Below are 56,844 nucleotides of genomic sequence, written 5' to 3'. Positions count from 1 at the left end.
GAGCCATCGACCTCGACCCCCAGCACTTCGCCTTCATCATGATGGCCTCTCTCCTCGGGGCTGCAGTATGGCTCCTCGTGGCCACCAAGATGGGCTGGCCAGTATCCACCACGCACTCCATCGTTGGCGGTATCGTCGGTGCATCGCTGCTCTTGGGCTTTACCCAAGGAATCGGCGGCTGGGAAATGGTGCAATGGGCAGAAATCGGCCGCATCGCCATGTCGTGGGTGCTTTCGCCACTGCTCGGTGGCCTATGCGCGTGGTTGCTCTTCGGCTTTATTAAAAAGCACATCTTGGTCTACAACGAAGAGGCAGACGAAGCACTTCGCCAGATCAAAGCCGACCGCATTGAGCTGCACCAATCTTTCAAAGCCTCCTTCGAGCGCCTCAATGAGATCCAACAGTTGGCCTATACCAACGCCATGACTCGCGACGCAGCCCTCATCCAAGAACCAGACTTCGACCCAGAACAATTGGAGTCTGACTACTATCGCAACCTCTACCGCATCAACACCCGACGCGATAGCCTGAACACCCACCGCGCACTGGAAAACTGGGTGCCGCTGCTGGCTGCTGCAGGTGCCGCCCTTATCGGTGCCATGATGCTGTTCAAAGGTCTTAAGAACCTCAACCTAAACATCAGCAACTTGGGCAATGTTGTCATCCTCGTAATGCTTTCCGCTGTAGTCTGGATGGCCATTTCGATCTTCTCGCGACTCCTACGCCAACAGGAACTCACTAGGGCTACCTTCGTGTTGTTCTCTTGGATGCAGGTCTTTACCGCTTCCGCCTTTGCGTTCTCTCACGGCTCGAACGACATCGCCAACGCCATCGGCCCGTTTTCCGCAGTCCTCGACGTGCTCCGCACCGACTCCATCAATGGCAAAGCCGCAGTGCCAACTGCACTGATGGTCACCTGTGGTGTTTCATTGATCGCCGGCCTATGGTTCATCGGCCGCTACGTGATCCACACCGTGGGCACCGGATTGACCAAGATGCACCCCGCCTCCGGCTTCGCCGCTGAGCTTTCCGCTGCTGCAGTGGTCATGGGCGCATCCGTGATTGGTCTGCCAGTGTCTTCCACCCACATTCTGATCGGTGCGATCCTCGGTATCGGTGTGGTCAACAAGTCCGCCAACTGGCGACTCATGAAGCCCATCGGCATGGCATGGATCATCACTCTGCCGGCCGCAGCCGCAGTATCCGGCGCCGCAGTCCTCGTGCTCAACGCCGTATGGGGGTAATTGCTGTGCTTGTTGCGGATAATTCACACCACATCACTGAGAAACCCGTGCTTTCACTGATGTGGTGTGAATTTTGTTGTTGACGGGGGACTTCGGGGGTGGGGGGATGGCTTAATTGTGGAGACTTATTGAAAACGCTGTGCAGTGGTGTTAGGTTCGGCTCAATAAGGTTTTTCAAACTGATTGATCGGACAAGTGATGCGAAAACTGATACCTCTAACACTCGCGTGCCTTATCACCGGTTCCCTTGTAACTGCTTGCGGTGATCCAGGGCAATCTGAAGCTTCCGGAGATTCCGGACATCCCACGCGACTCGTTTTAGCAGATCGAAAAGCTGGTGATGGATTCCACCCAGCTACCGGCTATGGCCAAACCGGTGTGAGCCCCGTTTATGACGGCCTATTGCGTCCAGTACCAAACGGCCCAGATAAGGTGCCAAACTTTGTTCCCGCATTGGCAGCGGAGATGCCAACCTCGAACGCTGATGCCACAGAATGGACCGTTAAGCTGCGTGAAGGTGTGAAATTTACCGATGGTTCTGATTTCGATGCTGAGGATGTAAAAGCGTCCTATGCAATAGCTCGAGATTTGGAATCAGGCTCAGAAGTAGTTGGTCGCTACGACGTGATCAAAGACGTGGAGATAAAAGATCCACACACCGTGGTCTTCAAAATGACTGTGCCGCTGGCCGAGATTCTATCTCGTATGACCTATGCGATCGCCCCCTCAGAACTTTTAACAAAAGGGTCGATTACAGAGTCGAAACTGAATACGCATCCTGTAGGAACGGGTGCCTACGAGCTAGTAGAAAACCGTGGCGATGAAGTGGTCTTCAAAGCCAACGAGAACTACTTCGAAGGTGCCCCAGAGGTCAAAGAGCTCGTTATCACGACCGCTGCAGACGACACCGCTCGCGCCCAGCGCGTTGCCGCAGGTGAAATAGACGGTGCTGCGATCCCACCTAGCCAGCTCAAAGCCGTGGAAGGCAAGAAGGACCTGGAAATTAATACCACGCATACTGCTGACTGGCGTGGCATCTCCTTTCCTAAGATTCCAGAAATCGCCGATCCTCGAGTCCGCAAAGCACTGAACCTCGCTGTGGATCGCCAAGCGTTTGTCGACGGACCGCTCAGCGGACATGGAACAACCGTGTCAACGCTGATTTCATCTATCTACGGCGACGCGCATGATCCATCGCTGGATTACAAGCAGGACATCGCTGCAGCGGAGAAGCTTCTCGACGAAGCCGGCTGGGTGAAAAATGCCAACGGTGTGCGTGAGAAAGACGGAAAGCCATTCCGTGTCGAGCTCTACTACGCCGGAAGCGACACCGTGCGACGCGACATCGCCATCGAGTTTTCTTCTCAGATGAAAAAGCTGGGACTCGATTTCCCCACCACTGCCAGCACATGGGATGAAATTGAAACCAAACTTGGTGATGTTTCCGTCGTCTTAGGTGGAGGATCAGCACCTTACGACCTGACCATTATGGCCTATGAATATCTGCATACTCGTACACCCTCCACTGGAAAGTGGGCGAACCCTGGTGACTACGGATCCGAAAAGCTAAATGCGTTGCTCGACCAAGCACGCAGCGAAGTTGACGCGGAAAAGCGCAACAACCTGTGGCGCAAGATTCAAGCAGAATATGTGAACAACCCTTCAGCGCTGAATCTCGTCAACATCGATCACGTGTACGTGGGCAAGAAGAACGAGTGGAAGAAACCAGAACTTCTTCTTGAGCCTCACATCCACGGTGTGACCTGGGGTCCATGGTGGCGGATCTCGGAGTGGACAAAGTAAGTGGCTGCGTTATTACACCGCAGGGATAATCTCCACGGAGTTACCGCGATGGTGGGCTGGCGAATGCTCACCATCGCGGTAACCACCGTGGTGGTTACGTTTATCATGTTCGGCCTGGCGGCACTGTCGCCGTTTGATCCCCTAGCGCACTATCTTGGTTCGAGTTATGGCGACTACACCGAGGCTGAACGCGCAAAAATTGCTGCAGCCCTCGGAGTCGATGTTCCGTGGTACCAGCAATGGTTGCGCTGGTGGACAGACGTGCTGACTGGTGATCTTGGCTGGTCGCGGGTGTACAACAAGCCAGTTTCTGCTGTGATCGTCGAACGACTCCCATGGACGATCCTGCTATCAGCTACTGGGTTACTCCTCATGCTAGTGATCGCGACGATCCTGGGAGTATGGTCGGCACGGCGCCCTGGGGGCGTCGTCGATAAGGCGGTGAATGCCCTAGGCGTGTTCATCGCAGCAACCCCCTCCTACGTGTACGCACTCGGCACAGTCTTGCTGTTTGCGGTTTTTCTCCACGCCATCCCCGTCGGTGGTGCAAGCCCCGTCGGATACGCACCTCGGCTGGGAACCGTCGGCCCCTACCTCATAGCGCCCGCCATAGTGCTAGCCATATCGCAGCTATCGTGGCCGCTGCTCACAATGCAACAAGCCACCGTAGAAGCCACCCGTTCACCAGCGGTAGCAAATGCGCGCCTGCGCGGCATTAAAGAAAGAACTGTGCTGCTAAAGCATGTTCTTCCCATGTCTATGATGCCGTTGGTAACGCTATTGGGTGCCCGCCTAGGCGAACTCGTGGTCGGTGCGGTGATCGTCGAAACGGTCTTTTCGTGGCCGGGGCTTGCTCAAGCAACCGTGGAATCCGCTATTGCAGTAGATTTTCCACTCTTAGCTTTTATTACCGTTGCCACCACAGTTGTTGTCATGCTGGGATCTCTTGCAAGCGACCTGTCCTATATGTTGATCGATCCGAGGGTAAGCGATGTCTAACGCTCAGTACATGTCGTGGGCCAAACAACACACAGTAAGCCTCACAGTCTTCTTGCTCGTGCTGCTGTATGCACTGATTGTGCCCCTAGTAATGGATGCCGGCACCCCTAGCTTTAGCAATGCATTACAACCACCAAGTGCCAAGCATATTTTTGGCACCGATCACTTCGGATTCGACCTATTCGTACGCAGCGCTGAAAGCTTAAGAGTTTCTCTCATGGTGGGCGCGTTCTCAGCCCTGTTCGCCACCGCACTAGGTGTTATGGTCGGCTTGATAGCCGCCACCACAGGAGGGCGTATTGACCGCATCATCATGCGTATCAACGATGCGGTGAACTCCATCCCGCACCTCATCTTGTCCGTAGTCATCGTTGCACTGTTTCGAGGCTCGCTGCTGGCCATTGTCGCATCCATCGCACTAACGCACTGGTCGCCCGTTGCTCGTATTGTGCGCTCATCGGTACTAGCCGTGCGCACATCCGACTACGTAGAAGCCTCCTATGCTGCCGGAGCCTCCTCCGGGTGGGTGTTGCGTAAACACCTTGCACCTGCGGCTTTGGGCCAAGCAGTGGTGGCCATGGTTATGCTCATGCCACACGCGGTATGGCATGAATCTGCGTTGTCGTTTTTAGGCCTGGGCATCCAAGCCGATGAACCATCACTCGGCACACTCATGGACCTCGCCCGCGAAGACATCATCCGGGGAGCATGGTGGGCACTCCTATTTCCTGCCACAGTGCTACTCGCCACCACTTTGTCAGGGGTATCCCTTGCCCGAAAACGCCTCGCGCGCGCCAAATCCTCACCGGAGCCCGCCCGAGTCGCACCCACGGTCGGCGACACAATTGCGCTCACGGGGGTGAACATCTCCGTCGACTCCGAACACCTAGTTCACGAAGCATCGCTAACCCTCGCGCAAGGTCAAGTAACCGGACTCATTGGCGCCTCCGGATCCGGCAAAACCACTCTTGGGCGATCCATTGTGGGAATCGCACCTGAAGGGGCGTCGATAAGCGGGCGCGTCAAGCTCAACGGCCAGTGCCATGACTGGGACGCTGCCACGCTCGGGGCGCTGCGCGGAAACATCGTAGGATTTGTGCCGCAATCAGCCGCCCAATCCTTCACCCCTGTGCGCCGCATCGGTACCCAAATTCAAGAAGTCATCGACCAGCACCACAGCACTGCTACTGTTTCTGACCTGCTTAAACGCGTCCACCTCAACGCTGAGGTTGCCGACATGTTCCCGCACCAACTCTCCGGTGGCATGGCACAACGCGCAGCGATCGCAGCGGCTCTCGCCGGCAACCCCCGCTTTATCATCGCCGATGAACCCACCAGCGCGCTCGACCCCGAACTAACCCGCGACATCCTTACGCTGTTACGCTCGCTTGCCGACGACCTCGGCGTGGGCGTTCTCATCATCAGCCACGACATCGAAGACCTCCGCGAACTGTGCCTCTGCGACACCATCGCAGTCATGAACGACGGCGAAATCATCGCAACCGGCAACCACGATAACATCCTGATCCAACCAGAACACCCCTTCTGCATCGCACTACTTGCAGCACTTCCCAGTGGCGGACTGCACCTAGAAAAGGAGGCAGAAAATGCTACGCGCTAACAACGTGACCATGTGCTACGGCGACACAACCGTACTCGACAACATTACGCTGGAACTACCACGCCACCACTTTTTAGGACTCATCGGCCCGTCAGGATCCGGCAAAACCACACTCGCTGGCCTTCTCAGTGGACGGCTAGCACCAACCTCCGGAACCGTCACCATCGACGATGCCCCAGTCCCACACACTCGGGCACACCGTCGCACCGATATCGTCAGCATCAGCCAACAACCACGCGACGCCTGCAACCCCAACTGGACGCTACGCACCATCATCGGTGAACCCCTCGCCATCGCCGGCGAACTTTCAACAGAACAGATCACGCGCCGGGTAGAAGAGTGCGCCGCACGTGCCCTGTTAAGCCCTAGCCTGTTGGATCGCTTGCCTAGTCATGTCAGTGATGGCCAGCTACAGCGCGCCTGCATTGCACGCGCACTCGTTATCGACCCAGCATTTCTCATTTGCGACGAGCCCACATCAATGCTGGATCCGCTGGCTACCGCAGCTGTTGTGGATTTGTTGCGCAGAATTGCCCACGACGGTGCCGGAGTACTGTTTATTTCTCACGACCACCGATTGCTGCGAGCATGCACTGATGAAGTAGCGCAAATAGGGGGAGAAAAATAAAAATCCACACCACATCGCTAAGAAACCGTGTGTTTCGGCGGATTTGGTGTGGAATTCGTGGTTGCTGGGGTAACAGAGGGTTACCCCGTGGGGGTTAGTCGTCTGTAGGATCTTCCTGCTTACGAACAATCACGTTGGGTTTGCGCAAGCTCAACTTGCTGAGCTGCTCCTTGACCGAACCCCATGGCTGGTCAGGGCCAGAGTCCTCGCCGGTAGCTAAGACCATGTCATCAATGGTGATCTCGCCAGCGCGAAGCGCTACTAGCTCAGAGTGGTAACGGACCAGAACCGCCAGCGTAGCGGCCACTGGCACTGCCAAGAACGCGCCGATCACGCCGAAGAGCGTGGAACCGACGGTGACAGACAACAAGACCACAGCTGCATGCAAGTTCATGGCCTTCGACTGCAGCACCGGCTGCAAAATGTGGCCCTCGATTTGCTGGACTGCGATGATGAGGACCAGCACCATGAGTGCATTGGACATGCCGTTGCTGACCAAAGCGATGACTACTGCGAGAGCGCCAGCGGTGAAAGCACCGACGATGGGGATGAAGCCACCGAAGAAGGTAAGGACTGCCAAAACGAGGGCCAGTGGCACTTTGAGGATGAGTAGACCTATGCCGATGAGGACTGCGTCGACAAGCGAAACGATTGCTTGGGTGCGGATGAATCCAGCCAACGTGTTCCAAATACGAGTAAGAACCTCGGTGAGGTGCCAGCCTACGTTCGGGCCGGTGAGGCGGCGCACCATGGGGAGGAAGCGGGTGCCGTCTTTCAGGAAGAAGAAGGACAGGATCAGCATCAGGATCATGGTGACCAGGATGGTCGAGGCCGTAGAAAGACCAGTGAACACACCGTTAGCGATGTTGCTGGACTGTTCCTTGAGCGTGTTCGTAATGTTGCTCAAGTAGCCGTCGATCTGCGAGGTATCAATATCGAAGGGGCTGTTTTCCGCCCAGTCGAGTAGTCGGCTAATGCCATCAGATGCGCGGTCGACAAGGTCTTTTGACTGCGCTCCCACACTCGGTGCCATGGCGGCGAAAATGCCTCCGATGATGCCGAAGAAGCCCAAAATGACAATCACCACGGCTAGGGCTGGCGGCACCTTTTTAGAACGCAGCCAGCGCACTGGCGGCCACAACACTGTGGAGAGCAAAATTGCCAAAATAACTGGTAGGACACCATGCCAAACGGTGCCAAGACCGCGCCACGCCATGATGCTGGCGATGGCGACGATGATAAAACGAAGCGCCCAGCCCGCGGCCCAACGCGCATCCATGCCAATAATGACGGCGCGGTCGCGGTGGCCGTATGCCGTAGCCTCTGTTACATGCGCCGAGGGGGTCTCGTCGGCGCTCTCTACCGCTTTAGTCAATGCTGAGGGGAGATCTTTCTTATTACTGTCGCGGGATATCATAGCTACCTATAGTGCCACAGCTCAGCACAGAGGAAGGCACTGAAGCGTTTTAGAGTTCTGCGAGCATAGCGGCAATATCGGGGGCTGTGGCGGTGCTCTCGAGGGTGGCAACGAGCCGGTGCATGTTGTTGGCGGCACGTTCAGAGCGTTCGAGTTCGGTTGCGATCGCGGCGCTGAGCTCGTCGTTGTTGAGGCTTTGGGCTTCGTGGATCGCCTCGGTGAGCAGGCTGCGGGGACTTTCCATGAGCGATGTGACGGTTCGTATGCAGCTCATGGTGCTTCGAACGAGTTGAGCGCGGTGGAAGGAGCCACGGTCGATGGCCTCCAAGGAATCGCGCATGGTGGCTTTGAGCAGGGCCACTTTGTGTTCGGTGTTCGCGGCGGCGGAGGTATCGTCGATAAGCTCGGCGAGGAATGTGGCCAGCATGGCGGTGTGCAGGCGTGAGACGGAGATTTGGAAGCGTTCGCGCAGGGTGTCGTTTGCGAGGGTGGTGATGAGTTCGGCGAGTTCGACGACATAACTATCGACGATCTTTTGCATGCCCTTCCATACGTTGAGCTGGAACTGGACTATGTGCAAAGTTTCGCTAGCGCTGCGAGTGTCGACGGTATCGCCTAACGACGACGTCTGCCCTAGGGAATCGACGAGTTCTTCGCGGGCTTCGCCCAGCTGCTGAGCAATGGTGAGTAGTTCGTCGAGACGCCCGATCCATTCGTCGAGATGGTCATGAACATCATGTGCCTGAGCCAACTCCGTGCCCAACTCACCACCGAACTCGCGCTGAGGTAGCCCCATGCTCATGTTTTCGCGGCAGAAAACCTCCCATGGCAACATTGCGTGCGCATAAGCGTCGAAATTGTCAAAACCGGATTCTCGCAGCTTATTGCCAATTAAACGTGCTCCAGCTTCGGCTGCTTCGCGGGCAGGCATACCATCTTTGCGCAGCTGTGCTTCGTAGTCGCCGACCTCTGCGTAAATGGTCATAGCAAGTGCGCGATGGTCGTCATGGCAGGGTCGCTGGCGAACCGAGAGGAAGCCGTGAGTACCAGGGATAGGGGTGACCGTGGCAAACACGTCGTAGGTTTCTCCGCTTTGGGCAAGGTTGCGCACATAGCCGGCAAAGGTTTCACCTCGCTGGAGCTTGTCCCACATGATCCTAAAAACACCACTGGGCATAAAAGGGTGGCGAATAATATTGTGCGCTGCGTTGCGGAGCTCTTCTTCGGTGTAGCGGGAAAGCTCAACGAACGTATTGTTCGTTTCTTGGATACGCCCTTGGGCATCAGTGGTGGAGAAGAATAATTGGTCCACTCCTACATCTTTAAACTGGCCGTTTGGCGCTATGCGTTCCATGCTCCCGCTTTCATGATCGATCCTGTGGGGGGTGACCCCCGTATGTATCACGATGTCAAGTGAATACAATAGTTGTTCTCACAGCATTCTCAGCTTTGTGGGGTAGCTGAGCGGGGGAGGTGATTGTGAGAGCTGTTGCGGAAGCGAAGCGGTGATGGCTGAATCTTTGTCTGTCGCGTCCAAGCAATACTGTGTTGGCCACGCGCTGGCCTGCGGTTTTAAAAAATTTTGAAAAAAGTTGAGTCTGGTGGGAACAACTTTGGAGGTCTGTGAGTTACTACTAGTGTCAGGTTGAGTGACATCGGCTCAAGGTTTCTGGTAGCCTTCAATTCAGAAGCTTCGGAAGTTGAGTGCAGGGCAGTCAACTTTGAACTTTTCGCTTTACTAATAAACAACAAATCAGGAGGAAATGACATGGGACGCGCAGTAGGAATCGACCTCGGTACCACTAACTCGGTGGTTTCCGTCCTCGAAGGTGGAGAGCCACAGGTTATCGCTAACTCTGAGGGTTCCCGCACCACCCCATCGGTTGTTGCTTTTGCTAAGAACGGCGAAGTTCTCGTCGGTCAGTCTGCTAAGAACCAGGCTGTTACCAACGTTGATCGCACCATTCGCTCCGTCAAGCGCCACGTAGGTACTGACTGGACCATTGCTATCGACGACAAGAAGTACACCTCTCAGGAGATTTCCGCTCGTACCTTGATGAAGCTCAAGCGCGACGCTGAGGCTTACCTAGGCGAGGACGTTACCGACGCAGTTATTACTGTTCCTGCTTACTTCTCTGACGCTCAGCGCCAGGCCACCAAGGAAGCCGGCCAGATTGCTGGTTTGAATGTTTTGCGTATCGTGAACGAGCCAACCGCTGCCGCTTTGGCTTATGGCCTAGAAAAGGGCGAGAAAGAGCAGACCATCTTGGTCTTCGACTTGGGCGGCGGTACTTTCGACGTTTCCTTGCTTGAGATTGGCGACGGTGTTGTTGAGGTTCGTGCAACCGCCGGCGATAACGAGCTCGGTGGCGACGACTGGGATCAACGCATCGTTAACTGGCTGGTTGAGAAGTTCAAGACCGCTCAGGGTGTTGACCTGTCCAAGGACAAGATGGCTATGCAGCGTCTGCGCGAGGCTGCTGAGAAGGCAAAGATTGAGCTGTCTTCTTCCCAGTCCGCTAACGTGAACCTGCCGTACATCACTGTCGACGCTGATAAGAACCCACTGTTCTTGGACGAGACGCTTTCTCGCACCGAGTTCCAGCGCATTACTCAGGATCTGCTCGACCGCACCAAGACCCCATTCAACCAGGTGATCAAGGACGCCGGTGTGACCGTCTCTGAGATCGACCACGTGGTTCTCGTTGGTGGTTCCACCCGTATGCCTGCCGTTTCTGAGCTGGTCAAGGAACTAACCGGTGGCCGCGAGCCTAACAAGGGCGTCAACCCTGACGAGGTTGTTGCTGTTGGTGCTGCTTTGCAGGCTGGCGTGCTGCGCGGCGAAGTCAAGGACGTGCTGCTTCTCGACGTCACCCCGCTGTCACTTGGTATTGAAACCAAGGGTGGCGTGATGACCAAGCTCATCGAGCGCAACACCACCATTCCAACCAAGCGTTCGGAGACCTTCACCACTGCGGACGACAACCAGCCTTCCGTTCAGATCCAGGTCTTCCAGGGCGAGCGCGAGATCGCTGCACACAACAAGCTACTCGGATCCTTCGAGTTGGGTGGCATTGCTCCAGCACCTCGTGGTGTTCCTCAGATCGAGGTCACCTTCGACATCGACGCAAACGGCATTGTGCACGTAACCGCGAAGGACAAGGGCACCGGCAAGGAAAACACCATCAAGATTCAGGATGGTTCCGGTTTGTCTCAGGAAGAGATCGATCGCATGGTCAAGGACGCTGAGGCTCACGCTGAAGAGGATAAGAAGCGCCGCGAGGAGCAGGAGACCCGTAACTCCGCTGAGTCCATGGCTTACCAGACCCGTAAGTTCCTAGACGAGAACGGCGAGAAGGTTTCCGAGGAGATCAAGACCAAGGTCACCGAGGCTGCCGACGCTGTTGACGAGGCTCTTAAGGGTGAAGACATCGAGGCTATTAAGACGGCCGTCGAGAAGCTTTCCACCGAGTCTCAGGAGATGGGCAAAGCTATCTACGAGGCTGAAGCCGCTAACGCTGGCGCTGCTGATGCCACCAACGTTGATCCTAACGTCGTCGACGCTGAGGTCGTTGAGGACGATGACAAGGACGGAAACAAGTAATGAGCACTACCGACAACACTAACGGCGACGACCGCCGCCCAGGCCAACCGGAATGGGATGACGAGGAGAACAACTTCGAGCACCTTGATGCCACCGAAGTCCCCGCCGAGGAGGAAGCCTTGGTGGAGTCGGCTGGTCTTGATGCTGATACCCTCGCGGATCTCGAAGATGCCTTCGACGGTGTCGACGCCTCCACCGAGGACCCAGGTGCTACCGTCGGCGAGACTTCGACTCTTGAGACAGAGCTCGCCGAGCGCACCGAGGATCTGCAGCGTTTGAGCGCCGAATACGCTAACTATCGACGCCGCACCGACCGCGAACGCAAGGTCGGCGTCGAGGCCGCGAAGGCCAAGGTTCTTGGCGAGCTGCTTCCCATCTTGGATGATCTGGAGCTTGCGCAAAAGCACGGTGACCTCGACGAAGGACCTCTCAAAGCATTCCGCGACAAGTTCGTGAGCGTTGTTGAAGGCTTGGGTGTGTCCGCATTCGGTGCCGAGGGCGACGAGTTTGATGCCGAGCGCCATGAGGCAGTTCAGGATCTCTCTTCGGGAGATGACAAGGTGCTGGGAACCGTCCTGCGCCGTGGCTATCAGATGAACGATCGTTTGCTGCGAACCGCAATGGTGATCATTGCCGATCCAGCAGAAGACGCTCAATAGTCACTGAGATGAATGCGGGATCCAGCAGCCCACGGTGGTGGGGAGCTGGGTTCCGCATTTTCAACTAAATACGGAAAACAAGAAAGGAGGAGAAGACCTATGGCAGCGAAAAACGAGTGGGCTGAGAAAGACTACTATGCCGACCTAGGAGTCTCCTCGTCCGCAACCGAAGCGGAAATTAAAAAGGCGTATCGCAAGCTGGCTCGAGAAAACCACCCCGATTCTCACCCAGGTGATGCGGCGGCCGAAGAGCGCTTTAAAAAGGTTGCTGAGGCCTATGACGTTGTAGGCGATGAGACGAAGCGGAAAGAGTACGATGAGTTTCGCTCCATGATCGCTTCCGGCGGGTTCGGAGGCGCCGGATTCCCCGGCGGGTTTCGGACGCAAGAAGGCTTCGACTTCGACCTCGGAGACATCTTTGGATCTGGAGCGGGTAGAGGCCACGCTCCGCAAGGTGGTTTTGGGGATATCTTCGGTGGCATTTTCAACCGCGGCGGTGGTGCTCGCAACGCAGCTCGGCCGACGCGGGGGGCCGACGTCGAAACGGAGATAACCCTCGAATTCCGTGAGGCGGCCAAGGGCACCACGATTCCCTTGCAGCTGACTGGCGACGCCCCCTGCCACACCTGCCACGGCTCCGGTTCGCGCTCTGGTGCGCCCACCACGTGTACCAAGTGCAATGGAACTGGGTTTACCTCGGAAAACAAGGGAGCCTTTGGGTTCTCTGCACCGTGTACGCAGTGCGGTGGCACTGGAAAGATGATCTCCGATCCGTGCCCTGATTGCTCAGGTACTGGAACGCAGCGTCGTACTCGCTCGATCACCGTGCGCATTCCAGCGGGCGTGGTCGATGGCCAAAAGGTGCGTCTAGCAGGCCAAGGTGAAGCTGGTCCTAACGGGCTACCCGCGGGTGATCTTTATGTCACTGTGCATGTGAAAAACGACCGAGTATTTACCCGTTCAGGTGATGATCTTGAAGTGACTGTGCCGGTGTCCTATGCGGAGTTGGCGTTGGGCGATACCATTTCGGTGCCTACGCTCGATCTTCCGGTTCGGGTTCGTATTCCTTCCGGTACACCTAATGGTCGTGTGCTGAGGGTGCGCGGTAAGGGCGTTCCTAAGCGTGGCGGTTCTGCGGGAGATCTGCTGGTCAAGGTGGAAGTGACGGTGCCGTCGAGTTTGGATGCGGCGTCGGCAAGCGCGCTGCGCGCCTATGTTCAAGCCGAGCGGGACGCGGGTTTTGATCCGCGTGCTGGCTGGGCAGGAAAATAACGCGAGAAGGAGGTGAGCTTTATGGCCCAAGAGTTTTCTGGCGACGTTTTTGTTATCTCCGTTGCTGCGGAGCTTGCGGGAATGCACGCTCAAACCTTGCGCACCTATGATCGGCTCGGCCTTGTCACACCGCAGCGTACTCGCGGTGGTGGCCGCAGGTACTCGCGTGACGACGTTGAACTCCTGCGCACTGTCCAACACCTAAGCCAGGTAGAAGGCGTGAACTTGGCGGGTATTAAGTCGATCATCGAGCTGAAGAAGGAAAATGCACAGCTGCGCAGGGAACTTGCTGTGGCACGGGCTGAGGTTGAGGAACTCAAAACTCGTGGGGCGCGCCCTCGCGGTGAGATTGTTCATGTGCCTCGCTCAACGGCAGTGGTGATGTGGGAACCGTGCCGCGGTTCGCGGCACCAGGATTAAATAAAACCGCACCTAGCAATTGAACTGCTCCCCATTAGTTGGACTGAGAAATCAGTTTCCGACTAGTAGGGAGTATTTCTTTTGAGAGCACGAAGTTCTCTGAGCCAGTTGCAGCGAGAACAGCTCGTTGAATTGCTTGAGCAGGGCTTAGGATACAAAGCAGCGGCCCATCGGTTAGGAGTTGGCCCTTATCCGGTAAGAAGGCTTGAGCGTCGATTTAAGCTTTATGGCAGGCTATGTCTTGTGGGGATACCAACCGAGCAGCAGTATTCTGTCGAGGTGAAAAAGGAAATCGTCGACCGGTTTCACGCCGGCTAGTCCATGATGGAACTGGCTAGTGAATTTGGTGTGTCTTCGGATCAGTTGGTCAAGGATTGGGTTCGTGCGTGGCGTGCCGGTGGTGATAAGGCATTGCGGCCGAAGCTGTAGGGGGCGATTGGAAGGCTGTTCATCTGTGAAACCGTTAGCTGAGGAAGATCGGTTGCGCCGCGAGGTAGAGAAATTGCGGGACTTGAGGAACCAACGACGAGGTTAAAAGCCGAGGTCGTTGTCATCTGCTAAGTCAACTCATCGATTGGGTGATCTGTTGGTTGTGGCAGGTCTTGCCCCGGTCAATCCTGTTGTACAGCGTATCTCCCTTACGCACTACAGTCTTGACGTCACAGTCTCTGCGTGGCGCCATTGCGCAGCAATCATCAGGGCAAGGACTATTTGTGCATACAGGTCAAGGGATCCAGTACCAGCATTCCAGCTGGTGTGGGCTCAGCACAAGCATCGGTGGAGTGCAGTCAATGTCAAAGAAAGGCAACTGCTATGACAATGCGGTGGTGGAAAACTTCTTCGGGTACTTAAAAATTGAGATGTACCACGGTGAATCATTTACTAGCCTGTAGGAGTTCTACAAGGCAATCGATGATTGATATCTACTGGTACAACCATGAACGCATGCAGAAGCGACTCAAAGGTCTGACTCCGATGTGCTATCGGAACCAGACCTTTGAATCCTTCACCGCATAGAATAAAACCAGTCCAACTTTCGGGGCCAGTTCAATTGCTAGGTGAGGTTTTTCTGTGTGTAGTTTGAGAGTGTACTACCTAGGGGCGAAGAAGAATTTATAAACGAGAGCTGCAATGCCTGCTACTGCGCCGATAATTCCTGTCCAGAACCATGGGGATTTAACCAGCTTGGCGGTCGAAGATCCATCGGAAGCTTCAGGTGCTTCCTCTGGTTGAGGTTTGATTTTGCGCTCAGGGAGAGCAGGCAAATCAGGGCCGGCAATTTCGAAAGCTGTTTCAGGGATGCTGACTAAGTCTTTAAGGCTATTGCTGTACTTATACACGCCCATTTGGAACATATAAATACCTGGTGCAAGAGTCTCTGGAATCTCAAACTCAGCTGACACGGTCTGGGGCGAGGTATCTACGACAGAATAGGAAGTATCGCTGTGGAAGCCTCGGTAACTTTCATTTGGTTTTTTACTTTCATTCTTCCATTCTGGGTCGTAATACCCACTGCCCGGAGAGTTGAAGACTGAACCAGTAGTAGCTAGTTTTGATGAATAGTTAGTTTTTCCTGTTCCATCGATGTATTTGACGTCTTCTGGTGCATTGATACCGATTTCATAAACACGGATTGGAACCTTATTTGGAAGGAGTGAAGCAGATACCGAAACCTTTTCCCCAGGCATTACTTTAACTGGATTGAGGAGTGAGGTAGCGGATCCGTTAATCAAACCGGTGTAGGAATCGGTATCTTCAGGCTTCTTTGTATCGAGCTCCATTACCACAGGAATGATTGTTTCGCCATCTGGAACTGGATTGTATCCTTCGGCGTCAATGAATCGTGCAGTAATTGATTTTGACCCACTGGTATCAAAAATAATAGAAGTGGAAGCTTTATTGTCTTCGGTCACTGGAACAGGATCACCGGCCGCAATATGATCAACAAAAAATTGGACTTTCCCATCCATTTTTTCGTTTAATTTCTCTGGAACAGTTGCGGTTATTTGTACATCTTGTTTAATGGATGCGCTTTCAGGTGCGGTTATAGTCAAACCGTCTGCAGGATCAACTTTGACAGTTGCGAATGGTTTGTCTGTGTTAGTTGTACAGGTTGTATTGGCAGTGTATCCATCTACAGACGCTGTATTTGTCAGAATTGTCTTTTCAGGGACGAATGTCAGAGTGCCTTCTGTTAATGCTTGAAGGTGGACCGTAATTGGAGCAGCGGAGATTCTTAATGATTTACCTTCAAGCGACGCTTGTAGATGGTCGTTGATTGACAGGACACCATTTGAAAGAGAAAGTCCTGGTTGATTTCCATCAAGTTTGACATTTTTTCCAACGTTAATTCGAATACTGCTTTTGGTCAGCTTAGCGTTTTTATATCCGCTTAAATTGTCATTACTTACGGATATGTCTTTAATTTTAATGAGCGCGTCAAAACCTGTGCCGGCTTTAACAGATTTTGGTATTTCGAATTCTGCACTGAAATTTGATTTTTGATTGAATTTGTAGAGTCCCCAAGCTGCAGAAACTGAACAGTCTACGTCTGATGTAACCGTTTCCACGGGTTTGGGTGCTTCTGTATCTGCGGAAGGTACTGTATTCGTTTCTGTAGCGCTGGCGGTGTGTATGCCGGACAATGTGATAGCGATGGCTGTTGCGACGGTAATCGCATGATGTAAAGGCTTCACAGTTTAAGAGGCTCCTTAGCGAGAGTGAATTGTTAAAAACCTAATTTTTAACTCTAAAACAATCTTTAGTCTAGGTTGACGGGATAGGGGGCGTACGGGGGTATTTTTGGCGGGTAAGGTCAAATTAACAATATTTACAATTTTGGTTTAGGTGATGCGTGGATAGAATTTTTTGGTAGTTTGCACGGTTTGCGGCGAAGCATTCCTGCAGACAGCCACCGGACACATCCGTACAATCGCTTCTCAATATGTTGTTTGTTACATGATCCCTCTAAGGAGTGACCCGCATGACTGTTTACGCATATCCGGGAACGCCAGGTTCCGTAGTCAACTACAAGAAGCGCTACGACAACTACATTGGTGGCCAATGGGTTCCACCGGTAGGTGGCGAGTACCTCGATAACATCACCCCAGTCACTGGCGAAGTGTTCTGCCAAGTGGCACGAGGAACCGCTGCCGACGTGGAAAAGGCCCTGGATGCAGCGCATGATGCAGCAAAAGCATGGGGCCACAGCTCGCCGGCCGAGCGCGCACTCATTTTGCACCGTATTGCCGACCGCATGGAAGAACATCTTGAAGAAATCGCCGTTGCAGAAACATGGGACAACGGCAAGGCGGTACGTGAAACTCTCGCCGCCGACATTCCACTGGCCATCGACCACTTCCGCTACTTTGCCGGTGCAATCCGCGCCCAAGAATCACGAACCTCGCAGATCGACCACAACACGGTCGCCTACCACTTCCATGAGCCCATCGGTGTAGTTGGTCAGATCATTCCGTGGAACTTCCCACTACTCATGGCCGCATGGAAGATTGCCCCAGCTCTTGCTGCGGGTAACACGATTGTGCTCAAGCCTGCAGAGCAAACCCCAGCGTCGATTCTGTTCTGGATCGACATTGTTGGCGATCTGCTTCCTGACGGTGTGCTCAACATTGTCAACGGCCTTGGCGAGGAAGCGGGTGTGGCGCTATCCTCCTCCAATCGCATTGGCAAGATTGCCTTTACTGGCTCCACACAGGTAGGCAAGATTATCAACCGTGCTGCCGCCGACAAGATCATACCCGTCACTTTGGAGCTGGGTGGCAAGTCGCCGTCGATCTTCTTCGCGGACATCATGGACTACGATGACCCCTTCCGTGAGAAGTGCATTGAGGGCCTCGCCATGTTCGCGCTCAATCAGGGCGAAGTATGTACCTGCCCGTCGCGTGCGTTGGTGCATGAGTCCATCGCGGACGAGTTCCTTGAGCTGGGTGTCCAACGTGTGAAGAACATCAAGCTCGGCAACCCGCTGGATACGGAAACCATGATGGGTGCCCAGGCTTCCATGGAGCAGATGGACAAGATCAGTGGCTACCTTGAGATTGGTCCGAAGGAGGGTGCTGAGGTTCTCACCGGTGGCCACGTGAACAAGATTGATGGTTTGGAAAATGGCTACTACATCGAGCCCACGGTGTTTAAGGGCACGAATGATATGACCATTTTCCGCGAGGAGATCTTTGGTCCGGTGCTTTCGGTTGCTACCTTCAAGGATTTTGATGAGGCAATCCGCATTGCTAATGACACCAACTATGGCCTGGGTGCTGGTGTGTGGACTCGTCATCAGAACACTGCGTATCGTGCTGGACGCGCCATCCAAGCGGGCCGTGTGTGGGTGAATCAATACCACAATTACCCAGCGCACGCAGCATTCGGGGGCTATAAAGAGTCCGGAATTGGGCGTGAGAATCACCTCATGATGTTGGATCACTATCAGCAGACAAAGAACCTTCTTGTCTCGTATGATGAGAATCCAACAGGCTTATTTTAAAGGTAAGCCATAGCTAAGTGGAGCCCGTCGTTGGGCGGGCTTCGCAGCTTGAAAAACTTATAACTTCATACGGTTCAACCCCCGCATTTCGCGGGGTTTCGTCATTTCTGCCACCTATTGAAAATAGGTCCTATTAGAAAGGATTGTGACCGATGTCTGCTACTGAATTCCCCTCTGCCTTCACCGCCGCTGTTGTCGACGAGTTTGGCTCCGAGCTCAACATCCACGACGTTGACCTTCCAGAGCCAGGGCCTCACCAAGCGCTGGTCAAGGTGCTCACCTCTGGCATCTGCCACACCGACCTCCACGCCGCCGAAGGCGACTGGCCAGTCAAGCCAAAGCCACCATTCGTTCCAGGACATGAGGGCGTGGGCGAAGTGGTCAAACTTGGCCCAGGTGAGCACAGCGTTGCGCTGGGTGACATGGTCGGTAACGTCTGGCTCTGGTCGGCCTGTGGTGAGTGCGAGTACTGCCGCACCGGCTGGGAGACCATGTGTGAGAAAGCCGAGTACGGCGGATACACCGTCGACGGTTCCTTCGGCCAGTACATGCTGGTAGACACCCGTTACTGTGCCCGAATCCCAGACGGCTGTGACCTGCTGGAAGTCGCACCAATTCTGTGTGCTGGCGTGACCGTGTACAAGGGTCTCAAGGTTACCGAAACCCGCCCAGGGCAGTTCGTGGTCATCTCCGGCGTGGGTGGTCTGGGCCATATCGCTGTCCAATATGCCGTGGCCATGGGCATGCGCGTTATTGCGGTCGATATTGCCGAGGACAAGCTGGAGCTGGCTAAGAAGCATGGCGCTGAGTTTGTGGTCAATGCCCGCGAAGAAGATCCAGTTGAAGCAATCGTGAAGTATACCAAGGGTGGCGCACATGGCGTGTTGGTCACCGCCGTGCACCCACAGGCCTTCGGCCAAGCGATTGGCATGGCTCGTAAGAACGGCACCATTGTGTTCAATGGCCTTCCTCCAGGAGAGTTCCCAGCACCGATCTTCGACATTGTGTTCAAAGGCCTGACCATCCGCGGCTCCCTCGTGGGAACGCGCCAAGACCTCGAAGAGGCCTTGGACTTCTACGCTCGTGGCATGATCAAGCCAACTGTTACCGAATGCAAGCTTGACGACGTCAACTCGGTCTTTGCTGATATGAAGCAAGGCAAGATTGATGGCCGCATGGCTATCCGCTACTAGTGTCGCGATGAGCCTCCTGCGCTAGCCGCTGCAGGAGGCGGCGATCGGTGAAGTACGACTCGTGGCCGCCCACCACACCCCAGCGTTCAAATCCAGATTTTTCTGCAGATTCCGCACTGGGGTCGATGCCGTGGGCGGCCACGGTGTTTGTTCCGGTCAGGCCGATAACGTCGTGGCTTCCTAATACAGAAATAAGTCGGGGGTTGGGGCTGTGTAACTGAGGGTTGGGTGGGACCCCTGGGCTTCCGGCCACTATGAAAGTATCGGCATCGAGGCCGTGCTCTGCGGCATGACCTGCGACGACGGAACCATAGCTGTGCCCGAAGACCATGAGCCGTGCTTTCGGATTAAGTGTGCGCAATTCTTTTTGAAATTTCTGTAGCTGTGATGCGCCTTGTTTAGCAGGTGTTTGTGCTGCAGCTGCCGCGACATTGGCAGGGGCGTTGTAGCCTAACCAGGCCACGGTGGCCCCACCTGTTGCTTGCTGCATGTGTTGAGCGCGTTCGACGTAGTTCAGCCATTGCGTTGGATTGGCGGAGCCTACTCCTGCGACCACGGTAGTGATGGAGTCGGCCGTGCGGATATCACCGAGGGCAACAACAACCCCATGCTCGTGGGTGGAAAGAATCTGTGCGTCGGGGAACTCTTGGGCGAGGCGTTGTTCAAAATCTTCTGCGAGTTGCTGGTGCTGCGGATAGTCAGGTTCGCACAGAGCTGCAATGGAATCGATTGCAAAGGCACAGTGCTGGTCAAGTTGGTTGCCCATGACTCGAATGGCAGCAATCATTGCAGAGATCATGGCGGAGTTATCTATGCTGCGTTGAGAAAGTAACAAGAGATAATCGTAGGCGGCCTCGAGGTCTTTTTGGGGGCCGTAGGTCAGTTCAAGAATGCGGGAGACATCCTCAAGGGCTCGAAAAAGTTGGGACCACGACTGCCCTTGGGCAGAAAGCAGCTGGTGGGAGGCGTCGAAAGCGTGTCCTTTAAGTTCCTCGAAGCTGCGGTTCCATAAGTAGCGGGCGGCGTCGTAAGCCGTGTGTCCTTCGGCCGCGTTGTGGGCTAAGGTCGTGCGTGCTAGGGCTAGGCTGCGAGAGTCTAATGCGAGCATGACAACCCCCACGCGGTGGTGGCGTCGATGTCGGCGCAGGTGTGTGCAAGTTGCGTGGTTTGTGCGATGAGCTCGGCAATATCGGCGGTATTGCGGGCGTGGTGCGTGGTCAGGCTATGAAGGAATCGCTCTAGGGCGGCCCCGCTGGCGTTGCAACCGATACTTGTGCGCGCGATAGGTGTGTTCGGTGCGCGGAGGTGGGAAAGTGCTGAAAGTGTGATGTCCATGCATCCCATACTGCGGTGGATTAGCTGCACGATTCAAGGCATTAGGTAGGTGCGCGTGCGAAATCCCAGCGCGGCTGTGGATAACTTTGTGTCGTGCGCATATTCTAGGGTGGCATGTGGATAGCTCTCGCCCAGATTTCTAGTAGTGCCGATACAATGGCTAATTTGGCTGCAGTCGAACACCATGCCAGTGTGGCGGCCCAGCGTGGCGCGGACATGGTGGTGTTTCCGGAGGCCACCATGCAAGGGTTTGGTACCGGGCGGCTTGATCGCGTCGCCGAGCCTATCGACGGCCCCTTCGCCAAGCGTGTATGCGAGCTCGCCTGCGAACTCAACATCGTGATCGTGGTCGGTATGTTTAGTCCAGCAGACACCCATGATGGCAAGCAGCGCATTAATAATGTGGCATTGATCGCCAGCCCTGATTCCGTAGAGGAATACCGCAAGATTCACACCTATGATGCCTTTGGTTTCCAAGAGTCCGACACGGTACGCCCAGGACATCAGTTGGTGACGTTCCCTGTTGGTGATGTGACCTGCGGAATCGCCGTCTGCTATGACGTGCGTTTCCCCCAGCAGTTTATTGACCTTGCCCGCCTTGGCGCCGAGGTTATCGTGTTGCCCGCCTCGTGGGCCGACGGCGAGGGCAAACTGGATCAGTGGCGCACCCTTACTGCGGCGCGCGCATTAGACTCCACCAGCTATATCGTCGCCTGTGACCAAGCGGTAGCCGATGATGAACGCGCGCCGGGCGCGCCCACCGGTGTGGGACATTCTGCGGTGATTACGCCTGATGGTAGGCGTATCGCCGAGGCCGGCACGGGGGAAGAGCTGTTCATGGTGAACATCAACCGTGACCTCGTTAGGCGTACCCGTGAGGCTATCCCTGTGCTAGCAGATGTAGGTTATAGCCAAAACGGTGAGTGATCGAAGCTCTGTGTGTGGATGATGTGGCGGGGTGTTCCGCGGCGAATGAGTGCTTCGCGGGAGGTAACCACGTCGTGAGCGGGGCCTGCGATAAGGATTCGGCGATCCTCCCAGGTGCCGTAGCTGGCTACGACTTCTCCGGCTTGGCCCACCTGTGTGATGTGGAGGCCGCGGGGTGGGTGGGCGTGTTGGGTGGGGGCTACCCACCAAGCGTCTTCTTCATGGGCAACGACTGGGGTGACCGATAGCCAAGGGGCGGTCGACGCTAGGCTCCACAGGCCTGCGAGCTCGTAGAGTTCGCCGGGGTAGTCGGCTGCGAGGAAGAGATGGACTCGTGGAGGTTCTGCAAGTCGGAGGAAGTCCACGATGATGGGGCGTACTGCTGCAAGGCCTACTCCGTGGGCGATGAGCACCATGTCTTGGGCTTCGGTGTAGTCAAAACCGCCTTGACCGGGGCTGATCCACCACGTATCGCCTACGTGTGCGCCGGCGAGCAGCGTTGAGATGGTGCCTTGGTGGCGGATATGGAATTCGATTTGGCCGTACTCGTTGGGTGGGATGGTGGGAAACAGCTCACGACGTGCCCCGCGCAGGTAGTCGGCGGTGACGGTGACGTATTGGGTGGCGGTGTAGTCGATAGCTGTTTCTGCTTGGAGGCGTACCACGGAGATGGCGCTGCTGCGCTTTTCTACTTGCACGACCTGTGCCGGCACTGCTGCGTTGGGCAGAGGTGCGTTAGTCAAGGTGTTTGCTATCGACGTGATAGCGCGTTCGGCACCAAGGACCTCAGCAAAGGGAAGGTCTGCGCAAATATGGCGCAGGGCGCTGCGGGAGGCGTCGGCAAGCGTGAGGTAGCAGTCGCGTGATACCCCGAGGCTTTCGGCGGCGGCTGCATGCTGAAGCCACGAGGTGGCGATCAATTCCGGAACATGTCCGTCTAGATCGGTGTTGTCGACGAGCTGCACGATGGCGTCCGCGAGAGGGGAGTCCGGCTTCTGGTTGGCTGCCTGAGTGAACTCCGCGCGGTGTGCGCGAAGTTCGGCGGCAACGGCCTGGATTGATTGAGCGGTCACGGTTACCAATCGTAGCCGGTGACAGGCCCTTCTGTGTTGGGCTGCCATCCGAGGGCTGGGGCGACATGGTGGGCGAAGTTGCGCAATATGTCTACGTTGATCTCCACGCCTGCTTGGTTGGGAATGGTCAGGAGCAAGGTATCGGCCATAGCGATGGCGGGATCGGCCTTGAGTTGCTCGATGAGTTTGTCGGGTTCGTCGGCGTAGGTGCGTCCGAAGGTGACGTCGCGGCCTTCGCCGAGGGAGCCGATTTGATCTTTGGATTCGCCGAATCCGAACATCTGCCGTTCGCGCTCGTTGGTGATGGGGAAGATGGAGCGGGAGACGGATACGCGTGGAGTCCAGTCGTGACCTGCGGCTTTCCATGCGTCGCGATAGTGCTGGATTTGTTCTGCTTGGACCTCGCCGAGGGAGGCACCAGTGGCTTCGGAGACGAGGGTGGAGCTCATGAGGTTCACGCCGTCGCGGGCTGCTTGTTCTGCGGAGGCGTTGGTGCCGGATCCCCACCACACGCGGCGGTCGAGGCCGGGGGAGTGGGGGAAGACGGGCAAGGGGGTGCCTCCGTGGTAGATGTGGGGGTATTGCTCGTGATCGGCGGCGGCACGGGCTACGGCTTCGCCGCGGATGGCGCTGAGGTAGCGCAGGAATGTGGTGCGGGCGAGGCGTGCGGCGCGGGGGTCGTCGTCATCGGCTGGGCCGTAGCCGAAGGCTTCCCATCCGCGTTCGGCGGGTTCTGGTGATCCGCGGGAGACTCCGATGGCAACGCGTTGATCGGAGAGGAGGTCGAGGGCTGCGGTTTCTTCTGCGAGGTAGAGGGGGTTTTCGTAACGCATGTCGATGACCCCGGTGCCCACTTCGATTCGTGAGGTAGAGCCTGCAATGGCGCTCATGAGGGGGAGTGGGGCAGCGCCTTGGGGGGCGAAGTGGTGGACGCGGTAGTATGCGCCGTTGACGCCAAGTTCGTCTGCTTGTTGTGCGATGCTGATGGAGTCTTTGAGTACTTGTGCGGCGCTGGGGCCTTGTTGGTTGCCGATGGCGTGGTGACCGAAGCTGAGGAATCCGAATGCTTTCATTCCTACATTGTATATGACGTGTCAACTATTGCTGGTGGTGGCGTATTTCTCATTACGAAAACCAAAGCGAGCCTCTTGGCACTCCTCGCCGCCATCGTCGTGATCGTCCGCGACTCCATCGGATTGCAACACGACCACATGCACACGAGGGCGATAGCGAAGAACCGGGTCATAGCGTGGACCATCATGCTGACTTTGATGGTCACGAACACGACTAAAAGGGGTGATCAGGCCCCACTTATGCGTAATTGTGGGCTCGTGCTTTAGTCTAAAGAAGTAAAAGTGTGCCCTAGGAAACGGGGACACATGCATTGTGACACTAAGTATAGAGAAAGAAGGATGGCATGAATGCATACACGCCTTTTGATGCGGTGATGGACATAGGATTTATCTCCGCGCTCATGATCGTCGGCGTGGTGCTTCGTCGATTCGTCCCGTGGTTTCGATCCCTCCTTATCCCAGCCCCCATTACAGCAGGGTTGCTTGGCCTAGCCCTTGGCCCAGAATCACTCGGCTGGTTGCCTTTCTCCGACAAGCTGGGAACCTACTCCACCATCCTCATCGCCATCGTGTTCGCCTCGATGCCATTCTCGATGACCTTTAGCGCCCAAAACATCAAAGGCGCTCGCACCATGTGGGCATTTTCCACATCTATGTTTATGGGACAATGGGGCATATTTATCCTGCTAGGACTCTTCCTCTTCACACCAGTGTGGGGAACCGAAGAATGGTTTGGCATGATGCTACCCGTCGGCTTCGTCGGTGGCTTTGGTACCGCCGCCGCAGTCGGTGGCGCACTCGACACCGTAGGCGCGTCCGCAGCGGCATCCCTTGGTTTTACCTCCGCAACAGTGGGCACCCTGGCGGCTATCGTCGGCGGTATCCTGTTTGCCAACTGGGGTATCCGTAACAAAAAGACCGCATCCCTGCCGGACAAACTCCCATGGGAACTGCTTGCCGGCTACATTGAGGAACACCGCCGCCCATCTATTGGTAAGGCAACCACCAACCCCTCCGCGATCGAACCACTAGCCCTGCACTTCGGCGCGATTATCGTCACTGTCATGTTGGCCTACCTCGGCCAACGGCAGATCACCTCGATGTTCCCCAACGTATCGATCCCGCTATTCGCGCTGTCTTTCGTCGTTGGTATCTTTATGGTTCTAGGCCTCAAGCTCATCGGTAAGCCTAACTACCTCGATAAAGACACCATGAGCACCATCTCCGGTGGTTCCACCGACTTCCTGATTGCCTTCGGTATCGCCTCTATCGTTCCTGCGGCCGTGGCCAGCTACTGGGTTCCACTGCTGGTCATGTTCGTCCTTGGTATCATCTACTGCTTCGGCTTCTTCTGCCTCGCCTCCAAATTCTTCGAGGAAGGCTGGCTGGAACGTGGCCTCTTCGGTTGGGGCTGGGCAACTGCGGCTGTGGCAACCGGTATCGCTTTGCTCAAGATCGTTGACCCCAAGCTGAAGTCCGGAACCCTCAACGAATACGGTGTGGCCTACGTGGGCTTCGCACCCTTCGAAATCGGCATGACCATTTTGGCTCCGATCGCCGTGGTATCCGGCTTCACCTTAGGACTGGGCGTGGCGTCGACAGCAATCTTCGCCGTGATTCTGGTCGTTGCCACCGTGCACGGTATGCGCGCGAACTCCGCGATCAAGCACCAAATGGAGTAACCAGGACGGCATTACTGCCTCTTCTGGTTTTAGAGTGCATTGATTTTGTGTCGGATGTTGGCGGCGTGGATCAGGCACCGCAAGATGTAGTGGCCAAGGTTGCGGAATCCTAGGGTGATACTGCGTAGGAATTCTAGGCGGGCCGTTGATAGCTTCGACGGGCCCGTTGGATACTTTGTGGTCGAAGTAGGCGAGGATGTCCTTGGGGCGCTTGTTCATGCTGCAGCGGGTGCTGCGGGTGCTGCTGGTCCTGCTGCGGTTGCGGCCCAAGGTTTGACCCGTACATACCCGAAGGTCTTGCCACCGAAGGGCGCTCCGGTTCCACCGAGCCGCTAAACGGGGGTATTTCGAAGGATTTTGCACAGAACTTCACACCAAATCGCTTCCAAACCGGCCGTTTGAGCAGATTTGGTGTGAAGTGCCGTCTTTTCGGGGGTGGGCGGGGGTGGCGCGCCCACCAACGCCAGCCAAGCCATGGTTGTGAAAACGTCCCACTCCGCGTAGTGCCACGCCCGACCCCCGGCGAACTAATCAATGCACTCTAAAACCGGAAGAGCCGCTTTACTGCCTATCCACGCACATCGGTCCGGTGAGCTGGACGCAATCATTGAAGAATTGCCCAGCCCACCGGACCAATTTTGTATCTCACAAGCTGCGGGAGCTGTGGGCACTGCGGGAAACTTAGCCTACGAACTTATTCACCTTGTTAAAGATCTCCGGCGTAGCACGCTCAACCCGCGCGACCGCCTTGCGAATCACCAGGTAGTAGATCGCGCCGGGGATGAGAATGCACAGTGTGCAGCCGGCCACGATCGGCAGCGCGGCACTGCTGCTGAACCCATAGATGAGCAGTGCAGCACCTGGCAGGATGGGGATCCACACAAGCAGCATGGATCCGAATCCGGTGAGGAAGGCAGCAGCGCTGTATCCGGAGCGGTCAGCGAAGGCATTAACACCTGGTGCGGCGGTGGGGAAGGGGTTGAATACGGTAAAGGCTAATCCGATGGCGGCGGATCCCATGAGTGCGCCTAGGGAGCTCACACAGACGGCCACGGCAATGCCTTTGTCAGGGAAGAGTGCAAGCAGGAGGATCCAAGAGATGGGAACCATGCTGCTTTGGATTGTCAGCGAGGCTGTGTGACGGGCTAGTACCCAGTTTTTAGGGGGAACGCCTGCGACGATGATGCTCCAGTTGCTGGGGCCGTCGTAGCCGAAGTCGTTGGAGGCGGCCATACCAGCCAGGAGTGCTGTCATCGCGACGAGAAAGACCAAGGACCAAGGGGAATCGACGATCGCCTTGTAGGTGAGAAAGACCATCAAGATGGGGGCCATAATCAGTTGGCTGATCATTCGGCTGTCGCGGCGGATGTAGCGCAGTGCTCGGGAGTAAATGTATCCAGTCGGGGTGGATGGCGCCCACGGGACGAGCACGCGTGATGAGCGGGCGCGGGTAGTGGTGGAGCCTTTTTCGATAGGTTCGTTGAGGATAGTGGTGATGTTGCGGTGCCATAGCCATACTGTGCCTATGAGGTAGATGAGGGTCAGTGCGGCGGTGGCGAGTGCGGTGGTAAGTGAGCCTTCGAGGATTCCGATGACGATGCCCGCGGGTGCTGCTAGCGGGGTCCACATCAGTACGTGTCCGGCTTGGTTGATTTGTTCGTTTTGGAAGTTGAGGCCTTGGAGGGCGTTGAAGGCGATGATGATCATGAAGATCACCAGGCCGCTGATGATGTTGATGCGTTCTTTCTTTGTGCGCCCAGAGGTGCCGAGTGTGGAGCGGATTATTTCGCCGATGATGATGGTCAGTGCGGTGTTGATCACCACGGCGAGAGCCCATGCGATTGCCGCGCCTGCGGGGAGGATCCATGCGCCGAGGGCTGCGGTGGTCAGAGCGAAGAAGATGGTAAGCATGCCTATCGACGTCAACAACGGGGCAAGGAGCAGGGCAGGCAGGATATTGCGGGCTGTTAGGGGGAAGAAGGCCAGCTCGCGGGGGTTGACGTGGTTTTCGCCAGTGGGAAGCACTGACACCGAGACGATGTAGCCCAATGCTCCAACGGCAAGGATGATTGCTGCGACGGCGAAGTACTGTTTGTGGTAGCCGTCGTAGCCGCTAAAGAGCATGCTGGCAAGGCCGATGAATCCGTAGAGGCAGATGAAGATGATCATCATGATCGACGCGGGATTCGAGGAGATCATTCGGTTGCGTTGCCGAAATTGGAACCGCAGGATGGTTTTTGTGGGGCTCATGTTATTTGCCGCCTAACCAGCCGAAGCTGTCGTCGTCAAGCTGGGTGGTGCCGACGAGTTCTACGAATTTGTCTACCAAGGTTCCTGCGCCGCGAACCTCATCGACGGTGCCGGAGGCGATCACGGTGCCTTGGTTGATGATTGCCACGTGGTCGCACAAGCCCTCGACGAGTTCCATCACATGGGAGGACAACAATACGGTGCCTCCGGAGCGGGCATAGTTGCGCAAAATCTTTTGGATCAGTTGCCCGGAGGCTGGATCGACTGCCTCGAGGGGCTCGTCCAAGATCAAGACGCGTGGCGCGTGTAAGAGGGCTCCTGCCAGCAAGATCTTCTTGGTCATGCCGGCGGAAAAGTCCACAATCTGTTTGTCTTTGGCCTCAGCTAACCCGAGGGTTCTCAGTAGTTCCTCGCTGCGCTGCGCAACTACATCGGGGGTCATGGAACGCAAGCCACCGAGGAACTCGAGATACTCCGTTGCGGTGAGGCGATCGAAGACGGGCATGCCGTCGATAAGCAACCCAAAGTGCGCCTTTGCTGCAACCGGCTCCTCCCACACATTGAGTCCGTTGATCCACGCCGAGCCACTCTGTGGCCGCAGCAGTCCCGTGGCTGCCGAAATCATGGTGGTTTTTCCGGCGCCGTTGGGGCCTACGAGGCCGAAAATGCTGCCGTGCGGAACATCCAAATTGAGATGATCGACGGCTGCTTTGGGGCCGAACAAAACGGAAAGATCGCGCACCGCAAAGGCCTGATCTGTGGGATCTGAGTCGAAAGAAGAAGGCATCATGATAACCAGATAATCAAAGTGGTGATGACTTGTCGAGGATAATTCCTAATTTGACAGCCCTGGGGGTTGGTCGCGTAGGTTGGGCAACCCAACTGGAGAAGAAACGAGCAAAGGAGCATTTTTCCCGTTATGCGTTTTTCCGCAAAGAAGACAGCACTGATCGTCGCCGCTACTGGAGGACTCGCCGCAGCCATTGCGCCGGCGGCTGGAGCAGCCAGCGTGAGCCAGTGGGATCAGGTTGCCGCCTGCGAATCCGGTGGCAACTGGCAGATCAACACTGGTAATGGCTATTACGGTGGCTTGCAGTTTAGCGCGGAGACATGGGCAGGGGCTGGTGGAACCGCCTACGCGCCAACGGCGGATCAGGCCACTAAGGAGCAGCAGATCGAGATTGCCGAGAATGTGCTGGCAATGCAGGGACCAGGTGCATGGCCTAACTGTGGCGGACCGCTTGGTTAGAGGTTTGAGCGGCCACCCCCGTTTGAGGATTTTTCGGTGTGCGGAAACTTTTTTGAAGTTGAGTGGAACAAACTCAACTTTGTGTTCGTTGTGCCTAGTGACTGATAAAAGTCCACGGAAGGAAATGATGAACGATGGCTGGTTTTAACCCCACAACGAAAACTCAAGAGGCATTGCAAGAGGCGCTGCAGAAGGCGTCGGCCGCAGGTAATCCGGATATTCGTCCGGAGCACCTCCTTGCTGCGATTTTAGGTCAAGAAGATGGCATTGCTATTCCGGTATTGCGTGCTACGGGCGTGGACCCAGATGTAGTTCGCCGTGAGGCAGAAGCGTTGGTGTCCAAGCTGCCGAAGGCTGAAGGCTCCAACTTGGCAAACCCGAACTTTAACCGTGATGCGTTGAGCGTTTTAAACAATGCCCAGGAGTTGGCGGGTGAGTTAGGCGACGAGTACGTTTCTACCGAGGTGCTGCTGGCTGCGGTGGCCCGCGGGACTAACGATGCTGCCGAGTTGCTGACCAAGCGCGGTGCTACTTACGACGTCATCAAGGGTGTTTTCCCTTCGGTACGCGGTAATAAGAAGGTGACTACGGAGTCCCCAGAGGATCAGTTCCAAGCATTAGAGAAGTACTCCACTGACCTGACTGCGCGGGCGCGGGAAGGCAAGATTGATCCGGTTATTGGCCGTGACCAAGAGATTAGACGTGTGGTTCAGGTGCTTTCTCGCCGTACTAAGAACAATCCTGTTCTTATTGGTGAGCCTGGTGTGGGTAAGACTGCCATCGTCGAAGGTCTTGCGCGCCGCATTGTGGCAGGGGATGTGCCGGAGTCACTGAAGGGCAAGACTCTGATTAGTTTGGATCTTGGTTCCATGGTGGCTGGTGCTAAGTACCGTGGTGAGTTTGAGGAGCGTTTGAAGGCGGTTCTCGATGAGATCAAGTCTGCTGAGGGCGAGATCATCACCTTTATCGACGAGCTGCACACCATTGTGGGCGCTGGTGCTACCGGCGATTCCGCTATGGATGCGGGCAATATGATTAAGCCGCTGTTGGCTCGTGGTGAGCTGCGTTTGGTGGGTGCTACCACCTTGGATGAGTACCGCAAATACATTGAGAAGGATGCTGCGCTGGAGCGTCGTTTTCAGCAGGTCTTTGTCGGTGAGCCTTCGGTAGAAGATGCCGTGGGTATTTTGCGTGGCTTGAAGGAGCGCTACGAGGTGCACCATGGTGTGCGGATCCAGGATTCGGCGTTGGTGGCTGCTGCTACGCTGTCGGATCGCTATATCACCAGCAGGTTCTTGCCGGATAAGGCTATTGACTTGGTGGATGAGGCTGCATCGCGGTTACGCATGGAGATCGATTCTTCGCCGCAGGAGATCGATGAGCTGGAGCGTATTGTGCGTCGTCTTGAGATCGAGGAGGTAGCGCTGTCGAAGGAGACGGACGCTGCGTCGAAGGATCGCTTGGTCAAGTTGCGTCAGGAGCTTGCCGACGAGCGCGAGAAGCTCGGTGAGCTTGTGGCACGGTGGAACAACGAGAAGGGTGCGATTAATAAGGTTCGCGAGGCCAAGGAAGAGCTGGAGCGGCTGCGCTCGGAGTCGGAAATCGCGGAACGCGACGGCGACTACGGCAAGGTAGCTGAGCTGCGCTATGGCCGTATCCCTGAGCTGGAAAAGCAGGTCGCTGAGGCTGAGGAGCACACCGTGGAAACTACCATGCTGAGCGAGGAGGTTACTCCAGACACTATTGCTGAGGTGGTGTCGGCGTGGACTGGTATTCCTGCCGGCAAGATGTTGCAGGGTGAGACGGAGAAGCTGCTCAACATGGAGGCTGAGCTAGGCAAACGTGTGGTTGGCCAGTCGGAGGCTGTGGTTGCGGTGTCTGATGCGGTGCGTCGTGCCCGTGCCGGTGTGGCGGATCCGAACCGTCCGACAGGTTCCTTCCTCTTCCTAGGCCCTACGGGCGTGGGTAAGACGGAGCTAGCCAAGGCCCTTGCGGAGTTCATGTTTGACGATGATCGTGCGATGGTTCGCATTGATATGTCGGAGTATGGCGAGAAGCATGCGGTCGCGCGTTTGGTCGGTGCCCCTCCAGGATATGTGGGTTACGACCAAGGCGGTCAGCTCACAGAGGCTGTTCGACGTCGCCCGTACACCGTCGTTCTTTTCGACGAGGTGGAAAAGGCACACCCAGATGTGTTTGACATCCTGCTGCAGGTCCTCGACGAGGGCCGGTTAACGGACGGCCAAGGCCGCACAGTGGACTTCCGCAATACAGTACTGATCCTGACGTCTAACCTAGGTGCCGGTGGCACAAAAGACGAGATGATGGATGCTGTAAAGCGGGCGTTTAAGCCAGAGTTTGTGAACCGCCTTGATGATGTGGTGATCTTTGATCCGCTGAGCCAAGAGCAGCTCACACACATTGTGGAGATTCAGATTGCGCAGCTGGCACAGCGTCTTGCCGCTCGTCGTTTGACGTTGTCAGTGTCGGATTCTGCGAAGTTGTGGCTTGCGGAGCGCGGTTATGAGCCGGCTTACGGTGCTCGTCCGTTGCGTCGTTTGATCCAGCAGGCTATTGGCGATCAGTTGGCTAAGAAGCTGTTGTCTGGTGAGGTTCGCGATGGTAGCGAGGTTCATGTGGGCGTTGCCGATGGCGGCGAAAACTTGGATATTAGTGCCAGCTAGGTAGGGCAAAGTAGTAGGTAAAGGCAGGCCTTGGGTGTGGATGTTATCCATGCTCAGGGCCTATTGTTATGTGGGGGTCGGGGGGGGGGCTTGGAGGTGGGGCGCCATATGTCTCTTGTGAATGTGACTTAGCTCCTATATGTTTGTGGGCTATGATACAGAATATAGTGGCGCATGACACAGGTAGTGTGATGGTTGCTGTAGATCACGTAGAGAAATACTTTGGTGATTATCACGCCCTCAGCGATATCAACCTGCGCGTCCCGCGGGGCCAAGTTGTGGTGGTGCTAGGCCCATCTGGCTCGGGAAAATCCACCCTTTGCCGGACGTTGAACCGTCTTGAAACTATTGATTCCGGAACCATCATGATCGATGGAACCGTCTTGCCTGATGAAGGTGCGGCGCTTGCTCGATTGCGGTCGGATGTGGGGATGGTGTTTCAACAATTTAACCTCTTTCCGCATATGACCATTCTTGACAACGTCATGCTGGGGCCCATCAAGGTTCGCAAGATGAAGAAGGCCGAGGCGGAAAAGGTGGCAATGAGTCTGCTGGAGCGAGTCGGCATTGCTAACCAAGCGGACAAGTATCCGGCACAGTTGTCAGGTGGTCAGCAGCAGCGCGTTGCTATCGCACGGGCATTGGCCATGAAGCCCAAGGTCATGCTTTTCGACGAACCCACATCGGCACTGGATCCGGAAATGGTCAATGAGGTTCTCGACGTAATGGCTGATCTTGCGCGTGAGGGAATGACCATGATCTGTGTGACGCACGAGATGGGCTTTGCTCGTCGAGTAGCCAACCGTGTGTTGTTTATGGATGCCGGTCGCATTGTGGAAGACAGCGATCCAGACAGCTTTTTTAGTAACCCCACTTCTGAGCGTGCCAAAGATTTCCTCGGCAAGATTCTTGCTCATTAACTCCCATTTCCCCCTCTTTTTAAGGACACCATCATGAACACCACTTTTCTTCGTTGTGCATCCGTTGTCACTCTGGTTGCTGCTTCGGCTGCGTCCCTCGTCGCATGTGGCGACGGAACCTCTACGAATGCTTCTGGCGATGGTCTGTTATCGGCTATCGAGTCCGGCTCGGTGACTGTTGGCACCAAGTTTGATCAGCCAGGTCTTGGTTTGCGGGGTGGCGACGGTGCGATGTCTGGTTTGGATGTCGATGTGGCTACCTATGTGGTCAAGGAAATTGCTAAGGAAAAGCAGTGGAAAGAGCCTTCGATTCAGTGGCGTGAGACTCCCTCTGCGCAGCGTGAAACATTGATCGGCAATGGGGAGGTTGGCATGATTGCCGCTACTTATTCCATTAACAAGGCTCGCTCGGAAAAAGTGAACTTTGGTGGTCCGTACTTGGTCACACATCAGGCGTTGCTGGTCAAGAAGGATCAGCATGCGATCAATAAGCTGGAGGATCTTGACGGCAAGATTTTGTGCTCAGTATCCGGATCAACTCCAGCCCAGAAAGTTAAGGAAGCACTTCCTGGTGTGCAATTGCAAGAGTTTGATACCTATTCCTCCTGTGTAGAAGCACTTGATCAGGGGACTATCGACGCTATGACAACCGACGCCACCATTTTGAATGGTTACGCGGCGCAATACAAGGGCTCGTTCAAACTGGTGGAGATGTCCAAGGATGGCAAGCCGTTTACAGATGAGTATTACGGAATCGGCGTAGCAAAAGGTGATACTGAGGCTACCGAGGCTATTAATAAAGCATTAAAAAAGATGCAGGACTCCGGTGAGTTCGACAAAGCCGTGGAGAAGAATCTGGGCTCCAAGGATGGAATTGAGCATGGGCACCCAGGCGACCTGACCTTTATTAAATAGCAAGAGAATGTAGGCGTCGTTATGAATGCTCTCTGGGGTCAACTGGGCACAGGTATCGTTCCTGCGTTCTGGATGACCATTAAATTAACCGTGATCTCGGGGGCGCTCTCTCTTGTATTGGGCACCATCTTGACCGCGATGCGAGTATCGCCCGTAGGAGTGCTGCGTTCGATTTCAACTGGATACATCAATATTGTGCGCAATACTCCTCTGACTCTGGTGGTGCTGTTTTGCTCGTTCGGTTTGTACCAGACGTTGGGGCTTCAGTTGGTAAGTAGGGAGTCAGAAACCTTCCTTGCCACCAATAACTTCCGGTTGGCGGTGGTGGGGTTTACCCTCTACACCTCGGCTTTTGTTGCTGAGAGTTTGCGTTCAGGTATTAATACCGTCAACTTTGGGCAAGCAGAAGCAGCGCGATCGCTGGGGTTGTCGTTTACACAGACATTTCGCTTTATTGTCTTTCCGCAGGCACTACGTGCAGCTATTGTGCCGTTGGGAAATACCTTGATCGCGTTGATCAAAAACACCACCATTGCATCAGTTATTGGTGTAGCTGAGGCGTCGTTATTGATGAAAGAGACAATTGAGAACCATGCCGACCAACTGTGGCTTATCTTCGGGATGTTTGCCCTCGGATTTATGATTCTCACCCTGCCTACGGGATTAGTGCTGGGAACGGTAGCGAAGAAAGTAGCGGTGAAGAAATGACACCTCGTGCGACAGTGCTTTATGACGCCCCTGGTCCAGCAGCGTTGCGACGCAACCGTGTGTACTCGGCCATCACCATCGGCGTTGGAATTGCGCTTGTTGGTTGGGTAGTTACAACACTTAATTCCAAAGGGCAGCTCGCTGCCGAAAAGTGGACACCGTTTGCCAACTCCGAAACGTGGACAACCTTCTTGCTGCCTGGCCTCGCGGGAACGTTGAAATCCGCGGCGGCGTCGATAGTCTTGGCGCTTCTTATTGGTGTGATCCTTGGTTTGGGCAGGTTATCTAGGCTGGTAGTGGTGCGATGGATCAGCGCCGTGATCGTGGAATTCTTCCGTGCCATTCCTGTGTTGCTGTTGATTATTTTTTCCTACCAAGTGTTTGCGGTTTACGGAGTATTTAAACCCAAGTACTTGGCCTTTGCCGCCGTAGTCTGTGCGCTTACTTTGTACAACGGTTCCGTGATCGCGGAGATCTTACGGGCAGGAATTCTTTCCCTGCCCAAGGGGCAAACAGAAGCGGCGCAGGCGCTGGGGCTTTCCCACGGACAAACCATGCGAACCATTTTGCTGCCACAGGCCGTAGCGGCGATGCTTCCAGCGCTGATTGCGCAGATGGTGATCGCGCTGAAAGACTCGGCACTGGGTTACCAGATCGGCTATATCGAAGTGGTGCGTCAAGGAATTCAATCCTCCTCTACGAACCGCAACTATCTCGCCTCTTTGATCGTGGTAGCGATCATCATGGTGGCGATCAACTACTCGCTGACGTTGATAGCTGAACGTATCGAGCGTCAACTGCGCGCCGGGCGTGCTCGCAAGAATATTGTGGCTAAGGTTCCGGAGCAGCCCCATCAAGGTTTGGACACGAAAGATAATGTGGTGGTGGATTGGCATGATCCGGCACACGTGGAAATTAAAAATCCGGCGCAATGATAAAAAACACACTTTGGTAGCAGGTTTGAATAAAAGGGTGTGTGCTGGTGGTTTGTAGCGCACTGTGCGGAAAAACATGCGATCACGATGTATGGAACAGACTGATTCGGACATAAGCGGGCGAAAGTGGATAGACTTCGGGGATATGAGTATCACTATCAGCATTGACGAGCTGGCCCAGCGTATTAATAAGGGCAGCAACAATATCATCCTTGCAAGCCTGTGGTCTGCTCAGGAGGGCGGCGGCTATGCGCAGTTTAACTCGGAGCACATCAGTACGGCGCGTTTTTGTGATACTGCGGCGGCGTTGGCGTCGGCACCTAGTTCTGCGGAGGGGCGTAATCCGCTGCCTACGCAGGATGTGCTTGCTCGTTGGTTTGTGCAGTGGGGGTTGACTAAGGACCGCCAGGTGGTGGTCTATGACAATCAGCGTGGGTTGTATGCTGCTCGTGCGTGGTGGGTTCTTAAGTGGGCCGGTGTGCAGGATGTTGTGATTTTGGATGGTGGCCAGCAGGCGTGGGAGGCTGCCGGCCATGAGACGCTTGGTGGCCCTGGTAACCCACATGGTTACTCCACGATTAAGCCAGATTTGGGCCATATGCCTGTTGCTACGATTGAAGATGTGCGCGCTCACAAGGGCATTTTGATTGATGCTCGTGAGTCGAACCGTTTTGGCGGGTGCAAGGAGCGCTTGGATCTTAAGGCTGGCCATATTCCTGGTGCGGTGAATGTTCCTTCGCGTGATTTGCTCACTGAGGAGGGCTTGTTTAAGTCGCCGGAGGAGATCCGTGAGATCTTCGCAGGGGTAGGTGTTCATTCGGCTGACGACGTTATCATCTACTCTGGTTCGGGTAACCACTCTGCTCAGGCCATCATTGCGATGAATATTGCTGGTTTGGGCACGCCTCGTCACTACATTGGTGGCTGGTCGCAGTGGTCTGCTAACCCGAAGAACCCTGTGGAACGTTAATGATTTTTATCTTTGCTGCTGCCGTACTTCTTGTTATTGGTGTTGTGCTGCTTGTACTGCCACCGAAGCAATCTGCAAAGCAACAGTGGGCTGCCCAGAAGAGCTTTGAATACACCAAGTCCGATGCATTTTTGACGGATGAGTGGACTCGTGGTGCCGCCGCTGGCGGGGTGGCAGCAAAGAATGTGGTCAGTGGTATTGCTTCTGGCTATGAGGTGCATCTGCTGGAGCTGGCGGGGGTCACTGTGATGGCCATGCGCCGCCCGGTTGCCTCCGATGTGGTTGTAGATGCGCGTCGTAACGCGACGGAGTCGGATGCTGAGGACTTGGTGCCGGTGACCACAGTGGGGGAGTTTCGGGTGTTCAGCACGGACGCGCCCGCGGCGGAACGCTTGATCGAAGAGCGTGTGACCAGCGCGTTTTCAGCATTGCCCGCTACCGTGGGGGCGTTGTGGATCGAGTCGGATTGGGCGTTGGTGCAGTTTGCTGCCACTGCCACCGGCGATGATTGGGACGCAACCATCCCCGTGTTGGCCACGCTTTCCGACGCCGCCCGCGTGCTCCCCCCGCGCGCTGGTGCTGTGCAACCGATCGATCTAAGTGACTGTGATCCCTCGCGTTCGTTGCCTACAGCTCCGGAGAAAGAGGAAGAGGATCTGGACGATCCGGTGCCTACGTTGCCGGTGGTGGAGCGTAAGGAAAAACCGGTGGAGTTACCTACCCGTGCGGCGGCGAAGAGCTTGGGGGTGGTTGCTGATCGTGAGATCGGTGATGACGATGTGGACGCTATTGCTGATGGCGCTATGCCCAAGGCGAGCGATTTTCAGGGCACACGGGTGATCCGTGATTTGAGTAAGGGGTCGAGCATATTTGACGACCTTTCAGCGGAGCTGGGGCGCAACCCTTTAGAATGAGAGACTGCACATAAGTGCTGGGATATTTCATTGGAATCTTAAGGAGCCTCCGCGCATGTCCAAAAAGGCCGAACTTGCAGAGCTGGTCAAGGAACTCGCCGTTGTTCACGGCAAGGTTACGTTGTCGTCTGGAAAGGAAGCGGATTACTACGTTGATCTGCGTCGTGCTACCTTGCACGCCCGCGCTTCTCGCCTGATTGGTGAGCTGCTGCGTGAGCTGACTGCCGACTGGGACTATGTGGCCGTGGGTGGTTTGACCTTGGGTGCCGACCCAGTGGCTACCTCCGTTATGCATGCTGATGGCCGCGAAATCCATGCGTTTGTGGTGCGTAAAGAGGCTAAGAAGCACGGCATGCAGCGTCGCATTGAGGGCCCCGATGTAGTGGGCAAGAAGGTGCTGGTGGTGGAAGACACCACCACGACTGGTAACTCTCCACTGACCGCTGTCAAGGCGCTGCGTGAGGCGGGCGCTGAGGTTGTGGGCGTAGCAACCGTTGTGGATCGTGCTACTGGCGCTGCCGATGTGATCGCTGCGGAGGGCTTGGAGTACCGCTACATTTTGGGCTTGGAGGACTTGGGTCTTGCTTAACCCTGAGCAGGTTGCTGGGCCTACGGAGTGGGGCGAAGGTCGCCACGGGGTAGGGCCGTGGGCTGAGGAGCACCCCCATGAGGAGGCAACTGATCCTCGGTTTGATCCGGAGCTGCTGGAAAACGGTGATCGTCGCAACGTTGTGGATGCTTACCGTTATTGGTCGCGTGAGGCGATCCGCGCGGATATTGATATGCGTCGTCACTGCTTGCATATTGCGATCGAGAACTTCGAAAACGATGCCAACATTGGCACCGTGGTGCGTACCGCTAATGCGTTCGCGGTTGATACCGTGCACATTGTGGGGCGCAAGCGCTGGAATCGCCGTGGAGCGATGGTGACCGACCGCTATCAGCACCTTATGCACCATCCCACGACTGCCGACGTCGTGGCGTGGGCTAAGCAGCAAGGCCTTACCATCGTGGCGATCGATAACACCCCAGGGTGTGTACCCTTGGAGACTGCCGAGTTGCCTGAGCGTTGCTTGTTGCTGTTTGGTCAAGAAGGCCCTGGGGTGACGCAGGAGGCGCAGGATAATGCGCGGATGACCTGCTCGATTGCCCAGTTTGGTTCGACGCGGTCGATCAATGCGGGTGTAGCCGCGGGTATTGCGATGCATGCGTGGATCAGACAGCACGCCGATCTTGACAATGCATGGTAGATTTCACACTCGTGAACGAGATGTGGCTACACCGTGCTGACCTTGCAGAATCTGCAATCAATGAGCGCCATGCGTCGCGACTGTGGATGCTACCGCGGACTAATCTTGCGGTAGTGGCGTGGCCGCCCACGGCGAAGGAGCGCCTGTTCTACCGCTGGCATTACTGGTGGCAGGCGCACTACTTGGATTGCCTTATCGACGCCGCCTCGCGACGCGCCACCAAGGCCCGTAAGCAGCGCATTCGCGACACCATTGTGGGCATTCGCCTGCGTAATCTGGGCCGGTTGACTAAGAACAACTACTACGACGATAAGTCGTGGCTGGCGTTGGCTCTTGACCGTGAGCGTCGTTTGAATAAGCGTGCCAAGCGTGAGTACTTGCGTGTGTTGGAAGGCAACATTGCTGCAGGCCAGGACGACATTCAAGGTGTGTTGCCGTGGCGAGTCGGCGAGCATTTTTTCAATGTGCCCACCAACGGTCCGGCGGCGATCATGCTGGCTCGTAATGGGGAAGTAGAGCAGGCTCGCAAACTTGTGGACTGGATCTTTGACAACCTGATCAACGACAAAGGCCTGGTCATGGATGGTTTGCGCATGAGCATGCGCGGCCCAGAGATCGTCGATCCCGTGTACCCCTACTGCCAAGGCGTGGTGATCGGTGCCTGCATAGAGATCGCGGAGGCCTTGCCGTTTGAGGAGTCTGTTCAGTACCTGGCGCATGCCCGTGCGGTGATCCACGCGGTGGCTAAGGAGATGGCGACCCCTGAGGGAGTGATCAACGTAGCTACCGGCGACGGCGATGGTGGCCTGTTCAAGGGTATTTTGATGCGTTATCTTGCTGACGCTGCCGTGCGGTTGCCAGAAGACAGCCCAGCGAACATTGCGACGAAGAAGATCGCTAAACGCTTGGTGATGGCCTCTGCGGAAAGCCTGTGGGAGCACCGCCTTGAGGTAGACGGCCTGCCGGTTTTTGCTACCGACTGGTGTGATGATGCACGCTTGCCACACAACTACGGTGTGGGTGGAAGCGCGTTGAGCGACATCGTGCGGGTTGTGCGTATCGACGAGCGCGATTTGTCGGTGCAGCTTTCCGGTTGGATGCTGCTGGAAGCAGCAGCTCGTGTCTCATTAGTTGGCTAAATGCCCGATTGTGTGGGATTTGTCTCCGAAAAAATTTGGGATATGGGAAGCATTCTCGTGCTAACGCTGGCATACTTGGTATCGAGCAAATAAATACAACCCACTGGAGGATTACTTCATGCCTATCGCAACACCAGAGGTCTATAACGAGATGCTTGACCGCGCTAAGGCAGGCGGATTCGCCTACCCAGCCATCAACTGCACCTCCTCTGAAACCATCAACGCAGCATTGCGTGGATTTGCTGAGGCGGAGTCCGACGGCATCATCCAGTTCTCTACAGGTGGCGCAGAATTTGGCTCCGGTCTATCCGTTAAGAATAAGGTTGCAGGCGCTTGCGCGCTGGCAGCCTTCGCACATGAGGCAGCAAAGCACTACGGCATCAACGTTGCACTGCATACCGACCACTGCCAGAAGGAAGTTCTTGACGAGTACGTTCGCCCACTCATCGCCATCTCTCAGGAGCGCGTAGACCGCGGCGAGCAGCCACTATTCCAGTCCCACATGTGGGATGGTTCCGCAATTCCGATCGACGAGAACCTCGTCATTGCGCAGGAGCTGCTAGAGAAGGCACGCAAGGCCCACATCATTCTTGAAGCTGAGATCGGTGTTGTCGGCGGCGAAGAAGACGGTGTTGAAGCCAAGGCTGGCGCTAACCTCTACACTTCCCCAGAGGACTTTGAAAAAACCATCGACGCTCTCGGCACCGGTGAAAAGGGCCGCTATCTGCTCGCTGCTACCTTCGGCAACGTCCACGGTGTGTACAAGCCAGGTAACGTCAAGCTACGCCCAGAGGTCCTCCTTGAGGGCCAGAAGGTTGCTCGCAAGAAGCTGGGTCTGGATGACTCCGCACTCCCATTCGACTTCGTCTTCCACGGTGGCTCCGGCTCCGAGAAGGAAAAGATCGAAGAGGCACTCGGCTACGGCGTTATCAAGATGAACGTTGACACCGACACCCAGTACGCATTCACCCGCCCAATCGTCACCCACATGTTCACCAACTACGACGGTGTGCTCAAGATCGACGGCGAAGTAGGAAACAAGAAGGTCTACGACCCACGCTCCTACATGAAGAAGGCTGAGCAGGCTATGGCTGACCGCGTCATCGAGGCTTGCCAAGATCTGCACTCTGTTGGAACTACTTTGAGCAAGTAATTCCAGCTAATAAAGGATAAGGGCCCTGCGGGGCCCTTATTTTTTTATGTGTTATCTCAAATCGCTTGACCCCCGATTGCCTATGGAGGTATTTCACGGAAGAGCTCCTTGTTTTTCACCATCGTGTAGATGATGTTGCACCGACGGCGGACTAGAAAAATGAGTGCAGCATTGTGGCGTTTGCCCTCGGGACGTTTACGTTCGTAGTGCTGCAGGGACGGCTTATGGTTAAGGATCGCAACGAAAGTGGAACAGAATAAAGCGTTTTTCAAGCGATTGCGTCCAGACCTAGCGGGGAATTTCGCCGCGAATCGAGGACCCGGATCGTCGCGTAACCGGCGTGATTCCGGTGTAAGCAGCTAGATGACCTGTACTATAAAGTCTCAGCTATCCCCATATTTTCCAGTAGGATCTGCGCTGCGGTCTTGATGCAGATCCTAGGCATGCTCATCAAGACCTCAGAAAGAAGGAAGTCATCAAGCATGCTTGCTATTTGCTCTGCGATGATGTCTCGCTGTGCTTTCATAACCTTGATGTTTGCCGCTAGCTGTGGGGCAGGGACGGCTGGAGACCTAACGCGGTGGTTGAAAACCCCTTAAACGGGCATGCACATGCCGTGTGGGCGCTCGCGGGGCCATTCACCCGCACCGGGTACGCCAGGCGCAAGCCCCTGCCCTACGCCGCTCAGCCGACGGCGACAGCGGATACTCCGAGCTGATTACCAAAACCCCGAGCACACCGCCTGGGATAGCCACTGGGTAACCGATAAGCTCTGCACGCTCGATGAACTGCGGTTTTGGTTGGAAGAAACCGGCTTCATGCCGCCCGAGTCCTGGAAGAAAACTCGGGGCACTTCAATATACGGTTCCCCTGCCGCTAGGCAGTTATATAAAACCTCACTTGAAGAAACCTTGAAGGAGCAGGGCAGCTTATATGCTTTTAACATGACTTCCTCTGCTCTCCTAGACCGCGCAACCCTCCGCCACAACCTCACCGAATTCAAGGTGCGCTGGCTTGCCCATATTGAGGAATGGAAGGCAGAGAATCGCCCGGCGACGGAGTCCAGCCATGACCAACAATTCTGGGGCGACCTCCTCGACTGCTTCGGTATTAACGCCCGCGACATCTACCTTTACCAGCGCAGTGCTAAACGAGCATCGACCGGACGCACCGGCAAAATCGACTTGTTCATGCCCGGCAAAGTCATCGGCGAAGCAAAATCCCTCGGGGTCAACCTCGACGATGCACACAACCAGGCGCTGGACTATTTGTTGGGCGGTACTATCCCGAACTCACAGCTGCCGCCCTACGTCATCTGCTCTAACTTTGAGACCCTGCGCATCACGCGCCTAAACCGCGACTACGTAGGCGATACCGCAGACTGGGACGTTACTTTTAGCTTGGACGAGATTGACGATCACGTCGAGCAACTCGCGTTCCTTGCCGATTACGAGACCTCCGAGTACCGCGAGGAAGAACAAGCATCTCTTGAAGCATCACGGCTGATGGTTGACTTGTTTCGCGCGATGAATGGCGACGATGTAGACGAAGCTGTGGGCGATGAAGCCCCAACTACCCCGGAGGAAGAAGATGAGCGCGTCATGCGCACATCTGTCTACCTCACCCGAATTCTTTTCCTCCTATTCGGAGACGACGCCGGACTCTGGGACACCCCGCACCTGTTTGCGGACTTCGTGCGTAACGAAACCACCCCAGAGTCACTTGGCCCACAGCTCAACGAGCTATTCCGTATCCTCAACACCCCAGAAGATAAGCGCTCTAAGCGACTGCCTGGAACCCTGGCGAAATTCCCCTACGTCAACGGCGCTATCTTCGCCGACACGTTGGAGCCGGAGTACTTCGACTACGCCATGCGCCAAGCCCTGCTCAACGCCTGCGACTTCGACTGGTCAAAAATCGACGTGTCCGTCTTTGGCTCCCTGTTCCAGCTGGTCAAGTCCAAGGAAGCCCGTCGTGGCGATGGTGAGCACTACACTTCGAAGACCAACATCATGAAGACTATCGGCCCGCTCTTCTTAGATGAGCTACGCGAGCAGACTGACAAGCTGGTCTCTAGCCCCGCCACGCCAGTGCGCAAGTTAGAGGAATTCCGCGACTCACTGGCTACCCATATTTTCTGCGACCCGGCGTGTGGGGCGGGAAACTTCCTGCTCACCGCCTATAAAGAACTGCGCCGTATTGAAACGGACCTTATTGTGGCTATACGCCAGCGCCGTGGCGAGATGGGAATGTCGCTGAATATTGAGTGGGAGCAAAAGCTGTCCATTGGGCAGTTCTATGGCTTCGAGTTGAACTGGTGGCCGGCAAAAATCGCTGAAACCGCCATGTTCCTTGTTGACCATCAAGCCAACAAGGAGCTGGCGAATGCTGTTGGCAGGCCGCCACAGCGCCTGCCAATTAGCATCACCGCACATATTCACCACGGCAACGCCCTAGGCGTGGACTGGGGCGAGGTGCTACCCGAATCGGCGGGGGGGGGGAGACGTTTATCTTCGGCAACCCGCCGTTTATTGGTGCGCGCTTGATGAGCAAGCAACAAAAGGCCGAGCTAAATAGAGCTTGGTCCAATTCCAAGGGAGCCAATCAACTCGATTACGTCACCGGCTGGCACGCAAAGGCAAAGGATTTATTAGCGAGCCGTTCTGGTGAGTTCGCGTTCGTGACTACGAACTCGATTTCCCAAGGTCAGCCTGTACCGGCATTGTTCGGCCCACTGCAGCGAGAGAACTGGCGAATTAAGTTCGCCCACCGCACATTTAAATGGGACTCCGAAGCCCCAGGCAAAGCCGCCGTTCACTGTGTCATTATCGGATTCACGCGTGATTGTGGCGTAAAACAACGACTGTGGGATTACCCAGACGTGAAGGGCGAACCTGTAGAACTCAGCGTGGAGCATGGGATTAACGCTTATCTAGCGGACGGGGCAAATGTCCTAGTCGAAACCCGAAACGCGGTATTGTCACCTAGTCTCGCGTCCGCTGTTTTTGGAAGCATGCCGAATGATGGGGGTTATCTCGTCCCCAAAGCAGGGACAGCGCACCCAGACAATGATCCTATTGCTATGAAATACGTGCGTCGTTTTATAGGCGCTCAAGAGCTAATCCGGAAAGTAGACCGTTGGTGTTTTTGGATGGCGGGAGACGACTTTTCCCCTTCCGACATATCCAAATCAGTGACCCTCAAGGAAGCTGTCACAGCAGTCCAACAGCATAGAAATAGGAGCACTCGCGCAGCGACAAAGAAGCTTGCTGATACACCGCACTTGTTCGGCGAGATACGCCAACCTGCCACAGATTATGTAGCTATTCCTCGCCACGTTAGTGAAACCCGCAAATACTGGACTGTTCAAATCAACCCTCCCTCAGTAATCTGCGGAGATGCCAACATGCTGGTATCTGACCCAGACGGGCTACAATTCGGCTTCATTTCTTCATCGATGTTCATCATTTGGCAAAGAACTGTAGGCGGAAGAATCAAATCGGATTATCGTTTCTCCAGCACCCTGACGTGGAATACTTTCCCAGTCCCCGAACTGGATGAGAAGACGCGCGAGCGGATTATTAAGGCTGGGCAGAAAGTTCTCGACGCTCGCGCCCTGCACCCGGAGCGATCTCTTGCCGAGCACTACAACCCGTTGGTCATGGCGCCGGAGTTGGTGAAGGCGCACGACGCGCTCGACCGGGAAGTCGATAAAGCTTTTGGTGCTCCGCGCAAGCTGACCACCGAACGGCAGCGCCAGGAGCTACTGTTCGCCAATTACGCGAAACTCACCAACAATTAACCCAACGCTTGTTCGAACATGCCGCGCCCACGTTTTGGGATGCGGTCCATGGCTGAGAATATGATTTTCCTCAACGAATACAACGAACCCTGTAAGTTGTCCGTGATCGATACGTTTGTGGTCAAGTTGGAGAGGGGTTTGCTATGAGGTGGCCGGCGCACTGCGCGCCGCAGTACACACCAACGTCGATGGCGTTCCTAATTTCCTACCTCAGTGTTGCGGCAGACGGCTAAGGTCGTTGTGCTCGTACAGTGGGGATCCGGGAATTGTCCTTGATCCATGTCGCGGCATGGGGATCAATGAAGTTCGCCACCATTTGGATGGCATTATCAACGGCGTTGAGATGTGCGACTTCACGGGGGATATTATGTTGTTGGACGATTGATTCGTGATGAGAGCACCTGTTTCGCATTTTATAGACAACGACTAAAGGTGAGTGTTCCAGAGGTAGAGTGCTTCTGGATCTGGGTGGTTGGCGTACTTGCGCATTCGTGCAGATGAAAACCATTGAGATAGCGGTGTTGGGGTCGGTTCTGGATTATTTATTATGGGCATGTTAGTCTTTGTTTTGAAAGCCTCGGAACGATCCCTGCACTACGGAAGTGGGAGTAGATCGCCGAGGTTATTGATGTTTTTAGGCTTGGTCACAGTCCTCATCACGCTGTGCGCCAGGGGCGGCGAGCAGAATTTTTCGCAGATCTTTAGCACTGAGGTGGGAGTGTCCACCTCTGCGTACTGTTTCGCGCCGTACCGGCTTGAATGCTCCGAGCATGGACTGATAGGTCGGAAGCATTTGTCTGTGAGAGTTCGTTCCTTTTTTTACGAGTTTTTCTTGCTCCGTCCACCGGCCGCTCTTAACTAGGTATTTCGTGTAGCCGGCCGTCTGGCTTTCGCGTTCACGCTGGTGATCGAAGCCTTTGAATTTGCCGAACCGTTCGGCGTTCTTGACGCCGATGGCATCCCACCCGTTTTCACCGAGCGCTTCAACGTTGAAATGGATTACCCTAAACATGTCGAGAATGTCCCAGACCAGCTCGCAGTCATAGGCATTGAGTGCTTCAGTGCAACTGGGAAATAGTTGGGGATATTCCCCTTCATAGCCACGTGCCAACACTTCAACGGCACGTTCGTGCCACTCCGAGTCATAGGACTGTTCAGGAAGATGCCCTTGGGCAGCTAGAAGAGTCTGATGCTGGAGGATCAAACTAGCCCGCTCGTAAGAAGTGAGGGTGATGTTCTTTTCAGTGGGCTGACGATCAAGATCGGGATCAACCCGCTTGACATATATTTCTATGGCTTGGCGCATGTAGTCACTTTGCGATTGCCCATTTGCTTGCGCTCCTTCGGCAATGAGAGCTCGGAGTTCATCGGGGACAGGGCAAAATCACAATGGCGGCCTGGATGAGGTGTGGCCGTAATGGGCTGGTTAGCGGTGGGGAAAGGGCTTGGCTATTGGGGGCGGGGTCTAAAATCACTGCCATGGCTTTGACATGGAAACAGGTAGCGACGATGAATCGCTTTAAGCAGGGTGTTGTGCGCCTGCGTGCTAATTGGGTGTATGTGATTCAGGCAGGTTTGGCGGCGGGGCTGTCTTATTATGTGGCGTTGCATCTGTTCCATCACGCGGAGCCGTTCTTTGCACCGATGGCTACGGTGATTGTGCTGAGCACCACAGGTGGCGAGCGTTTCCGTCGTGCGTTTGAGCTGGTGTTGGGCGTGAGTATCGGCGTTGGGCTTGGCGACGTCCTCATCGCCTTCGTTGGTTCTGGTGTTTGGCAGATCGCTGTGGCGGTGTCGTTGTCGATTATGTTGGGCACGATCGCGGATAAGGGTGTGTTGGTTGCTAACCAGGCGTCGTTTGCGGCGGTGCTGATTGCGACTATTTTGCCGCCTGGTACCTCGGGTGGCGCGGACCGCATGATTGACGCTTTGGTGGGTGGTCTTGTTGGTATTGCTGTGATTGCGTTGCTGCCGGAGTCGCCGTTGCGTTCTGGTCGCCGCGAGATCGCCAATATTTTGGGTGTTGCAGCCCAGGTACAGCGTCAGGTCGCTGAGGCGCTGCGTAACAATGACACCGATGGCATTGTGGATGCGCTGGTGCGTGCTCGCGGTACCCAAGGCCAAATTAATCAGATGATTGCTGCGGCGAACATGGGTAAGGAGACGATTCAGGCGTCGCCACTGTTGTGGGCACAGCGTCAGCGGATCCGTTCAATGATGCGCATCCTTAACCCCGTGGATAACGCGATGCGTAATACTCGCGTGCTGGCACGTCGCGCGTTGGTGTTGTGTGAGGATAACGATGAGGTGTCGGGCCGTCAGATTCAGATCATCGAGCAGCTCGCCGAGGTGTCTGAGGACCTAAGCAACCTTTACTTTGGTAACTCCGAGTTGTCGGAAAACGCTGAGATCCCACGGTTGGTCAACAACTTGAAGATGATCGGTTCCCGCACCGGCCTTGAGGTCAGTGAGGGCAAGGTGCTCTCCGCGCAGGTGGTGCTGGCGCAGTCGCGTTCGCTGGTGGTGGACCTGTTGCAGATCTGTGGTCAGTCGCGTCGTTCCGCTGTGGAGATCTTGTCGCCAACGTCTATGCATCCTGCTTCGGTTAAAGAGATTTGGAATGACGACTTGTAAAGCCTTATGTGCACAATAGGTGCACATAATAAAACGCATCGCGTGTGGGAGAAGAAAACCCCCACGCGATGCGTTTTTAATGCGTTAGATTAGCGGCGGAATGCTCCGAGGAACTCCTGCAGCCAGCTCGATGGCAGGCCGCGGAAGAACTCGCGGAAAGCATTTTCCTCATCTTCGGTCATGCCTTCGGCACCGTCGATGATTACCTCGTACTCCTCAACAACTTCCTTGGTTGCGCGGGTGTTCTCGAGGTCGCGCTCCAGCTCTTGCTTCTTTTCTGGATCAGCTTCGCGGGAAACCTGGCCTTCGAGTTCTGCTTCGCGGGCGTCGAGGTTAGCGCGGTCCTCGCGGGCCTGCTCACGCTTCGGGGTGAGCTCTTCGCCGGACCAGTAGCGCTGCATGGTTTCGCGCTCTTCGCGGTCGCGAACTGCCTTGGCACGCATGATGTCGGCAGCGGACGCTGGGGTGGTCACTGGCGAGTTGCGCAGCTTCTGCACATCAAAGTCGTAGAACGGCAGGGAGCGGGACAGATCGATGGGGGAGTTGATCTCCTGGTCGGCGATCTTGCGGAACACGGTGGTGGTGAAGTCGCCGACGTCGGAACGCCAGATCACGTCGGAGCCGAGAAGCTGGCCGACGTAGCCCTTGCCCTCGATCCATGCTGGTCCGCCGGAATCGCCGTGGTCGGAGCCATTATCAGCGGTGATGACCACTGGGCCGTTGATATTGGTGATAGGGGTGCAGGCAACGCGGTCGGTGCGGCCACCGTAGTTGCACAGGTTATCGCCGACGGCTGGGGTGCGGGCGATGGTGTTTTGTGAGAAGTAGTTTTGGCCCAAGACGGCTGGGTCGTCGATCTCAACGTATGCGACGTCGGAAGCACGGTTGTTAACCGACCACTCGGTGCCCTGGATGTTTTGCAACTGCTTCCACTCGGAGGGGTAGACATGGTGGAGGGTGCCGATGGGGTTCTGGAAGTTGTCCATAACCGCTGCGCCGTTCTCACCGCAGTGAGCGTCGGTCCATACGCGGTTGTTTTCGGTGTCAACGAATCCTACGGTGCACACGCCGAGCATGTTGCCGTCGGCACGCACAAGCAGGGAGTCCCCTTGGTCAACGGCAACGCCGGGGATGTGGGTAGGCTCTGGTGCGCGTTGGGCGTGAGCAGGCAGAGCGAATGTCACGGAGCTAGCAGCAACAATGGCAATGAGGGATCTTCTCATGTTAGGTTCCTAACCTCGATTGATGGTCCAACAAGCACTAAGGTAGGTGGCTTACACGGGTAGATGTTCTTTTTCCCTCAATGGGCACTAGTGAATTTTTTTAGGAATTGCTGATGTTATGGATGCGTAAAGGCTATCAACGGGTGCAGCACGGCTTGTTGTCCATTGTGCAGATGTCGGTGGCCGCGGGGCTGGCATACTTCGTCGCACTTGATTTTCTACACCATACAAAACCATTTTTCGCACCCATGGCTGCAATCATCATGCTGGGCCTGAACTCGGGAAATAGGCTCAAAAAGGCCGTGGAACTGTCTATCGGGTGCTCGCTGGGCGTAGGCTTGGGCGACTTCCTGATTTACGGCATTGGCTCCGGCTACTGGCAATTGGCATTGGCGGTGTTTATTTCACTGTTCCTTGCCACTTTTCTATCTTCTAGTCAGCTTCTTATTAATCAAGTCGCAATTGGATCGATACTCATTTCTACTATCATGCCGCCAGGCTCTACGGCGGCCACTGACCGCATGATCGACGCCTTCATCGGATGTGGTTTTGGCATCCTCACTATGGCATTGCTGCCACACTCCCCACTGGCAGAAGGCCGCCGTGAAGTGGCAAAAGTCTTAACCATGGCAAGCGGGGCGCTCACGCAGGTCAGCACCGCCATGCGCACCGGCGACGTGGACGGAATCCGTGAGGCTTTACGCCAAGCAAGAGGCTCCCAAGCAGCGATTAACGCGATGATCGACGCAGCAAAATCCGGCCAAGAAGAGGTCGCTGTCTCGCCGTTCCTGTGGAGTTCCAAAGCTCGAGTTAGGTCTTTTGTGAGGATCTTGCACCCCGTTGACAATGCAATGCGCAACACGAGGGTGCTTGCGCGCCGGGCGCAGGTCCTTATCGAGGACGGCGATGAAGTATCTGAGGCACAAGTTCAGCTTATCGACGACCTCGTCTCCGTCACCGCGGCCGTCGCCGGCATCTATGATCGCCGCGGTGCCGCCTCCGAGGCTGCGGAAATTCCAGAACTGGTGCGCACCCTCCAAACCATGGCGGCGCGCGCAGGACTGAGCGTTGCCGAAGGTAAAGTGCTTTCCGCGCAGGTGGTGCTGGCACAAACCCGCTCGACCATCGTGGATCTGTTGCAGGTGTGTGGCATGTCGCGTGCCTCCGCAGTGGCAAGCCTAGCGTTGACGTCGGAATCGCCGGCTTATCCTTCCGAAATCCGTGACGATCCCAACCACTAAGGTCGCACGCACTGCAGATCCCGCAGGTGGCGGTACACCGTCACACGATCCACGGGACGTTTTCTAGACACGCCATCAATGCTTACACGGAAATCAATGCCGCCGCCTTGCAGCGCGCGACCGTGGAGCTCACGATCGCCGAGCTGGCTGCGGGGGACTGGACGCAACTTATGCAAGAAACTCGGGCTTTCTGGAGTATCAATAGCCGTGGTGAGTACGCGGGCACTAACACCTGGTGCGCTCACACCAGATTCTAACCGTGCCCCAAAAACGCCATAACGTGGGGCTTTCTTCTTGCCCTCGTGGAAAATGAGTCGGGTATCGTCCACGATCACCTCGCCGGTAAGCTCCCCGCCGTCCCACGCAGTCACCGTGGCAATACCTGCGATCGCCACGCCGGCGTCGTCACGCAATAGCGGCTTGGGTCGCACCTGCCCCTCAACCGCAAACTGCGCAGCGTTATCCGGCAACCCCCACAACCGAGCCACGTGGGAGTAGCCGGTGGGAACGTAGGCAACCTCCACCCACATCGTGTCTGCCCGCATCAACCGCGTGACCACCGCCGATAGTGCTGCGTCGCTACCGACGACCACCACGCGTAACGCCTCCGGCACGGGCTGCGGTGCGAATTGCGGATCGCCCAAATGTGGCACATCCGGCATGGCCGCAATCTCATCCAACGACGGCGTGGGATCCTCCGGCAAAATAGCAGCAGCGGCAGCATCCACCGCCTTGAGCTCCTTGCGAGTAGGGATCTCAGACATATCAAGGCGGGTAGCACCAGGAATGACCACGTCTGCGGTGGGTCCACAATGTAAGGCAAGCAACTGCATGAGGATAAAACTACACGCTAGGAGGCTATGCGTCCTTCTTGGGGTGTGGTACCGAATACGTGCAGCTCATTTTGGCAATGAGTGTGTCGTTTTCCTGTGAGAAAATCTCGGTATCCGTCACAATCACTGTGCGGCCAGCGCGCACGATTCTCGACACCGAATACACGTCACCATCTCGCGTATTAGACACCACGTTAATGCTGGAGGCCACTGCCAACGGGAACACACCCTGTGGCACATTGTGCATAGCGAGCCAAGTACCGCTGATATCTGCAAGGCCAAACAGTGACGGGGCAGAAAACATACCGGCAGGCTGGGTGATGGCCTCGTGTAATGGCATACCCAACCGGACTTCTTCCTCGGAACCAGCAATAGGGTATAGCTTAAGGGTCTGGGCTACATCCGTCACCCGCGAGTAAAAGTCATTCCATTGATCGTGAAAAGTCATATGAGCTCCAAGTCGTGAATATCGCTGGTCTGGCACGCCACCCAATCAGGTTCTGCGACCATGAGGGAGACTTCTTCTAAAGAACGCAGCTGTACGTCCAAGGCGTAGCGCAAACCGGCCGCCTCACACTCCTCAATGTGCGAGCGGTTGCCTTGTTCCACTGCGACGATGACGCGTCGGCACTGGTGATGGTTGGCAAATATGCTGGCGATTTCGGTGCGCATGGTGGCAGCATCGCTGTGGTCTACCTCCATGTCGTGGCGGCCAAAAGGGTAGGTGTGCCGCAGCGGGGACTGAGAAATCAACCGCATTGTTACACCGCCGTTCCAGCTCGTTGGGTCAGTTCTTCTTCTACTACGCGGCGCAGCCCGATCTTGTCGATCTTTCCTGCGGAATTGCGCAGAATCTCGTCGACAACAACAAGGTGGCGGGGGAGCTTGTAGCGCGCAAGGTGGCGTTCGCAGTGGGCGCGGAGGGCGTCGATAGTAATCGTGGCACCTGGGCGAGGCTGCACGACCGCGACGATGGTTTCGCCCCACCGCTCGTCAGGGAACCCCACCACGGCGTTGCCAAAGATGTCATCATTTTCTGCGATGACGCGCTCCACCTCAGCAGGGTAGACGTTCTCGCCGCCGGTGATAATAAGGTCTTTGAGGCGGTCCACAATATAGAAGTATCCGTCCTCGTCCTTATAACCCAGATCTCCAGAGTGGAACCAGCCGGCCGTGTAAGCCTTCTGCGTCATCTCGGGATTGTTCCAATACCCCGTGGCCACGTTGGGCCCGCGCACCCAAAGCTCACCGGTCACGTGTGGCTCTTTAATATCCTTACCGGTATCAGGGTCAACTAGTTTGACCTGCGTGTATGGCATAGGAATGCCGCAGGACCCGATCTTCTTCTCCGTCATCACAGGCGGCAGATAAGTGGCAAAAGGCGAGGTTTCCGTTAACCCCCACGCCTGCTGCACCACGATCCCTTTATCCATGTAGCGACGAATCAAGGCAGGCGGCACCGGAGCACCGGCACAAATAACCGCGCGTAACGACGCCAACTCGGCGGTGGCAAAATCCGGATGGTTATACATTGCCTCCAACTGTGCAGGCACCAAGAACGTGGACCCGACGCGATAGCGCTCAATGTCATAAAAGACTTTTTCGGGATCAAAATGGCGGTGTACCACCAGCGTATTGCCACGCTGGAAAGACCGAATAGCAAAAGAATTGAGCGCACCCACGTGAAACAGTGGGGCAGTAGCAAGAGTGGCATCCCCTGGGTGGGTATCTACCATCGTGTCCACATTCACCGAGTTCCACCACAGGTTGCCAAAGGTTAACTGTGCACCCTTGGGCAAACCGGTGGTACCGGAGGTAAACAACAAGAGTGCGAGATCGTTCATGGTCATTGGCCGTGGCTTGCGCACATGAGAGACGTCTACATTGCCGATCTGCGAGGTAGAAGACCAATACAATGGCACCGGATCAGTAGGTTGTGCATGAGGATCGGTGTCGACGACCACCACATGGTGGCGCTCGATGCCATAGACCTTTTGGGCATGTGCCAAGTGGCTGCCTTCTACGATGACGGTATGCGGGGTGCCCTGCATGAAAAGCTGCGATACCTCGTGTGGGGATAGCCGGAAGTTAAACGGCATAAACGTAGCCCCCAACCACCAGGTAGCAAACATGGCGAAGATAAACGACGACGAATTCATCCCTATATAGGCCACTCGGTCACCTTGGCGCACCCCAGACTCATCTAGGTGCGCAGCCCACAACTGCACCTGCTCAGTGAACTCTTTGTAGGTGAACTCTTGGTCCTCGTAGACCATGGCGATAAGGTCTGGTTGGTACTGCGCAAAGCGTTTAATTTGGGCACATGGGTTAATGCACTGACTTGCTGGATTGTGGTCTACACCTTGGACGATCATAGGTCGTCACCTCCTGAGATTCGGGCGAAGCCGCGTGCAGAAATTCCGCCATCGGCATGGATGATGGTTCCGGTAATCGCCCCAGCGTCGCGGTCGGAAGCCAACATGATATAGGGGCCAGTGAAGTTATAAGGATCAGTAGAAATGTGGTGGAGTGGAATATAAGGATTGCCACCTTCGGGGCGGTTATCCATCACATCGGAGAACTTGCGATTATCTAAGCCCGCGCTTTGCGGGCCAGAAAGATTGGTGCGCATACCGCCCACAGCCACACCGTTGACACGCACCTTGGGGGCAAGCTCATAAGCCAGCTCCAGCATGATTCCTCGGCACGCGAACTTGCTTGCCGTGTACGAAGGGCCACCACCAGCGGTATAAAACGCGGCATTGGACAGGGTGAAAATCATCGAACCCTTGGTTTTAATTAGCTCTTTCCACGTGGCTTCCGCGGTGAGCAACGCGCCCTTAGCGTTAATACTCATGACCTCGTCAAACATATCGCCGATTTGATCGCCAGAAAGCCTGGTAATAGAGCGGTTGTAATCCCAAATACCAGCGTTAGGGATCACTGTATTGATTTGGCCAAATGTGGCGATCGTGTGTCTCACTGCCTTATGAAGTTGCTCGGGCGAGCGGACGTCGGCAGCAACGGAGAGTACACGTTCAGGATCCAAAGATTCAGCGACTGCACGCGACCTATCAAGATCAACATCGAGGACGGCAACATTGGCGCCTTCCTCGCTAAACCTGCGAGCTAGGGCCGCACCCAAGCCGGAGCCACCACCAGTAATAAGAACTGTCGAACCGGAAACCATGAGAAGTCCCTTCTTAGAAGAACGTGGAGATGTTCTTAGATGCCAGCACGTTGATATCGAGAAGAATGTGACGATCGCACACCTTGAGCCCCTGATCGCTCACCCGTAGCAGGTCAGTACGCGTACCTACATATGTGTCTTGTTCCCGCTCTAAGCGAGTCCGCCATACATAGAAGTTGGTGCGAGCCTCAATAAACTTGTTGCCCTCAGTATCAGTGGCATGACGTGCCCGAAGATTAGTAATCAGATGGCGAGTACGTGACGGCGGATCCTCCGCCCACGCCATACCGGAATCAAAACGGCGAATGCGCCACGCAAGGGACTCTCGGGTTTCGTCGTAAAAAGCAAGGCCGCCTGGCTCAGAGATTGACAACGCCTGCTGCCTGCGCAAACGATTGGTGCGCGTAGGAGCCCAGTAGAACAGATCATCGTCAAACAGATCCAGCCAATCGACGTAGCGCCCTTCGTCTAAAAGGTCGGCTTCCTCGAAATAGAAAGAGGACAACTCGTAATATAGTTGGGCATCAACGCGGTCGTGGAGCTCGATGTCTTCGCGTCGCAAATAGTCAGTCATTTTTGTTACCTCGCCAGCTTCTTTACGGGGATAGATGTGTCTGCCAACTGGGCCGGATCTACAACAATGCCGCGATCGATAATGCGACGAGCAGCACGAACTGCCATCGAATCGTCAATAGACGCAGCACCTCGAAGCGTGCCATCGTCCGCCACACGGAACACCACCGCCGGCCTTCCCTCAGCATCGGGGCGTACCACCGACGTACCCAAGTCCGTCATAGAACCCACGCCTTCTACGTGGTGACCGTAGCGGTCAGTCCAAAACCATGAGGTAGTACGCTGTGGGCGGGCATCGCCCATGATGCTGGCAGCCGCAGCCTGGGCATCCTGCATCGCAGAATCCCAATGCTCATGCCTGCGATCCAACGTCCCATCCGGATTCTTATGACGGGCGCAATCACCAATCGCCCAAATATCCGGATTATCAGTACGCTGATCGTGATCCACCAGCACACCACCATCACATTCCAGCTCTGCAGAATCAGCCAAGGACTCGTCAGGGACCAATCCGATACACAGCAGCAAGGCATCCACACACACTGTGTCAAAACCATCAACCGAAACATGGAAGCGCTCACCATGTTTTTCCACACCTGTGGTCATCCCATTAACAAATTGCACGCCATGATCTTCATGCAGCCCGTGGAGGCGCTCCGCCAGTTCAAAACCCACAGCGGGGATCAACGAGATAGGAGCCGGATCAATCAACACCACGTTTGCGCCCAAGGATCGTGCAGAGCTCGCCACCTCGGCCCCGATAAGACCAGCGCCGATGATACCCACCGTGGCACCATCGACAAGCTGCTCACGAAGCGCAAGAGCATCTTCAGTTGTGCGCAACACAATGATGTCGTCATCATCAAAACCTGGCGTATCGCCACGCCGGGCATGCCCACCAGTGGCAAGAACCAGCTTGTCGTAATCAGTCACGCCACCATTGCTCAAAATCAGCTTCTTCTGGTCGGCGTCGACACGTGTGACCTCGCCCGTGATCACCGTAATGTTGTTGTCCTTGTACCACTGCTCAGGAGCAAGAAGAAGATCCTCCGGCGACTTCGTGCCCACCAATGCTTCTTTAGAAAGTGGCGGACGATCATACGGAAGACCTGCCGGATCAATAATCACAATGTCTTGGTCCCAACCACGTTTGCGTAGCTCCGAGGCCAAAGTAAAGCCACCGATTCCACCACCAACAATCGTTACGTTACTCATGGTGTTCTCCTCCTATTCGCCAGCTGCCGAGACACCTGGGTAGAGCCACACTTCGCTATCGCGAACCTCCACCTTGTGTGTATGGGTATCTTGCGTAGCGGGCATGCACAGCACCTTGCCCGTCTTCAAACAGAACTTCCCTGCGTGCATAGGGCACTCCACCTGAGAACCCTCGATCCAACCATCGGCAAGCGACGCAACCTCGTGGGTGCAGACGTCGTCAAGCGCGTAAAACTCATCATCTTCGGTATGGAACACCGCAATAGCAACAGGGTGACCAGAATCTGATGGATCGACCACAATGGCCTCTTCCATCTCAATATCGTCAACGTTGGCAACCTTGATAGCCTCAGACATAATGCAAACTCCTCAAAAACAGTGCGGGAAAATTAATCAGTCGTCTCGTGCCACGCGGGCGTCGACATAAGCTCTTGCCAGCGGCGATACAAACCACGACCAGCCGCATCGGAATACAACTCCGAAGTAGTGCCAGGGAACCCCTCATGCTCCCCCTCAGTGCCAATCCCCATTTGGTAATTCAACGCAGTGTTACCCACCATGAACGCATGGGCATTCGCTTGACACTCAGACCAGTTCTCTCCGTCGTCCTGCTCAAAAATTCCTGACGGACCAAAGGTGCGCAGATTATAAAGACGCTGCGCCTTTTTCACCTCATCTGGCATGGACTTATCCAACACAGTCCACGACCAGACCTCCATCTTGTTCGGCCCCTTCGGATGCCACACACGGATCGAACCATTGACCGGAAGATAAGAGAAATTAGGAAAAATCGTAGCGTGACCATTGGTTAGCGGGCCCATAACCTGCTCAGGCGACAAACGATCCCGCAAGAAGTCATAGTCGTAGTACTCATGCACCGGCTGGGCATCAAAACGATTCTTAGGATGAACAGGGAAGCCAGCACCATTGCCGTAGCGGTCGGTGTACTGGCGCCCAGTACGCTCTGCAATCTCCTTCTTTGGCCCCTTGCCCGTAGGACTCATCACCATCAGTGCGGAAGCATGAGACATATTCACGTGGTACCAATCAGTAGCAAACTGCTCCGCAGCCAGCTTCCAGTTACCATCAAGAACCCACTTGGTTACCCCGCCGACAACACACGTCCCTTCGGGATCACGATCCATAAACGCATCGATGTACCACTTCATATCACCCAAGCAGTCTTCCAACGGTTCTGCATCCTTATCCCAGTTAGCAAAGATCAAACCCTTGTACTTTTCCACCCGAGGAGCAGTGACCAAACCCCAGTCTTCCTGCTTAAAATCCTCGGGATAATGCTGCTTGCCGGGCAGGCTCACAAGTTTTCCGTCGAGGTCATAAGACCAACCGTGATACGTGCACGTAAAGTTCTTCGTTGATCCCTCATCCGCACGGCACACGCGCGCACCACGGTGGCGACAATTGTTGAGCAAAACACGGATTTCACGCTTCTTGTTCATAGAAGCAATCACGGGATCTTCACCCATGTATGTCTGAAAGAAATCGCCAGGCTTTCTAAACTGATCCTCGTGACCGATAAATAACCAACTACGGGCAAAAATCCGACGCATCTTTTGGTCATAAACCGCCTT

51 protein-coding genes and 4 pseudogenes (2 of these 55 running past the window's edge) are annotated in these 56,844 nt (G+C 55.5%); 33 read left to right on the top strand and 22 right to left on the bottom strand.

Features of this window, described 5'->3' with window-relative positions; genetic code table 11:
* The 5 genes from CIP100161_RS10690 to CIP100161_RS10670 all read left to right on the top strand — a co-directional run.
* On the top strand, positions 1 to 1,244 hold the 3' portion of the coding sequence (locus CIP100161_RS10690) for an inorganic phosphate transporter (RefSeq protein ID WP_155874274.1). 358 nt of this gene lie to the left of the window's left edge; only the last 1,244 of its 1,602 coding nucleotides appear in the window; its start codon lies off the left edge, out of view; the stop codon is at positions 1,242 to 1,244.
* A 198-nt stretch (positions 1,245 to 1,442) separates the two neighbouring features.
* On the top strand, positions 1,443 to 3,047 hold the full coding sequence (locus CIP100161_RS10685) for an ABC transporter substrate-binding protein (protein ID WP_155874272.1): 1,605 nt from the start codon (positions 1,443 to 1,445) through the stop codon (positions 3,045 to 3,047).
* Positions 3,048 to 3,095: 48 nt separating this feature from the next.
* Complete coding sequence (locus tag CIP100161_RS10680; RefSeq protein ID WP_155874587.1) at positions 3,096 to 4,046, top strand: ABC transporter permease; 951 nt, start codon at positions 3,096 to 3,098, stop codon at positions 4,044 to 4,046.
* Positions 4,039 to 5,667, top strand: a complete 1,629-nt coding sequence (locus CIP100161_RS10675; protein ID WP_155874270.1) for an ATP-binding cassette domain-containing protein — start codon at positions 4,039 to 4,041, stop codon at positions 5,665 to 5,667. The genes CIP100161_RS10680 and CIP100161_RS10675 overlap by 8 nt, the downstream gene beginning before the upstream one ends.
* Positions 5,654 to 6,295: an ABC transporter ATP-binding protein gene (locus tag CIP100161_RS10670; RefSeq protein ID WP_155874268.1), complete on the top strand. Its 642-nt coding sequence runs from the start codon at positions 5,654 to 5,656 to the stop codon at positions 6,293 to 6,295. The genes CIP100161_RS10675 and CIP100161_RS10670 overlap by 14 nt, the downstream gene beginning before the upstream one ends.
* A gap of 94 nt (positions 6,296 to 6,389) precedes the next feature.
* Here CIP100161_RS10670 and CIP100161_RS10665 read toward each other — a convergent pair whose 3' ends face one another.
* Entirely contained in the window at positions 6,390 to 7,712 is a 1,323-nt protein-coding gene (locus CIP100161_RS10665; protein WP_155874266.1) for an AI-2E family transporter, read from the bottom strand.
* Between the two features lie 49 nt (positions 7,713 to 7,761).
* Positions 7,762 to 9,066 carry a PAS domain-containing protein gene (locus tag CIP100161_RS10660; RefSeq protein ID WP_155874264.1) on the bottom strand — a complete coding sequence of 435 codons (1,305 nt, stop codon included), beginning with the start codon at positions 9,064 to 9,066 and terminating at the stop codon, positions 7,762 to 7,764.
* 414 nt (positions 9,067 to 9,480) lie between these two features.
* On the opposite strand from CIP100161_RS10660, the gene dnaK reads away from it, so the two are divergent.
* From dnaK to CIP100161_RS10635, 5 genes and pseudogenes are all read left to right on the top strand, one after another.
* Positions 9,481 to 11,316 carry a molecular chaperone DnaK gene (gene dnaK / locus CIP100161_RS10655; RefSeq protein ID WP_155874262.1) on the top strand — a complete coding sequence of 612 codons (1,836 nt, stop codon included), beginning with the start codon at positions 9,481 to 9,483 and terminating at the stop codon, positions 11,314 to 11,316.
* Positions 11,316 to 11,975, top strand: a complete 660-nt coding sequence (gene grpE / locus CIP100161_RS10650; protein ID WP_155874260.1) for a nucleotide exchange factor GrpE — start codon at positions 11,316 to 11,318, stop codon at positions 11,973 to 11,975. Before dnaK ends, grpE begins: the two co-directional genes overlap by 1 nt.
* 99 nt (positions 11,976 to 12,074) lie before the next feature.
* Positions 12,075 to 13,247, top strand: coding sequence for a molecular chaperone DnaJ (gene dnaJ / locus CIP100161_RS10645; protein WP_072567393.1), 1,173 nt, complete (start codon positions 12,075 to 12,077; stop codon positions 13,245 to 13,247).
* Positions 13,248 to 13,268: 21 nt separating this feature from the next.
* Positions 13,269 to 13,667 (top strand): heat shock protein transcriptional repressor HspR, encoded by a 399-nt coding sequence (locus tag CIP100161_RS10640; protein WP_155874258.1) that lies wholly within the window; start codon positions 13,269 to 13,271, stop codon positions 13,665 to 13,667.
* Positions 13,668 to 13,766: 99 nt separating this feature from the next.
* Positions 13,767 to 14,684, top strand: a pseudogene (locus tag CIP100161_RS10635) (IS3 family transposase).
* Between the two features lie 74 nt (positions 14,685 to 14,758).
* Here CIP100161_RS10635 and CIP100161_RS10630 read toward each other — a convergent pair.
* On the bottom strand, positions 14,759 to 16,363 hold the full coding sequence (locus CIP100161_RS10630; RefSeq protein WP_155874256.1) for an Ig-like domain-containing protein: 1,605 nt from the start codon (positions 16,361 to 16,363) through the stop codon (positions 14,759 to 14,761).
* 287 nt (positions 16,364 to 16,650) lie between these two features.
* On the opposite strand from CIP100161_RS10630, the gene exaC reads away from it, so the two are divergent.
* Complete coding sequence (gene exaC, locus CIP100161_RS10625) at positions 16,651 to 18,171, top strand: acetaldehyde dehydrogenase ExaC (RefSeq protein ID WP_155874254.1); 1,521 nt, start codon at positions 16,651 to 16,653, stop codon at positions 18,169 to 18,171.
* A 152-nt stretch (positions 18,172 to 18,323) separates the two neighbouring features.
* Positions 18,324 to 19,364, top strand: a complete 1,041-nt coding sequence (gene adhP / locus CIP100161_RS10620; protein ID WP_155874252.1) for an alcohol dehydrogenase AdhP — start codon at positions 18,324 to 18,326, stop codon at positions 19,362 to 19,364.
* Here adhP and CIP100161_RS10615 read toward each other — a convergent pair.
* Both CIP100161_RS10615 and CIP100161_RS10610 read right to left on the bottom strand, forming a co-directional pair.
* Positions 19,351 to 20,472 (bottom strand): alpha/beta hydrolase, encoded by a 1,122-nt coding sequence (locus tag CIP100161_RS10615; RefSeq protein WP_155874250.1) that lies wholly within the window; start codon positions 20,470 to 20,472, stop codon positions 19,351 to 19,353. The two genes, adhP and CIP100161_RS10615, sit on opposite strands and share 14 nt — an antisense overlap.
* On the bottom strand, positions 20,460 to 20,699 hold the full coding sequence (locus tag CIP100161_RS10610) for a hypothetical protein (protein WP_155874249.1): 240 nt from the start codon (positions 20,697 to 20,699) through the stop codon (positions 20,460 to 20,462). Before CIP100161_RS10610 ends, CIP100161_RS10615 begins: the two co-directional genes overlap by 13 nt.
* A 114-nt stretch (positions 20,700 to 20,813) precedes the next feature.
* On the opposite strand from CIP100161_RS10610, the gene CIP100161_RS10605 reads away from it, so the two are divergent.
* Complete coding sequence (locus tag CIP100161_RS10605; RefSeq protein ID WP_155874247.1) at positions 20,814 to 21,626, top strand: carbon-nitrogen hydrolase family protein; 813 nt, start codon at positions 20,814 to 20,816, stop codon at positions 21,624 to 21,626.
* Here the strand turns inward: CIP100161_RS10605 and CIP100161_RS10600 are convergent.
* Positions 21,605 to 22,699, bottom strand: a complete 1,095-nt coding sequence (locus CIP100161_RS10600; protein ID WP_155874246.1) for an FAD-binding oxidoreductase — start codon at positions 22,697 to 22,699, stop codon at positions 21,605 to 21,607. The two genes, CIP100161_RS10605 and CIP100161_RS10600, sit on opposite strands and share 22 nt — an antisense overlap.
* Before the next feature lie 2 nt (positions 22,700 to 22,701).
* Positions 22,702 to 23,772, bottom strand: a complete 1,071-nt coding sequence (locus CIP100161_RS10595; RefSeq protein WP_155874244.1) for an LLM class flavin-dependent oxidoreductase — start codon at positions 23,770 to 23,772, stop codon at positions 22,702 to 22,704.
* Between the two features lie 69 nt (positions 23,773 to 23,841).
* Between CIP100161_RS10595 and CIP100161_RS10590 the strand changes: the two are divergent.
* Positions 23,842 to 23,990, top strand: a pseudogene (locus tag CIP100161_RS10590) (EamA/RhaT family transporter); the annotation flags it as partial.
* 126 nt (positions 23,991 to 24,116) lie between these two features.
* The gene (locus CIP100161_RS10585) at positions 24,117 to 25,454 is read left to right on the top strand and encodes a sodium/glutamate symporter (protein ID WP_155874242.1); all 1,338 of its coding nucleotides are present in this window, start codon (positions 24,117 to 24,119) and stop codon (positions 25,452 to 25,454) included.
* Between the two features lie 29 nt (positions 25,455 to 25,483).
* Here CIP100161_RS10585 and CIP100161_RS10580 read toward each other — a convergent pair.
* A pseudogene (locus CIP100161_RS10580) lies at positions 25,484 to 25,667 on the bottom strand (transposase); the annotation flags it as partial.
* On the opposite strand from CIP100161_RS10580, the gene CIP100161_RS12240 reads away from it, so the two are divergent.
* Positions 25,632 to 25,790: a hypothetical protein gene (locus CIP100161_RS12240; protein WP_232053209.1), complete on the top strand. Its 159-nt coding sequence runs from the start codon at positions 25,632 to 25,634 to the stop codon at positions 25,788 to 25,790. The pseudogene CIP100161_RS10580 and the gene CIP100161_RS12240 overlap by 36 nt on opposite strands.
* Before the next feature lie 345 nt (positions 25,791 to 26,135).
* Here CIP100161_RS12240 and CIP100161_RS10570 read toward each other — a convergent pair whose 3' ends face one another.
* Positions 26,136 to 27,704 carry a transporter gene (locus CIP100161_RS10570; protein ID WP_155874240.1) on the bottom strand — a complete coding sequence of 523 codons (1,569 nt, stop codon included), beginning with the start codon at positions 27,702 to 27,704 and terminating at the stop codon, positions 26,136 to 26,138.
* 1 nt (position 27,705) lies between these two features.
* Positions 27,706 to 28,494: an ABC transporter ATP-binding protein gene (locus CIP100161_RS10565; protein WP_155874238.1), complete on the bottom strand. Its 789-nt coding sequence runs from the start codon at positions 28,492 to 28,494 to the stop codon at positions 27,706 to 27,708.
* Positions 28,495 to 28,623: 129 nt separating this feature from the next.
* On the opposite strand from CIP100161_RS10565, the gene CIP100161_RS10560 reads away from it, so the two are divergent.
* From CIP100161_RS10560 to fbaA, 12 genes are all read left to right on the top strand, one after another.
* Entirely contained in the window at positions 28,624 to 28,953 is a 330-nt protein-coding gene (locus tag CIP100161_RS10560) for a transglycosylase family protein (protein WP_155874236.1), read from the top strand.
* Positions 28,954 to 29,087: 134 nt separating this feature from the next.
* Positions 29,088 to 31,637 (top strand): ATP-dependent chaperone ClpB, encoded by a 2,550-nt coding sequence (gene clpB, locus CIP100161_RS10555; RefSeq protein ID WP_155874234.1) that lies wholly within the window; start codon positions 29,088 to 29,090, stop codon positions 31,635 to 31,637.
* Between the two features lie 152 nt (positions 31,638 to 31,789).
* Positions 31,790 to 32,557 carry a glutamate ABC transporter ATP-binding protein GluA gene (gluA, locus tag CIP100161_RS10550; protein WP_408609466.1) on the top strand — a complete coding sequence of 256 codons (768 nt, stop codon included), beginning with the start codon at positions 31,790 to 31,792 and terminating at the stop codon, positions 32,555 to 32,557.
* Positions 32,558 to 32,590: 33 nt separating this feature from the next.
* Complete coding sequence (locus CIP100161_RS10545; RefSeq protein WP_155874232.1) at positions 32,591 to 33,472, top strand: glutamate ABC transporter substrate-binding protein; 882 nt, start codon at positions 32,591 to 32,593, stop codon at positions 33,470 to 33,472.
* A 21-nt stretch (positions 33,473 to 33,493) separates the two neighbouring features.
* Entirely contained in the window at positions 33,494 to 34,180 is a 687-nt protein-coding gene (locus CIP100161_RS10540) for an amino acid ABC transporter permease (protein ID WP_155874230.1), read from the top strand.
* A complete protein-coding gene (locus tag CIP100161_RS10535; RefSeq protein ID WP_155874228.1) occupies positions 34,177 to 35,115 on the top strand; it encodes an amino acid ABC transporter permease in 939 nt (312 codons plus the stop codon). Before CIP100161_RS10540 ends, CIP100161_RS10535 begins: the two co-directional genes overlap by 4 nt.
* A 145-nt stretch (positions 35,116 to 35,260) precedes the next feature.
* Positions 35,261 to 36,085, top strand: a complete 825-nt coding sequence (locus CIP100161_RS10530; protein ID WP_155874226.1) for a sulfurtransferase — start codon at positions 35,261 to 35,263, stop codon at positions 36,083 to 36,085.
* Positions 36,085 to 36,999 (top strand): type III secretion system chaperone family protein, encoded by a 915-nt coding sequence (locus CIP100161_RS10525; RefSeq protein ID WP_155874224.1) that lies wholly within the window; start codon positions 36,085 to 36,087, stop codon positions 36,997 to 36,999. Before CIP100161_RS10530 ends, CIP100161_RS10525 begins: the two co-directional genes overlap by 1 nt.
* Positions 37,000 to 37,054: 55 nt before the next feature.
* The gene (gene pyrE / locus CIP100161_RS10520) at positions 37,055 to 37,588 is read left to right on the top strand and encodes an orotate phosphoribosyltransferase (protein ID WP_010935568.1); all 534 of its coding nucleotides are present in this window, start codon (positions 37,055 to 37,057) and stop codon (positions 37,586 to 37,588) included.
* Complete coding sequence (locus tag CIP100161_RS10515) at positions 37,581 to 38,249, top strand: TrmH family RNA methyltransferase (protein WP_155874222.1); 669 nt, start codon at positions 37,581 to 37,583, stop codon at positions 38,247 to 38,249. The genes pyrE and CIP100161_RS10515 overlap by 8 nt, the downstream gene beginning before the upstream one ends.
* 20 nt (positions 38,250 to 38,269) lie before the next feature.
* Positions 38,270 to 39,388, top strand: a complete 1,119-nt coding sequence (locus CIP100161_RS10510; protein WP_155874585.1) for a glycoside hydrolase family 76 protein — start codon at positions 38,270 to 38,272, stop codon at positions 39,386 to 39,388.
* Between the two features lie 118 nt (positions 39,389 to 39,506).
* Positions 39,507 to 40,541, top strand: a complete 1,035-nt coding sequence (gene fbaA / locus CIP100161_RS10505; RefSeq protein ID WP_082262268.1) for a class II fructose-bisphosphate aldolase — start codon at positions 39,507 to 39,509, stop codon at positions 40,539 to 40,541.
* An 80-nt stretch (positions 40,542 to 40,621) separates the two neighbouring features.
* On the opposite strand, the pseudogene CIP100161_RS12650 reads toward fbaA, so the two are convergent.
* Positions 40,622 to 41,094, bottom strand: a pseudogene (locus CIP100161_RS12650) (transposase); the annotation flags it as partial.
* 391 nt (positions 41,095 to 41,485) lie between these two features.
* Between CIP100161_RS12650 and CIP100161_RS12225 the strand changes: the two are divergent.
* From CIP100161_RS12225 to CIP100161_RS10485, 3 genes are all read left to right on the top strand, one after another.
* Positions 41,486 to 43,087, top strand: coding sequence for a DNA methyltransferase (locus CIP100161_RS12225; RefSeq protein WP_155874220.1), 1,602 nt, complete (start codon positions 41,486 to 41,488; stop codon positions 43,085 to 43,087).
* Complete coding sequence (locus CIP100161_RS12220) at positions 43,087 to 44,343, top strand: type IIL restriction-modification enzyme MmeI (RefSeq protein WP_155874219.1); 1,257 nt, start codon at positions 43,087 to 43,089, stop codon at positions 44,341 to 44,343. Before CIP100161_RS12225 ends, CIP100161_RS12220 begins: the two co-directional genes overlap by 1 nt.
* Before the next feature lie 148 nt (positions 44,344 to 44,491).
* On the top strand, positions 44,492 to 44,728 hold the full coding sequence (locus CIP100161_RS10485) for a hypothetical protein (protein WP_155874217.1): 237 nt from the start codon (positions 44,492 to 44,494) through the stop codon (positions 44,726 to 44,728).
* A 249-nt stretch (positions 44,729 to 44,977) separates the two neighbouring features.
* Here CIP100161_RS10485 and CIP100161_RS10480 read toward each other — a convergent pair whose 3' ends face one another.
* Complete coding sequence (locus CIP100161_RS10480) at positions 44,978 to 45,649, bottom strand: YfbU family protein (protein WP_155874215.1); 672 nt, start codon at positions 45,647 to 45,649, stop codon at positions 44,978 to 44,980.
* A gap of 203 nt (positions 45,650 to 45,852) precedes the next feature.
* On the opposite strand from CIP100161_RS10480, the gene CIP100161_RS10475 reads away from it, so the two are divergent.
* Positions 45,853 to 46,977 (top strand): FUSC family protein, encoded by a 1,125-nt coding sequence (locus tag CIP100161_RS10475; protein WP_155874584.1) that lies wholly within the window; start codon positions 45,853 to 45,855, stop codon positions 46,975 to 46,977.
* An 89-nt stretch (positions 46,978 to 47,066) separates the two neighbouring features.
* Here CIP100161_RS10475 and CIP100161_RS10470 read toward each other — a convergent pair whose 3' ends face one another.
* Positions 47,067 to 48,200 (bottom strand): chymotrypsin family serine protease, encoded by a 1,134-nt coding sequence (locus CIP100161_RS10470; protein WP_155874213.1) that lies wholly within the window; start codon positions 48,198 to 48,200, stop codon positions 47,067 to 47,069.
* Between the two features lie 113 nt (positions 48,201 to 48,313).
* Here CIP100161_RS10470 and CIP100161_RS10465 point away from each other — a divergent pair, with 113 nt between their 5' ends.
* Positions 48,314 to 49,441, top strand: coding sequence for an FUSC family protein (locus tag CIP100161_RS10465; protein WP_155874211.1), 1,128 nt, complete (start codon positions 48,314 to 48,316; stop codon positions 49,439 to 49,441).
* Here the strand turns inward: CIP100161_RS10465 and CIP100161_RS10460 are convergent.
* The 9 genes in view from CIP100161_RS10460 to CIP100161_RS10420 are tightly spaced (at most 32 nt apart) and all read right to left on the bottom strand, a layout consistent with a single transcriptional unit that may run on beyond the window.
* The gene (locus tag CIP100161_RS10460; RefSeq protein ID WP_174775782.1) at positions 49,438 to 50,274 is read right to left on the bottom strand and encodes a hypothetical protein; all 837 of its coding nucleotides are present in this window, start codon (positions 50,272 to 50,274) and stop codon (positions 49,438 to 49,440) included. The genes CIP100161_RS10465 and CIP100161_RS10460 overlap by 4 nt on opposite strands.
* Positions 50,275 to 50,299: 25 nt before the next feature.
* Positions 50,300 to 50,722 carry a PaaI family thioesterase gene (locus tag CIP100161_RS10455; RefSeq protein WP_155874209.1) on the bottom strand — a complete coding sequence of 141 codons (423 nt, stop codon included), beginning with the start codon at positions 50,720 to 50,722 and terminating at the stop codon, positions 50,300 to 50,302.
* Positions 50,719 to 51,033 (bottom strand): hypothetical protein, encoded by a 315-nt coding sequence (locus CIP100161_RS10450; RefSeq protein ID WP_155874207.1) that lies wholly within the window; start codon positions 51,031 to 51,033, stop codon positions 50,719 to 50,721. The genes CIP100161_RS10455 and CIP100161_RS10450 overlap by 4 nt, the downstream gene beginning before the upstream one ends.
* Positions 51,034 to 51,035: 2 nt before the next feature.
* A complete protein-coding gene (locus tag CIP100161_RS10445) occupies positions 51,036 to 52,649 on the bottom strand; it encodes an acyl-CoA synthetase (protein WP_155874205.1) in 1,614 nt (537 codons plus the stop codon).
* The gene (locus CIP100161_RS10440; RefSeq protein WP_155874203.1) at positions 52,646 to 53,464 is read right to left on the bottom strand and encodes an SDR family NAD(P)-dependent oxidoreductase; all 819 of its coding nucleotides are present in this window, start codon (positions 53,462 to 53,464) and stop codon (positions 52,646 to 52,648) included. Before CIP100161_RS10440 ends, CIP100161_RS10445 begins: the two co-directional genes overlap by 4 nt.
* A 13-nt stretch (positions 53,465 to 53,477) precedes the next feature.
* A complete protein-coding gene (locus tag CIP100161_RS10435; protein ID WP_155874201.1) occupies positions 53,478 to 54,038 on the bottom strand; it encodes an aromatic-ring-hydroxylating dioxygenase subunit beta in 561 nt (186 codons plus the stop codon).
* 5 nt (positions 54,039 to 54,043) lie between these two features.
* The gene (locus CIP100161_RS10430) at positions 54,044 to 55,252 is read right to left on the bottom strand and encodes an NAD(P)/FAD-dependent oxidoreductase (RefSeq protein ID WP_155874199.1); all 1,209 of its coding nucleotides are present in this window, start codon (positions 55,250 to 55,252) and stop codon (positions 54,044 to 54,046) included.
* Positions 55,253 to 55,264: 12 nt separating this feature from the next.
* Positions 55,265 to 55,609, bottom strand: coding sequence for a non-heme iron oxygenase ferredoxin subunit (locus tag CIP100161_RS10425; protein WP_155874197.1), 345 nt, complete (start codon positions 55,607 to 55,609; stop codon positions 55,265 to 55,267).
* Between the two features lie 32 nt (positions 55,610 to 55,641).
* Positions 55,642 to 56,844: the 3' portion of an aromatic ring-hydroxylating dioxygenase subunit alpha gene (locus CIP100161_RS10420; RefSeq protein WP_155874195.1), read on the bottom strand. It continues 138 nt past the right edge of the window; the window shows 1,203 of its 1,341 coding nt (coding positions 139-1,341); the start codon falls outside the window, past its right edge — the gene reads right to left on this strand; its stop codon occupies positions 55,642 to 55,644.

The sequence above is a fragment of the Corynebacterium rouxii genome (assembly GCF_902702935.1).
Lineage (GTDB): Bacteria > Actinomycetota > Actinomycetes > Mycobacteriales > Mycobacteriaceae > Corynebacterium > Corynebacterium rouxii.
This window is presented reverse-complemented; position numbering and strand designations above follow the sequence as displayed.

Bases quoted from the DNA above. Each gene is read 5' to 3' on its own strand.
- CIP100161_RS10570 (WP_155874240.1), bottom strand. From the start codon at position 27,704: ATGAGCCCCACAAAAACCATCCTGCGGTTCCAATTTCGGCAACGCAAC.
- CIP100161_RS10605 (WP_155874247.1), top strand. From the start codon at position 20,814: ATGTGGATAGCTCTCGCCCAGATTTCTAGTAGTGCCGATACAATGGCT.
- CIP100161_RS10450 (WP_155874207.1), bottom strand. From the start codon at position 51,033: ATGCGGTTGATTTCTCAGTCCCCGCTGCGGCACACCTACCCTTTTGGC.
- CIP100161_RS10430 (WP_155874199.1), bottom strand. From the start codon at position 55,252: ATGAGTAACGTAACGATTGTTGGTGGTGGAATCGGTGGCTTTACTTTG.
- CIP100161_RS10460 (WP_174775782.1), bottom strand. From the start codon at position 50,274: ATGCAGTTGCTTGCCTTACATTGTGGACCCACCGCAGACGTGGTCATT.
- CIP100161_RS10615 (WP_155874250.1), bottom strand. From the start codon at position 20,472: ATGCTCGCATTAGACTCTCGCAGCCTAGCCCTAGCACGCACGACCTTA.
- CIP100161_RS10510 (WP_155874585.1), top strand. From the start codon at position 38,270: ATGTGGCTACACCGTGCTGACCTTGCAGAATCTGCAATCAATGAGCGC.
- CIP100161_RS10455 (WP_155874209.1), bottom strand. From the start codon at position 50,722: ATGACTTTTCACGATCAATGGAATGACTTTTACTCGCGGGTGACGGAT.
- CIP100161_RS10680 (WP_155874587.1), top strand. From the start codon at position 3,096: ATGGTGGGCTGGCGAATGCTCACCATCGCGGTAACCACCGTGGTGGTT.
- CIP100161_RS12225 (WP_155874220.1), top strand. From the start codon at position 41,486: ATGACTTCCTCTGCTCTCCTAGACCGCGCAACCCTCCGCCACAACCTC.
- grpE (WP_155874260.1), top strand. From the start codon at position 11,316: ATGAGCACTACCGACAACACTAACGGCGACGACCGCCGCCCAGGCCAA.
- CIP100161_RS10475 (WP_155874584.1), top strand. From the start codon at position 45,853: ATGAATCGCTTTAAGCAGGGTGTTGTGCGCCTGCGTGCTAATTGGGTG.
- CIP100161_RS10545 (WP_155874232.1), top strand. From the start codon at position 32,591: ATGAACACCACTTTTCTTCGTTGTGCATCCGTTGTCACTCTGGTTGCT.
- exaC (WP_155874254.1), top strand. From the start codon at position 16,651: ATGACTGTTTACGCATATCCGGGAACGCCAGGTTCCGTAGTCAACTAC.
- CIP100161_RS10425 (WP_155874197.1), bottom strand. From the start codon at position 55,609: ATGTCTGAGGCTATCAAGGTTGCCAACGTTGACGATATTGAGATGGAA.
- CIP100161_RS10470 (WP_155874213.1), bottom strand. From the start codon at position 48,200: ATGAGAAGATCCCTCATTGCCATTGTTGCTGCTAGCTCCGTGACATTC.
- dnaK (WP_155874262.1), top strand. From the start codon at position 9,481: ATGGGACGCGCAGTAGGAATCGACCTCGGTACCACTAACTCGGTGGTT.
- CIP100161_RS10565 (WP_155874238.1), bottom strand. From the start codon at position 28,494: ATGATGCCTTCTTCTTTCGACTCAGATCCCACAGATCAGGCCTTTGCG.
- CIP100161_RS10480 (WP_155874215.1), bottom strand. From the start codon at position 45,649: ATGCGCCAAGCCATAGAAATATATGTCAAGCGGGTTGATCCCGATCTT.
- gluA (WP_408609466.1), top strand. From the start codon at position 31,790: ATGATACAGAATATAGTGGCGCATGACACAGGTAGTGTGATGGTTGCT.
- CIP100161_RS10535 (WP_155874228.1), top strand. From the start codon at position 34,177: ATGACACCTCGTGCGACAGTGCTTTATGACGCCCCTGGTCCAGCAGCG.
- CIP100161_RS10670 (WP_155874268.1), top strand. From the start codon at position 5,654: ATGCTACGCGCTAACAACGTGACCATGTGCTACGGCGACACAACCGTA.
- CIP100161_RS10445 (WP_155874205.1), bottom strand. From the start codon at position 52,649: ATGATCGTCCAAGGTGTAGACCACAATCCAGCAAGTCAGTGCATTAAC.
- CIP100161_RS10595 (WP_155874244.1), bottom strand. From the start codon at position 23,772: ATGAAAGCATTCGGATTCCTCAGCTTCGGTCACCACGCCATCGGCAAC.
- CIP100161_RS12220 (WP_155874219.1), top strand. From the start codon at position 43,087: ATGAGCAAGCAACAAAAGGCCGAGCTAAATAGAGCTTGGTCCAATTCC.
- fbaA (WP_082262268.1), top strand. From the start codon at position 39,507: ATGCCTATCGCAACACCAGAGGTCTATAACGAGATGCTTGACCGCGCT.
- CIP100161_RS10435 (WP_155874201.1), bottom strand. From the start codon at position 54,038: ATGACTGACTATTTGCGACGCGAAGACATCGAGCTCCACGACCGCGTT.
- CIP100161_RS10525 (WP_155874224.1), top strand. From the start codon at position 36,085: ATGATTTTTATCTTTGCTGCTGCCGTACTTCTTGTTATTGGTGTTGTG.
- CIP100161_RS10675 (WP_155874270.1), top strand. From the start codon at position 4,039: ATGTCTAACGCTCAGTACATGTCGTGGGCCAAACAACACACAGTAAGC.
- pyrE (WP_010935568.1), top strand. From the start codon at position 37,055: ATGTCCAAAAAGGCCGAACTTGCAGAGCTGGTCAAGGAACTCGCCGTT.
- dnaJ (WP_072567393.1), top strand. From the start codon at position 12,075: ATGGCAGCGAAAAACGAGTGGGCTGAGAAAGACTACTATGCCGACCTA.
- CIP100161_RS10440 (WP_155874203.1), bottom strand. From the start codon at position 53,464: ATGGTTTCCGGTTCGACAGTTCTTATTACTGGTGGTGGCTCCGGCTTG.
- adhP (WP_155874252.1), top strand. From the start codon at position 18,324: ATGTCTGCTACTGAATTCCCCTCTGCCTTCACCGCCGCTGTTGTCGAC.
- clpB (WP_155874234.1), top strand. From the start codon at position 29,088: ATGGCTGGTTTTAACCCCACAACGAAAACTCAAGAGGCATTGCAAGAG.
- CIP100161_RS10665 (WP_155874266.1), bottom strand. From the start codon at position 7,712: ATGATATCCCGCGACAGTAATAAGAAAGATCTCCCCTCAGCATTGACT.
- CIP100161_RS10685 (WP_155874272.1), top strand. From the start codon at position 1,443: ATGCGAAAACTGATACCTCTAACACTCGCGTGCCTTATCACCGGTTCC.
- CIP100161_RS10465 (WP_155874211.1), top strand. From the start codon at position 48,314: ATGTTATGGATGCGTAAAGGCTATCAACGGGTGCAGCACGGCTTGTTG.
- CIP100161_RS10610 (WP_155874249.1), bottom strand. From the start codon at position 20,699: ATGGACATCACACTTTCAGCACTTTCCCACCTCCGCGCACCGAACACA.
- CIP100161_RS10585 (WP_155874242.1), top strand. From the start codon at position 24,117: ATGAATGCATACACGCCTTTTGATGCGGTGATGGACATAGGATTTATC.
- CIP100161_RS10640 (WP_155874258.1), top strand. From the start codon at position 13,269: ATGGCCCAAGAGTTTTCTGGCGACGTTTTTGTTATCTCCGTTGCTGCG.
- CIP100161_RS10540 (WP_155874230.1), top strand. From the start codon at position 33,494: ATGAATGCTCTCTGGGGTCAACTGGGCACAGGTATCGTTCCTGCGTTC.
- CIP100161_RS10660 (WP_155874264.1), bottom strand. From the start codon at position 9,066: ATGGAACGCATAGCGCCAAACGGCCAGTTTAAAGATGTAGGAGTGGAC.
- CIP100161_RS10560 (WP_155874236.1), top strand. From the start codon at position 28,624: ATGCGTTTTTCCGCAAAGAAGACAGCACTGATCGTCGCCGCTACTGGA.
- CIP100161_RS10530 (WP_155874226.1), top strand. From the start codon at position 35,261: ATGAGTATCACTATCAGCATTGACGAGCTGGCCCAGCGTATTAATAAG.